The following is a 57,671-nucleotide window of genomic DNA, read 5'->3' as shown; positions in this document are numbered from 1 at the left end:
AAAATTAGCAAATAGAATTGCTATTCCTTTCAGTAAAATTAGCGTACTTTAAAACTAAAATACCTCATGTCATTCCCGCCTCATCTTCACGAGGATAAACTCCAGCGGGAAACCAGCAATCTAAAATTGAATTTATATTGCCGGATCCCCGTTTTCACGGGGATGACAATTTTGGTTTGTAAATAGCTATTTTCCACATTTGTGGGGATGATACTACTTGTTTTTTTGCTTTGCTTTTTTCGCTTTTTCTTTTTCTTTTGCGCGAGCTTTTGCTTTTTTCTCTTGTTCTTTCTTCTTCTTTTCGTCTTTTTTGCGTCGTTCTTTTTCTAGTTCTAATTCTTCTGATGTTTTTTCGCGTTCACTTTCTTCTGGTAGTTCTTCCACAAGTTTTAAAACGGCTTGTCGTGCATTATCTCCCAGACGATTCTTATCTAAATGCAGAACTTGGGTATAACCACCAGCTCTTTCTGCATATTGAGGAGCTATATCGTAAAAAAGTCTTTGAACTAGTTTGCGATCTTGAAGAATAGATAAAGCTCTTTTGAAATAAAAAGCTTTTAAAGCATTTACTTGCTGTTCGACATTTTCTTGCTCACTGTTTTCCAACTTCTCAGACAATTCTTTTGCTTTTACTTCTGCGCGTTTAGCTATAGTAATTAGCTTATCGGCCTGAGGAGCAAATTCTTTTGCTTTTGCTAGTGTCGTAACAATAGTTCCATGTTGGAATAAGCTTCTTAGCAAATTGCTAGCTAGAGCTTTGCGGTGAGAACTTGAACGTCCAAGTGAACGTCCTCTTTTACGGTGCCTCATGTTTCTTTTCCTCGGTTAAAAGATTAATACTTACAATAGCATAGTGATTAACTAGCTAAAATTTCATCTACTTGCATACCTAGCGAAAGGCTGGACTCTATTAGTTTTTCTTTTATTTCTTTTAGCGAAGTTTTGCCAAAATTGCGAATTTTCATCATATCTGACTCTTGCCTTTTCACTAAATCTTTGATAGTACGAATCCCTTCAGCAGCAAGACAGTTAGATGCGCGAACGCTCAACTCTAGTACTTCTATAGGTTGCAACAATTTTTCTTTTATCTTTTGTAGGTTTTCGTCGGCTTCGGAAATAAGTTCTTCTTGAGGACCTTCTTGAAGTTCCTGACCTAATTCAAAATATTGAACAAAAGGATTTAAATGTTTGCGTAATATTTTTGCTGATTCGACAAGAACCATTTCCGGTGCAAGAGTTCCATCAGTGGTAATTTTTAAAATCAAGCGATCATAGTTTGTCATTTTTCCAACACGTGTATTTTCAATTTGATATTCAACGTGTTGTACAGGAGAATAAATAGAATCAACAGGTATAACACCTATTTCTTGAGGTTCTCTCATATTCTCGACTGCTTCAACATAACCTCTTCCACGTCTTACTTGCAATTCGATTTCCAGATCAGTTTTTTCTGTAATATGCGCAACTACAAGATCTTTATTGTGAATTTCCAGGCTATCATCATCTGATTGTATGTCGCCTGCGGTCACAGGTCCCACTTCACTTTTTCTTATGTAAACGACAGTGTCGTCTTCAACGGATAGACGAATTCTTTTGACGTTTAAAATAATATCTGCAACATCCTCTAAGACGCCGGGAATTGTTGAAAATTCGTGATCAACTCCCTTAATTTTTACAGATGTAACTGCACATCCTTCTATAGCAGATAATAAAATACGTCTTAATGAATTTCCTACGCTGCGGCCAAATCCTCTTTCAAAAGGCTCTACTATAAATTCTCCATATACAGGTGTAAGAGTTTCTTTTACACAGACTACCCTTGTGGGTAATTCAAGATCTCGCCACCTAATTCTCATATGAAGTCCTTTCTTGAAAAGAAATATTTGTGAAATAATGTAGATCACAATGTAGGTTACGGATGAGAAATAGCGTTCTAACAATACGTGTTATTTCTCATCCGAAAGGGCATTCCCTTATAATAAACAACAAGGAGTTGTTGTATAGCTGTTGTGTTTGGCACAGCTAATTTGTTGAGATAAAATGATTAACGTGAACAGAACTCGACAATCATTTGATCTTGGATCTCAATTTGTATTTCATCGCGATTTGGCAGTTGAGCTACTTTAATCGAAGGTGTTTCTTTATCTACTTCCAACCATGATGGTACCGCTGCAGGTGTGGGATTTTCGATATTTCTAACCACAATATTTTTCGAAGATTCTTTTTTCTTCACTTCGATAACGTCACCTACTTTTACCAAGTAAGATGGAATATCCACTTTTTTACCATTGATGAGTAGATGTCCATGAGTGATCAATTGTCTTGCACTTGCTCTGGTGTGTGTGAATTGACCACGACAAACTACATTATCCAGGCGTCTTTCTAGTAAAACAAGTAAGTTTTCCCCTGTGTTACCTTGTTGTCTTGTTGCCTGATTAAAGTAATTCTTAAATTGTTTTTCGTAAATTCCGTAGTAACGTTTTACTTTTTGCTTTTCGCGTAGACGCTTACCAAATTCTGATAATTTACCTTTACGCCAGTTGTGCATACCAGGAGGAGAGTCAAGGTTGCAAGAAGATTTATAACAACGATGACCTTTCAAATACAACTGTGTTCCTTCTCTACGACATAGTCGGCATACTGGTCCTGTATATCGTCCCATAATCTACACCCTTCTTTTCTTTCTTGGTCTACAACCGTTGTGAGGTAAAGGAGTTACATCTTCAATCTCTTTGATATCTAAACCTGAGGCTTGCAATGCTCGAACGGCTGATTCTCTACCAGCCCCTGGGCCTTTGACCTTCACATCTACTTCTCTTACACCAAATTTCATAGCTTTTTCTGCGCATCTTTCCGCCGCTTTTTGGGCTGCAAAAGGAGTACTTTTTCTCGAACCTTTGTAACCTATAGTTCCTGCGGTATCCCAGCACAAAGAATCACCATTTAAGTCGGTGATCGTAATAATTGTATTATTAAACGTTGCTTTTATATGAGCAATTGCTTTAGCGACATTACGTCTGATTTTTTTCTTTTTTGCTCGAGCCATTTAGCTTTTTCTCCATTGTAAATTTGTATCTCGAGTATGGATACTGGTGTCAAGCACTTTATTTTCCTACACGCTTCTTACCTGCTATAGTTTTTCTTGGACCTTTTCTTGTTCGGGCATTTGATTGAGTTTGCTGACCTCTTACAGGTAGTCCCCGACGATGTCTAAATCCACGATAACAAGCAATTTCTTTTAGACGTTGTATGTTACCACGTATTTGTCTACTTAATTGTCCTTCTACTACATAATTATTTTCAATTTCAGTTGCAAGAGTAGAAAGTTGTTCTTCTGTTAGATCTTTTGTTTTTTTTCTGTGATCTATACCTAACTTATCTAATATTTTTTGCGCACTATCGTTCCCAATACCATATATATAGGTTAGAGAAATTACAACGTGCTTGTTGTTAGGTATGTCTACACCCAGAATACGGGCCATTATTTACCTTTCTATTAAACTATCTTCCTTGTCTTTGCTTATGACGTGGGTTTTCACAAATTACGCGAATAACCCCTTTACGCCGAACAAGTTTACATTTGTCGCATATTCTTCTTACGGATGTACGAACTTTCATTTTGAAATTCCTATTATTAAAGACTTTATCGAAAATGGCAGCTCTGTATTATAACGACCATCAAAATAAATTTCGATATTTTTTTTTTAAATAGCAAAATTTAATCTATTTTTGTCAAAATAAGAGGTCCATCTTCAAGAATAGCTACACTGTGTTCAAAGTGAGCAGAAAGGCTATTGTCTTTTGTCAAAACGACCTCCCACCCTCTACGACGCTGAACTTTTGTTTTGTGTGTGCCAATATTTAACATCGGTTCAATCGCAAGACACAAACCTTTCTTAAGACGCATATCGTGCGACAACCAGCTTTCATCGACATAGTTTGGAATTTGAGGGTCTTCATGAAGTTCTGTTCCAATACCATGTCCTGTATAATCGCGAACAATCCCGTAACCGTATTTGTCGGCATGTTTTTGAACAGCTTGAGAGATAGAAGAAACTCTATTTCCAGGGACTGCCGCTTCTATACCCAAGTATAATGACTCTTCACAAACTTTTAGTAAACGCTGTGCCTCTTTAGATATATTTCCGACAGGATATGTCCACGCCGAATCACCAACATAACCACGATACTTCACTCCAATATCTACAGACAAAATGTCTCCTTCTTTGAGTTTTCTTTTATCGGGTATGCCGTGAACGATTTCATCATTCAATGAAGCGCATATGGTACTTGGAAATCCACGGTAACCTTTAAACAAGGGAATTCCATCGTTTTTTCGAATAAAATTTTCCGCTTCCTTGTCAAGTATTTCCATAGGAACACCTGGTTCGATTAGTGATTTGAGGAGTGCGTGTGTTTCCGCAACCAATCTTCCAGATTTTTTCATTATCTCTATTTCGCGCTTGCTTTTTATCGTAATCATTGTTTTTTTATTGTAACAAACCTACTGTTGTTGCAAATACCTCGTCTACTGGGCGATTAGCATCAATTTCTTTTAGAATATTTTTTTCTCTGTAAAACTCTACTAAAGGTAGTGTTTTTTCTTTGTATTCTTGTAGCCGTTTTTCGGTAACTGCAGGATCTTTATCTTCTGGACGACCATCTTCCCTGTCCATAATACGCTGCTTAACAATTTCATCAGGAACAGTAAAAAACAGAACGATCTCTAGTGGCATATTTTGACTTGTTAGGTGTTCATCTAACACTTTCGCTTGGCTTAAATTTCTAGGATAACCGTCGAGAATAAAACCTTTTTCGAGTCCATTATCTGGAGAGAGACTTTGAAAGATAACCTTTGTTACCACTTCGTCAGGTACCAACTCTCCTCTAGACATAAAACCTTGAGCAAGTTGCCCAACTTCGCTACCACTTTTTACTGCTGCGCGAAGCATGTCTCCCATTGTTAGAATGGGAAGTTCTAACTTTTCGTGAACTCGTTTTGCCTGTGTTCCTTTACCCGCACCTGGAGGGCCCAAAAATAGTATTCTCATATTCGACCAATCTAATCAAATGCCTATTAATTTATGTAGGGGCTTCTACTATGAAAGTATAGCCCCTACATGACAAATATGTTATAGACATGTAGAAAGATAATCTCTTTCTGCGTGCCATAGTTGTGGTTCTTTAGAAGCGTCTATTTCCAGAGCCTCGTTTTCCTTTAGTGAAACCCTCATAGTGACGCATGAGAAGGTGAGATTCTAATTTTTGCACTAAGTCAAGTACCACACCTACGATAATCAAAATACTGGTTCCCCCCATGTTGTAGGCAAAACCAACCTGAGCCATATTACTTAGCCCAAGGCTCATTGTGATAAAAACAGGTGTTAAAGCGATTAGCGCTAGGAAAGCTGCACCAACAAATGTTACATGAGTCATCACTTTTTCTAGATACTCCGATGTTTTCTTTCCTGGGCGAATACCTGGTATGAAACTACCATTTTCTTTTAGGTTATTTGCCATTTCAGAAGGTTGAAACATCAAGCTTGTCCAGAAGTAACTAAAGAAATAGATCAGTACAATATAAGAAGCTATGTAAGAAAATGTACCGCTAGAGAACCAGCTCATTGAGCTACTGCTACCGCCGCCCAAGAAACTAAACAGTACTTGTGGAAAAATAAGAAGACTACTTGCAAAAATTACTGGCATTACCCCTGCTTGGTTTACTTTTAGAGGTAAAAAGTGTCTTTGTCCACCATATACTTTGTGCCCCTTGACATGTTTAGCTTGTTGCACCGCAATTTTTCTTTGTCCAAAGGATATATAGACAATTGCAAATACAATGACGACAAACAAGGCGAGAAGGACCCCAAGAATTTGAACTTCCGCACCACCTTCTGATCCTTGTAGCATGGTGTTAACTTGATACGGAATACTTGCAACAATTCCAGCCATAATTAGTAAACTAATACCATTTCCTACACCATACTCGGTAATTTGCTCACCAAGCCACATGAGGAAAATCCCCCCAGCCGTTAAGGCAACGACAGAACTAACATCGAATAAAAATCCTGCGTCTGGAGCAACAAGATATACAGTTTGGTTTCCACCTATGGGCATCGGGGATTTGAATACTTTCATAATCATGATGGCCTGAATGATACATAGGGGAACGGTTGCGTATCTTGTATATTCGTTTATTTTTCTTTGACCAGCAGGGCCTTCTTTAGAAAGAGCTTCTAGGGAAGGTACTACTTTCGCTAGTAAACTAAAAATAATAGATGCACTAATATAGGGCATAATTCCTAATGAAAATATGGCGCAATTTGCTAGTGAACCACCAGTTAATGCTGAGAAAAATGTCAATAGACCACCTAGTCCTCCACCAGGAAGTTGACCATCACCTCTCATTTGTTGGAGAACGTCTAGTTGTATACCTGGTATAGGTATGTGTGATCCTAAACGGAAGATGATTAAAAAGAAAGCTGTGTAGAGTATTTTTGTTCTCAGCTCAGGTATTTTAAATAAATTGCGGAAAGATTCGAAAATCATATGCACTCTCCGTGGCGATTACGTTATTTTTTTTTGTTTTTGGTTTTATTTTTATCTTTGTCTGAAGTCAACGAAACGATTTTTACTGTTCCTTGATTGTTTTCAATTTTTTCTTTCGCAGACTTACTAATTTTGTGTACTTTTACTTTTAATTTTTGAACTTTTAATTCGCCGTTGCCAAGGATTTTTACATATTTAACACCCTTGTTAACTTTAACAATGCCAGCCTTATCTAGATCAGCTAGTGTAACAGTTTGTCCATCGGACAAAGCATTTAGTTGTTCTACGTTTACGATAACGTATTTATCACTAAATCTGTCGTTATTAAAACCTCTCTTAGGAAGACGACGATACAGAGGCATTGTTCCACCTTCGAAGGCGCGTGGTCTACTGGAACCAGATCTGGCGTTTTGCCCTTTGTGACCTTTTCCAGCTGTCTTTCCTTGTCCACTACCTATACCGCGTCCTATACGCTTAGCTTTTTTTCGCGAGATAGAAACTTGTTTTACATCGTTGAGATTCATAACAATACTAAAGACAACTAAGTGTCTTCCTCCTTAATTAATCTATTTTGACGCCTCTTAATTTTTCAACTTCTTCTTTTCTGCGCATTTTTACGAGGCCATCAAGGGCAGCTTTTGTTACGTTAATTGGATTTGTCGAGCCGTAAACTTTTGTCAAGATGTTTTTTACACCTGCTGCTTCCACAACTGCTCGAACAGAAGATCCTGCGATTACCCCAGTACCAGGACTAGCAGGCTTCATAAATACTTTTGTTGCACCAAATCTACCAATCACTTCGTGAGGTATAGTATCTCCTTTTAGGGATACTTTCTTCATTAATTTTTGTGCGTCTTTAGAAGCTTTTTGAACTGAAGGTGGAACTTCATTTGCTTTACCAAAACCAATGCCTACTTTTCCGTTTTTATTGCCAACGACAACGAGAGCGCTAAAACTAAATCTTCTACCCCCTTTAACAACTGTCGAGCAGCGATTGATTTTTACAACATATTCGGTCCACTCTTCTTGGTTCTCCTCATGTCTTCTATGATCATGTCTTCTCGGAGATGCCATTTACTTGCCTTTCTAAAACTAAAATCAAATCAACAAAAGTTTTTTGCAACGAGTGCAAAAAACTTTCGTAAATGATCTAAAACTTTAATCCACCTTCTCGAGCTGCATCGGCAAGAGACTTTACTCTTCCATGATATTTAAAACCAGCTCTATCGAATATTACAGTTTCAATGCTTTTATCTTTTGCTATTTTGGCTATTTCTTTTCCAACGACAGTTGCTGCATCTTTATTACCACCGTAGCTTACTTCTTTTTTTATAGAAGGACTCAATGTAGAGCAACCAGCAATTACTTTTCCTGATCGATTTCCATTTTTATCAACAAAAGTATCATCTATTAATTGGCAATAAATGTGCTTTGAACTTCGATAGATACATAGCCTTGGTTTTTGTGGTGTGCCAATAAGCTTCTTACGAATGCGCATGTGGCGACGCCATCTACCAACTGTTTTTTTGTGTTCAGCTTTCATGTTAGTTCACTTAACCACTACCAAAACTCTTACCCGCTTTACGTATTATTACTTCATTTTCGTAACGAATCCCCTTGCCTTTGTAAGGCTCTGGTGGACGTATTTTACGAACATTTGCCGCAAATTGACCTACTTGTTGCTTGTTGCAGCCCTTGATTGCTATTTTTGTTGGGGATGGTACTTCTACTTGAATGCCTTCAGGAATAGCTACTTGTTTAGGTAAACAAAAACCTATTTGTAGTTCCAGTATGTTGCCTTTCAGCTTGGCATTGTAACCAGTACCAACGATATCCAATTTTTTCTCAAAACCTTGCGATACCCCGTGAACAGCATTTGCTAACAGAGATCGAAAAAGACCATGTAATGCTTTGTTTTCTTTACTGTCGTCTGGTCGATTTACTGTTAGTTCGTTCTTTTCTTGATCCAAATCTACAGTGATGTTCGGGTGAATGTTTTCAACAACTTTCCCCTTTGAACTACTCACTTCAACACATCCAGGTTTCATAATCACTTTCACACCTGAAGGTATTGGGATCGGTTTTTTTCCAATACGAGACATTACATTATTCCTGTTATTATATTTACTTTACCATACAACACAAAGAACTTCGCCACCAACTTTTTGCTCACGACATTGTTTATCGGTGAGTATTCCTTTTGATGTTGACACGATGTTTATTCCTTGCCCGCCAAGAACTCTTTTCATATCGACAACTTTGCGATAAATTTTTCTACTTGGTTTGCTTACGCGAGCAATCTGACGAATAACGTGTTCTCCATCAGGACCATATTTTAGTGTAATTTCCATTTTGTCCTGTGGTTGTTCTTCAATTACTTTATAATCTTTGATAAAACCAGCTTCTTTTAACTTAAGTACAACACCTTCTTTTAATCTAGAGTGCGGTACAACTACTGATTTGTGATATATGGCATTTGCATTACGTATCATTGTAAGCATATCAGCAATTGGATCAGTCCTCATACAGTTACATCCTATATTTACATTTGTATGTTTTGAATAAATTTTTTACCAGCTTGCCTTTTTCATGCCTGGTATTTCACCTTTGTGGGCAAGTTTGCGTAGGCAAATTCTACAGATACCAAATTTGCGGTAATACCCTCTTGACCTACCGCACATCGAACAGCGATTGTAAGCGCGTGTTTTAAACTTTGGTTTTTCTTTCAATCTTTGGCATTGAACTTTTTGCGAGGTTTTTGCCATTACTAATCCTTTTATTTGTTAGTTTTTCTTCTCTTCACGTTTGAACGGAAATCCAAAAAGTTTCATCAACTCGAAAGATGCTTTTTTATTGGAATTCTTGATAACAAATGTGATATTCATTCCCTGATAGAATTCGAGTCTATCCAAATCTATTTCAGGAAAGAAACTTTGTTCTTGAAGACCCAAAGAATAGCATCCAGCCTGATCAAAAGCTGTCGTTGAAAAACCTCTAAAGTCACGAATACGAGGTATAATGACTGTAATTAATCTGTCAAGGAACTCATACATAATTTGTCCTCGCAAAGTTGCTTTACAACCAATACCAACTTCTTCTCTTAGTTTGAAACCCGCAATAGAATTTCTCGCTTTTGTGACAACTGCCTTCTGACCAGTAATAAGACTAAGGTCTTTTACTGCGGCCTCTAAGCGCTTTTTATTTTCGATAGCTTTTCCAACACCCATGTTCAAAACTATTTTTTCAAGTTTAGGACAAGCCATCTTGTTTTTAATCTCTTGCGATTCCATTAAAGCGGACATAATTTCCGAATAATATTTTTCTTTTAACCTAGCCACAACGAGCTCCCTATTCTGACTCTTTCATTTCATATTTACTTCTGGAACGAGTGGTTTCTTGGTAATGTACGCTATATAACATAACATTTGAAACGTGTATGGGAGCTTCCTTTTCGATTCGCCCACCTTGCGGATTTTTTTGACTTTTTTTCAAATGTTTAAAAACGTAGTTGAGGCCTTCGACAATTACTCTGTTTCTCTTGGGAAATGTTCTTAGAACTTTTCCTCTTTTTCCAACATCAGCCCCGGCTATTACTTGAACGTAATCACCTTCTCTAATTTTCATCTTATACTACCTCTGTTGCTAACGATATGATTTTCATAAAGTTTTTCTGTCTTAATTCACGGGCAACTGCGCCGAAAATTCTAGTACCTTTAGGGTTGTTGTCGTTGTCAAGTATCACCATTGCATTGCGGTCGAAACGCACATATGATCCATCAGCTCTCTTGATCGACTTGCGCGTACGTATGATTACACCTCTAACAACAGTACCTGCCTTAAGGTCAACACCAGGAAGCGATTTTTTTACCGATGCAACAATGATATCGCCAACTCCGGCATACTTTCTACCTGTACCACCGAGTACTTTAATGCACATCGCTTGTTTTGCACCGGTATTGTCAGCTACGTCTAAAATGGATTGCATTTGAATCATACAGCACCCCCACGCTCTAAGATCTTAACAAGGCGCCAAGTCTTTGTTTTAGACAGAGGACGTGTCTCCATGATTTCAACACGATCTCCAATACGCGCTTCGTTATTTTCGTCATGAGCCTTAAACTTACTGAATTTTTTGATGTACTTACCGTACTTAGGGTGCTTAACCAATCGCTTTATTTCGACAGAGACGGTTTTGTCCATTTTGTCGCTTATGACAATTCCTATTTTTTTCTTGCGATTTCCTCTTGTTTCGCTCATCTTATCTTTGCCTCTTTTTCAAAATTATGTACTTGTTACTCTTTCGTGGAGTAGCGTTTTGATGCGAGCAATTTTTCGTCTAGTTTTGCGAATAACACTTGTATCGTTCATCTCGTCTACCACTTTTTGAAAGCGTAGCTTTAACAAACCTTCACGAGCTTCTTCGAGTTCTTTCTTCAGCTCTTCATCGGAAAGCTTACGTAGCTCAACAGTTTTAACGTTTTTCACTACTCTTCTCTCCTCTCTACAAATCTACATCGTACTGGCATTTTGTGCGAGATGCGATTCATTACTTGTTTCGCAACTTCTTTTGGCACACCGCCGATTTCGTAAAGAACGGTACCAGGTTTTACGCATGCTACGTAGTATTCCGGTTCCCCTTTACCTTTACCCATACGAGTCTCTTGTGGAGTTGCAGTCACTGTCTTATGAGGAAATATACGAATGTGAACTTTTCCACTTCCTTTTAGAAAGTGAGCAGAGGTAATACGTCCTGCTTCTATTTGGCGAGAATTGATCCAACCTGCCTGAGTAGACTGTAAGCCATATTCGCCGAAAGCAACTGTGTTACCTTTGTTAGCTTTTCCTCTTATTTTTCCGCGCTGACTTTTGCGATACTTTTGTCTTTTCGGCATGAGAGCCATGGAAAACTACCTCCTTGCCATAAGGTCCTAAATATATCCAAACTTTTACACCAATAGTACCGTAGGTGGTGTATGCTTCTGCAAATCCATAACTTACATGTTCGTTTAAGGATTGAAGGGGAACTTTTCCTTGTCCGGTACGTTCAGTACGTGCCATCTCTGCTCCACCCAATCTTCCAGAAACTTGAAGTTTGATTCCAAGCACACCCTTATCCATTGCAATGTCCATGGCTTTTTTCATTGTGCGGCGAAAATTTGCGCGCTTCACCAATTGGTCTGCAACGTTTTCAGCTACAAGCTGAGCATCTACTTCCGCAACTTTAATTTCGCGAATCTCGATATTCACTTCGCGATCTTTTTGTTGCCCATTTTCTTTTTGACTAGAGATAAAAGTACCTAGTTCTTCTCTTAACTTATCAACATTAGCTCCTTTGCGCCCGATGATAAGTCCAGGTCTTGCTGTGTGAAGAATGATATTCACTCTCTTTTGGGTACGTTCTATTTCTATTTTTGGAATATTACTAAAGCCGTAATTTTTCTTGATATGTTTACGCAATTTGTGATCTTCGAGTAAATACTTCGAAAAATCTTGCTTTTTGTTTGCATACCAACGACTACGCCAATTTTCTGTAATTCCAATGCGAAATCCTGTTGGATTTACTTTTTGACCCATTTTATTTTGGCCTTTCAATTTGAAACATATTGATTGCGTTTCACAAAGAAACGTTATTCACCTTCTTGTTGTGCTTCTGCCAATGATATGGTGATATGAGAGGTTCTTTTGCGAATTCTCATTGCGCGTCCCATTGGTCCTGGACGAAAGCGCTTTAGAGTTGGACCACCATCTATACGAGCATTTTCGATTACCAAGGCTGCAACACTGCCAAGATCTTGGTTTGCATTAGCAATAGCGGAATTCAACACTTTTCTTATCATAGGTGCTGCACGTCGATTAGATGATTGCAATATACGCAAAGCTTCATTCACAGATTTACCACGTATCATATCCATAACATATCTGCTCTTGCGAGGCGCAATACGAGCATATTTATGTGTAGCCGTATAGGTTTTCATCTCTTGCCTTTCTCTTTCTTTATGTGTCCTCTAAAAGTACGAGTTAAGGCGAATTCTCCTAGTTTGTGACCAACCATTTCTTCACGAACGGTAACTTTATGAAATTGTTTCCCGTTGTGAACTAAAAAAACATGCTCAACAAACTCTGGTAAGATTGTTGATGATCGTGACCATGTCTTTATTGGTTCTATGCGAGATGCCTCTTTTTGCTTGAGAACCTTCTTAAGAAGCTTCTCGCAAAAAAAAGGACCTTTCTTACTCGATCTACTCACTTCTTCCTCCTACGGATTATGTGTTTGTTACTAGGCTTTCTTTTTTGTCTCGTTTTTCCGCCTTTTGAAAGTTTTGCGGTAGGTGAGCAAGGATGGCGTCCACCACCAGATCTACCTTCACCACCACCCATGGGGTGTGCTACAGGGTTTTGTGCAACACCGCGTACGTGAGGACGTCGGCCTCTCCAGCGTTTTCTACCAGCTTTACCTAAGGAAATATTTTGGTGGTCCATATTTCCTAGTTGTCCGATAGTAGCACGGCACTTTAGTGAAACTTTTCTTGTTTCACCAGAAGGTAGAACGAGTATTGCATGATCCCCTTCTTTTGCGGATAGTTGTGCACTTGCACCTGCCGATCTGGCTAACTGACCACCTTTTCCAGGATACATTTCGATATTGTGAACTGTCAGACCTGTGGGAATGTTTGCTAGAGGCATAGAGTTACCTACTTTAGGCTCTACCTTTTCCCCTGATATGATTTGTTCACCGACTTGTATTCCATGAGGGGCTAGAATGTATCTTTTTTCACCATCAGCATAAACTACAAGGGCTATACGTACGCTGCGATTTGGATCGTATTCAATAGTTTTAATTTTACCGGGAATTTCGAGTTTATTGCGTTTAAAATCGATAACCCGATATTGTCTTTTATGCCCACCACCGCGAAAACGACTTGTGGTAACTCCATGGTTATTTCTTCCTCCGGTCTTCTTTAGCGGACGAAGTAGACTTTTCTCTGGTTTGTCTGTTGTCAACTCAGCAAAGTCAGGCAATACCACAAAGCGGGTTCCTGGTGATCTAGGCTTCAGCTTGCGGACCATAATATACCTCTCTTATGGTTAAAATAGTTCCAATTTGTACTCAGGGTCTAAGAAAACAATTGCTTTTTTCCAAGATCTTGTTTTGCCCTTGCGAAAGCGAAAACGTCGGCCTTTCGACTTTTTATTCATTACACGAACTTTATTTACTTTTACGCCTTTGTGGGCGTAAATTTTTTCGATAGCGCCACGGATGTCAATCTTATTGCTTCCAGGAGCTACTTCAAAATGATATGCATTTCTCTCTGCAGTATCAGCTTCGCCTTTCTCCGTGATTATAGGACGGCGAATAATATCGTAAGGATTTTTTTCCATAATATTGCTCTACTTATTTCTTGTATAGAGATTCTCGTTTTAGTGATTTCACTTCACCATTACGGTTCTGTATCAACTCATTAAATGCTTTTTTGGTAAGCAATATTTTATTGTTATACAGTAAGGAGTATGCATTTAAACGCGAAACAATATCTACGGAAGTTCTAGGAATATTGCGTGCTGATCTTAAAAGAACATTATCGCGTTCTTGTGAAGTTCCGATAAGAGTTTTGTTTTTTACGATTCCCAAAGTACTCAAAACATTGTAAACAACAGATGTTTTCGGCGCTTCTAACTCGAAATCTTCGATAACGAGTACTTCACGATCTTGAAACTTCGCCAACCACGCGCTGTCTGTCGCTTTACGCTTTGCTTTTTTTGGAATAGCATATCCATAATCGCGAGGATGAGGACCAAATACTGTTCCCCCACCCTTCCAGTGTGGAGCTCTTGCTGGACCCACACGTGCTCGACCTGTTCCTTTTTGGCGCCACAATTTTCGTCCACTACCTGCGCAGTCAGAACGAGTTTTGGTAGAATGAGTACCTTGTCTTTTGCGCGCTTCATACATAAGAACAGCTTCTTTTAAAAGAGCTTTTTTTACTTCTTCTCCAAAGATTTTTTCATCAAACTCAAGTATTTCATCGGTTCGATTTCCATCTTTGTCATAAACCGGCAATCTCATTTGCTAGTGTCCTAAAATTAAAACTAAATGTGAGAAAATAGTTGCTAGCGAATTAAGGTTTTTATATGCAAAGTATTAAAGTGAGTCTTATTCAATGTTTTCATATTTTTTTGAGAGTTACCTCAAAGGACGAAACCTCACGCCCGTGGGTGAATTACTCTGAATCCGTACGTGCTACGCAGTAAATTATGCTTTTATTCTAATTTCAACCCCGGCGGGCATCATAAGTTCAGTAAGTTCTTCTACTGCTTTTTGTGTAGCGTCATATATATAGATCAAACGCTTGTGAGTTCTGATTTCAAACTGCTCTCTCGATTTTTTGTCGATGTGAGGAGAACGAAGAACTGTGTAGCGCTCTACTCTTGTTGGAAGAGGTACTGGACCAGAAACCATTGCACCTGTTTTAGTTACAGCTTCAACTATTTCTAAGGCATATTTGTCTAGTATTTCGTGATCATATGCTTCCATGCGAATTTTCATTGTTTGGTTATTGTTCATTCCAGTTAATACTGCCTTTCTTAAGTACCATATTCTCTGGCAAAAACTTCTTGGTCTTCAAATAAATCGTTCACCACTAAAAGTTTTGCATGTAAAATATAAACACATACAGATATTTTATCTATATGAAGGAACCAAAAGTTCCCGGAAGGAGTCTGAAACCTCCAATAAAATAGCTAGCAACAGCTAATTTTGTGTTATGGAAGCCCATAGAAGATGAGTCAGAGGTTTTATCCCTAGAAATTTCAGTTTAAATAAAAATATTTACTTAAAATTTATGAGAATAAAAATTAGGAAGTATTTTTGATTTTGATAATTCTTTGACTCAGTGAATTCACAGGGGGTATATGAAATCAAATAAAAAAACTTTTGTCAAGAAAAATAAGTTTTAAAACACAAACATTTTTTCTTGAATCTCCTTCGGCACAGCTGCATATTTTAAAGGTTGCATGCTGTACGTCGCTCTTCCTTGACTCAAACCTCTTAATGTATCGGCATAGCCAAACATTTCAGAGATGGGAACTTGGGCCATAATAATTCGTGAATCTCCCTCAACCTGCATATCTCCGACCTCGGCACGTTTTGCACCTAAATGAGCAATAACGTCACCCATATAGCTTACAGGTGTCTTTATTTGTAAGCTCATAATCGGCTCTAACAACACACACTCGGCTTTTTGGATCGCATTCTTTGCGGCGGTAAAAGCTGCAGCGTTAAACGCTGTGTCCGTAGAATCCACATTGTGTTTGACATCTTCAATAGTAACACATAAGTTAATAATCGGATATCCACCAATATCTCCGCTTGTCGCCGCGCTGAAAACACCTTCTTCGATGGCGTTGTAAAACTCTTCGGGAATGCTATTTTTGCGCACTTTACTCTTGATCTCGACAGTCTCTTCCTCTGTAGACTCCACTTTCACTTTAACATATGCAAAGTGATTTTTTCCAGCAAATTGCTTTTCGAAAGTAAAAGCCGCTTCTGCCACACTAGCCACTGTTTCGCGATAAGATACACGAGGTTTTCCAACATTCGCCTTAATTTTGTGTTCGTTTAAAATGCGGCTACAGATAATCTCTAAATGCAATTCCCCCATACCCGACATAATGATTTGTCCACTTTCCTCATCGCTTTTGTAGGAAAAAGTAGGATCATCTTTACTTAAAATCTTCAAAACATCCAGCAAACGATCTTTATCCGCTGTGGCCTTGGGCTCAATAGATTTAGAAATAACTGTTTCTGGAAAATCCATTTTTTCTAATTCAATGGGAGTGTTCTTCTTGCACAACGTATTACCTGTTGTGGTATGCTTGAGACCAATTGCTCCAATAATTTCTCCCGGAAGAGCTTTTTCACATTTTTCGCGTGTATCTGCGTGCATATACCATAAACGATTCACACGCTCGGTTTTTCCAGTATTTGCGTTGTAAACTTGCTGTCCTTCACTCAGTTCACCTGTGTATATGCGCAAATATGTCAAATCACCGTGTTTATCAAAAGCCGTTTTGAATGCAAAAGCGCACAAGTCTTTATCTTTACTCGGATGACGTGCTTCTTTTTTTTCTGTTTTGGGGTGTATTCCCTCAATAGGCGGAACATCGAGAGGAGAAGGAAGATAGTGAACCGTGGCATCAAGTACGGTTTGCACCCCTTTGTTTTTAAGAGAGCTCCCCACCAATACCGGTACTACTTTTTGTGCCAATGTCGCTTTACGTAAACAGGAAGTCACATCTTCCGTAACGAGGGTTTCTTCCATATACTTTTCAATAATAGAGTCATCCACATCAGCAAGTGCGTTGATAAGCTCCTCACGCTTTTCGTTAGCTTCCTCAAGGCATTCCTCAGGAATCTCGCTTTTGGTAACGTCTCGACCTTCATTCTCTTCGCAAAAAGTGAGGTACTTCATTTCAATGAGATCGATCACTCCTTGAAAGTTACTCTCCACTCCATGTGGAATTGTGATGGGAACAGCATTGGCACCTAGCTTATCGCAAATCGCATCAATAACGTTGTAAAAATCAGCTCCAACGCGATCTATCTTATTGATGTAGGCAATCCGTGGAACTTTGTAACGATCGGCTTGCGTCCATACAGTCTCTGACTGCGCTTCAACACCACCTACAGCACAAAATACGCCAATTGCACCATCTAGAACACGCAAACTTCTTTCTACTTCGGCAGTAAAATCGACATGCCCTGGTGTATCGATGATGTTTATCTGGTGACCATTCCACTCGCATGTTGTCGCAGCACTGGTAATAGTGATTCCCTTTTCGCGTTCTTCAGGCATATAATCGGTTGTCGCTGTGCCGTCGTGAACTTCACCCATCTTATGTTCTTTTCCGGTATAGAAAAGAATCCTCTCTGTCGTTGTTGTTTTTCCAGCATCAATATGGGCTATAATACCAATATTGCGTATTTTTTTTACCTCGGACATTTTTTTACCTCTATTAAAACAAATAGCCATAGATTACGAGTATGTATCTATGGCCATTTTAATTTGCTGGTTATTTTCCAGCTCAAATATCTTATATGCATTTTGCTATACAGAAAATCTACGTGCTAGTCTCGCAAAATTATGATGCAAAGTGTGCAAAAGCTTTGTTCGCCTCTGCCATCTTATGAACGTTTTCACGTTTTGTAATAGACTTACCTTGTTTCTTGTAAGCGTCACCTAACTCTTCTGCTAAACATTGAGCCATTGGCTTACCTTTTCTATTACGTGCTTCTGCTAAGATCCAACGTAAAGCTAGAGTAATTTGTCTTTTTTTCTCTACTTCCATTGGTACCTGATATGTTGCCCCACCAATTCTTTTTGATCTTACTTCGATCAGTGGCTTAACATTTTGAACAGCTGTGCGAAAAATTTTCAATTCGTACTGCGCTTCTTTGCCAGTTTTCTCTTGAGATTTTTTGGCAATTTCATCAGAAGCAAATTTCTTTTTAAGGATGTCCATTGCACCGTAAAAAATTCCTTGCGCGACAGTTTTTTTTCCGTCAAGCATGATGTAATTGATAAATTGACTAACTAGTTTATCATGATATACAGGATCCGGCTGTAAATACACTCTGGTGGATTTAAATTTCTTCCCCATTTAAAAGATCTCCTTTGATTATGCTTTAGGTTTCTTAGCACCATATTTTGAGCGGCCGCGTTTTCTGTTAGCAACGCCCATCGCGTCTTGTGTTCCACGAACAATGTGGTAGCGAACACCTGGAAGATCACGTACTCTTCCACCGCGGATTAATACGATGTGGTGCTCTTGAAGATTGTGTCCAATCCCTGGGATGTAAGCTGTAATTTCTTTTCCATTAGAAAGACGTACTCTCGCAATTTTTCTCAAAGCAGAGTTAGGCTTTTTAGGAGTAGCTGTCTTTACTTGCAAACATACACCTTTTTTATGTGGACAAGATTCCAGTACAGGAGACTTCTTTTTCTTTACAACTTTTTTCCTACCTTTGCGTATTAGCTGATTAATTGTAGGCATATATTTCTCTTTCTTACAGTATGTATTTACAATTTTGTGTTAACACTTGTTGCTTTTATTGCAGAATTTAATATTCTACAAAAAAATTTTTTTTTGGCAATATATTTTTATTTTTAAACACCGATCCCGTTCTCGATCCCGTTCCCGTTCCCGATTTAACTGAGAATCTTCGGGTTCGAGATCGGATCAAAAACGAATTTATGTTATGAAGTCACAGACTCAGAGGCTTCTTTCGTTTCCTCTTCGGCCACAACTTCAATATCAGTTTGGTGATGTGCTTTAAAACCTGTTCCTGCAGGAACCATGTGTCCTAAAATCACATTCTCTTTCAAGCCAAGTAGTTCATCTTTCTTACCAGCAAGGGCCGCTTCCGTAAGAACCTTTGTTGTTTCTTGGAACGATGCCGCACTGATGAACGACTCAGATTGTAGTGATGCTTTGGTAATACCCAAAAGCAGTGGTTTATATGTCGCCATTTTTTTACCGCTTTCGCGCATTTTGCGATTTACTTCATGAAATTGAAATTTATCGACGATCGCACCTGGTAGAAAATCTGTATCACCCGATTTTTCTACACGTACTTTTCTCATCATTTGGCGAATGATAATCTCAATGTGTTTGTCATCGATCTTTACATTCTGCGCCCAATAAACTTTCTGAATCTCTTGAAGTAAATATTGTTGTAGCATTGCCACTCCACAACAACGTAGAATATCATGAGGAACCTTTGGACCATCAACTAAAGCATCTCCTGCTTTTACTTGATCTCCACGGCGTACCTTTAGAGGTTTACCGTGAGGAACTAGGTGCTCTCTTGATATTTCCTTTTCACCTTCGGTATTCTTCACAATAATGGTTCTCTTACCACGGCGTTTTTCGCCCAACTCAACCACACCAGTAATTTCACTAATAACCGTTGCGTTTTTTGGACGTCGTGCTTCGAGAATTTCCGTTACACGTGGAAGACCACCGGTAATATCCTGAGTACCCGTTACCTCGCGAGGTGTTTTCGCCAACAAAGTACCCGCAGTTACTTTTTCGCCATCATCTACTTCAATGTGCGCTTTTTCAGGCACAGAGTAAATCGCAATATTTTTGCCTGTTTTGTCTTTTAGGACAATCGCAGGTTGCTTTTCACCCTTGTGCTCAATGATAACCTTACCATTTTCATCTTCGCGCATGGTCACATCAGGGATAATATCATCGTAGTGTACCACCCCATTTGTTTCGGAGAAAATTGGAATATTGTGAGGGTCCCAATTTGCAAGAATCTCACCTTTTTTCAAATTCGCAGTTTCCAAAACCATACCGTCGAAAACAATTGGTTTACCACCATCGAGTTTGTGAAGTTCTGCACCAAGAGGAATAGGTACTTCCTCTTCGAAAGAAATCACGACTTTGCAACCACTGCGGCTGGTGACTTTGTTGTTCTCATTGACATTTTTCTTGTCTTTGATCTCAACAATCCCACCCATTTTTGCCTTGAGTTCTGTACGTCCTTTTTTGGCAATCAACTGCGAAGCAGTATTTAAAACCACTTGCTGTCCGTCGACAATTTCCAAAGTGGCTCCTGACGGAACTTTGATAATTTCCTCGTGATGCATCACAATACTGGCATTACGCGAAATAACAACGTAGTCTTTGTTGCGGTTTTGTACGTGTTGTAAATTTTTGAAGCTAAAAAGAACGCGATCCCCACGTTTTGGAATGGTTACTTCGGCTTCTTGACGCATTTTTACCGCAACCCCCCCAATGTGGAAGGTACGCATTGTTAACTGAGTACCAGGTTCCCCAATAGACTGTGCTGCGATGATCCCTACCGCCAAACCTTCTTCGGCTCTCTTACCACGTGCAAGGTCCATACCGTAGCACTTCGCACATACTCCCAAAGGAGTTTTACATGTCAATGGACTGCGAATACGAATTTTTTCATAACCCATCGCTTCTATTTTCTTCGCGATTTCTTCGGTAATCATTTCATTTTCGCGTACAATGGTTTCACCCGTTTGTTTGTTTTTAATGGTATTACGCGCATAACGCCCGCGGATGTTGCGGTTTAGAGGTACGATAATTTTATCCCCTTGCTTTTCCGCTCCTTTGGTCACACCGTCAGGTGTTCCGCAATCAATCTCGTTAATCACAACATTTTGCGCAACATCGGCCAATTTACGTGTCAAATAACCGGAGTCGGCTGTTTTCAACGCGGTATCAGCAAGACCTTTACGTGCACCGTGTGTCGAACTGAAGTATTCCAGTACTTTCAACCCTTCGCGGAAGTTCGCAATAATTGGTGTTTCGATAATTGCTCCACTTGGCTTCGCCATCAAACCACGCATCCCAGCGAGCTGACGAATTTGCTCTAAACTACCACGAGCACCACTCGATGCCATCAAGTATAGTGGGTTAAACATAATGTCCTCGTCACCACTGTTTTGTTCGAGGCATTTCATCATTACCTGCCCTACTTGGTCACGAGCATACGTCCAACAGTCAACAATACTGTTGTGGCTCTCTTTTTGCGTGATCGCACCGTCTTTGAAGTTCTTCTCGATTTTCTCCACTTTTTTGCGCGCATTATTGATAATTTCCTCTTTTTCCTCAGGAATAATCAAATAATTCTTCGCAAAGCTGATTCCACCAACGGTTGCAGCGTGAAAACCTAACTGCTTCAAGTCATCCAATAACTTCAGCGTTGGTCTTCGCCCTAATAGGTTGTGGCACTCAGAAATCACCCCAGTGATCGCTTTTTTGTGAAGAGCATGATTGTAAAAAGGCATACCTTTTGGCAATATGCGGTTGAAGAACACACGGCCAACGGTTGTTTTTATGATATTGTGCCCGCGTATTTCGTCTTCTGTTGGTGGAGGTATAATTTCCTGGTCTTCAGGAAGTTTTACCCACACAGGGCTATGGATATCCACTTTCTTATGTTCATATGCCAAAAATACCTCTTGGAACGAAGACATCAAAGGTACTTTCTTTACTTCATAAGTTTTTTCAATCGTGTAGTAATAAACACCCAATACAATGTCCTGACTCGGCGCAATAATCGGTTCACCATTTGCGGGCGAGAAAATATTATTTGTTGACAACATCAACGTGCTTGCTTCGACTTGCGCTTCAATCGAAAGTGGTAAATGCACCGCCATTTGGTCACCGTCAAAGTCCGCGTTAAAACCCGAGCAAACTAGAGGGTGAATTTTTATGGCATTACCTTCTGTCAATATAGGCTCAAATGCCTGGATACCAACGCGGTGAAGTGTTGGTGCACGGTTGAGAAGTACCGGATGGTCGCGAATCACATCTTCTAGTATATCCCAAACCTCTTTGTCTTTTCTCTCCAACATCTTCTTAGCACTTTTGATGGTATCAGCATGTCCCAGCTCTTTCAATTTTCGAATAATAAAGGGCTGAAATAGTTCTAGGGCTATTTTTTTCGGTAAACCACACTGGTGTAGTTTTAATTCTGGACCAACAACAATCACAGAACGCGCGGAGTAGTCAACACGCTTACCTAGTAAGTTTTCACGGAAACGTCCCTGTTTACCCTTAATCATATCTGTAAGGCTCTTCATCGGTCGATTTCCCGTTCCAACAACTGGTCGACGACACCGTGAGTTGTCGAAAAGTGCATCTACTGACTGTTGCAACATACGCTTTTCATTGCGAATGATCACGTCAGGGGCATTCATCTCTAATAACTTCTTCAAACGATTGTTGCGGTTAATGAGACGACGATATAAGTCATTCAAGTCACTTGTCGCAAAGTTTCCTGAATCTAACAGAACGAGAGGTCTAAGATCGGGGGGAATTACTGGAATTACTTCGAGAATCATCCATTCCGATTTATTACCCGATTCGCGAATCATTTTTACGAGTTCGAGTCTTTTTATAATTTCTTTTTGCCGTTGTTTTGCACCTGTATTTTCGTAATCTTTTTGAAGCTGCTCGATCAAAGCTTCTAAATCTAGTGTTTCGAGTAGTTTCTGGATAGCTTCTGCTCCCATCCCTACTTCGAATGTATCACCGTATTGCGCCTGGGTGTCGCGTAATTTATCTTCCGAAAGAAGGTCAAACTTCTTTAACTTTGTCTCTCCGGGATCGATGACAATATAGTCTTGGAAATAAATCACTCTTTCGAGATGAGCATTTTTAATGCCTAAAAGTGTACTTAGGCGGCTAGGCATGGCTTTAAAAAACCAAATGTGAGCCACAGGAGAAGCAAGATTTATATGACCCATACGCTTACGCCGCACTTTGGAGTGAGCAACTTTTACTCCACAGCGATCACACACAATTCCCTTGTACTTTATACCCTTATATTTTCCGCAATAACATTCCCAGTCGCGTTCTGGACCGAAAATCCGTTCACAAAACAAGCCATCTTTTTCGGCTCTATACGTACGATAGTTTATTGTTTCTGGTTTTTTTACCTCTCCAAAAGACCAACTTCTAATATCCTCTGGTGATGCTAGTTTTATGGTTACTGAACCATAATCGTTTATTTTATCGTAGAAAGTTTCTACCATTTTGCGAAACTCCTTTTAGATATTTCGCCTTATGCGGAATAACCATTCTTACTGTTAATGCACAGTTAACAGTAATACAAAACAATATGTTTCTCAAAAAAGTACCGCAGCGCTCACTGCAAACCACTTAACCTGTAAACGATTTTTCGTTACCATGATCGTAACCGTAGCCGTGACCCTAACCCTGATCGATATTTTCGATCACGATTACGGCTACGGCTACGATTGCGGTTAGGGGCACGGTCATGGTCACGCAATAAAAATGTAACCAACATTGTACCCTTTTTCAAACAAGTTAATGGCGAGGTACTGTTAAGGTTAACTTGTTGTATTTTTTCCCGAAGGACGCTTTTTTACTTTCTTTTTGTGCAGTTGCATATCAAGAGCAAGCCCTTTGATCTCATTGGTAAGAACCTCAAAAGAGATAGGTGTTCCTGGCTCCAGGGTATTTTCCCCTTTCACCATCGATTCGTAAATCTTGGTACGCCCTTCTACATCATCAGATTTTACCGTCAACAACTCTTGTAAGATATTTGCAACGCCATATGCTTCAAGAGCCCATACTTCCATCTCTCCAAATCGCTGCCCACCAAAACGGGCTTTACCACCAAGAGGTTGCTGGGTGATGAGAGAGTATGGTCCTGTTGCTCTAGCGTGAACCTTATCATCGACAAGATGGTGCAATTTCAACATATAGATGTAACCAACTGTTGTCTTTTGATCAAAGCGTTCTCCTGTACGACCGTCGTAAAGATAACAGGTTCCATTTTTTGGCAAACCCGCTTCTTCGAGTGCTTCTTCCACTTGCTTTTCGGAACAACCATCAAAAATAGGTGTTATCGCTTGAAAGTTTAGCTTTTTCGCTGCCCACCCGAGATGTGTCTCCAATATCTGTCCAACGTTCATACGTGAAGGTACACCCAAAGGATTCAAAATAATCTCAACAGGTGTTCCATCTTCGAGAAATGGCATATCTTCTTCAGGGAGTATTTTCGAAATTACCCCTTTGTTTCCGTGTCTACCCGCCATTTTATCACCCACAGATAAAATACGTTTGGTGGCAATGTAGACCTTCACCAATTCTAGAACACCAGGAGGAAGTTCATCACCAGACTGCAACAGAGTACTCTGCTTATTCTTCTGGTCTTCAGATTCCATAATGATGTCCATATGTTGTTTGATAATTTGCGCTGCCTCTACTCGTTTTTCACGGCTAGACAGTTTTAAACGATTTATGTTCAATTTTTCTTTTACGTCTTTTAGGCTCTTTAGAGTCGGATTCTTTGGCCAGGTTATTTTCTCTGTCAGCACATTGTCCCCAAAAACACTCACCAACTCTTTCGACAAATCGCGAAGAGTATTTTCAAATGTTTCCAGGTGTAGTTGTTCGATTTTATCTAATTCTGCCTTGTTTTTTGTTGCCTCAGCAGCATCTTTAGATTTCAATTTACGCGCAAATTTTTGGGTATGGATTACAATACCTTCCACACCAGAAGGAACTTCTAAACTATCGTTTTTAACGTCTTCACCTGCACGACCAAATATCGCATGAAGTAGTTTTTCCTCTGGAGATAGCTCAGATTTATTTTTTGGTGCAACCTTACCCACCAAAATATCTCCTTGGCGAACTATTGTTCCCACTTTTACGATACCATCGTCATCCAAATTGAGAAGAGCTCTTTCAGAAACGTTAGGTATATCTCTGGTAAATTCTTCTTTCCCTAATTTTGTCTCGCGTATTTCGGCTTCAAATTCATCGATATGAATGGATGTGTAGTAGTCTTCTTTTACTAACTTTTCAGAAACAATGATCGCATCCTCAAAGTTGTAACCATCCCAAGGCATGAACGCAACTAGAACGTTTCGTCCCAAAGCCAGCTGCCCTTGATCTGTCGCAGCACCGTCGGCAATTACTTGGTTTTTCTTTACCTTGTCTCCCGCACGAACAATCGGTTTTTGGTTTAAACATGTTCTTTCGTTTAATCCCACAAACTTGCGTAATTTGTATTCTATTTCCTGTTTTTTATCTTCAACAATAATGCGCTCAGCAGTCGCCGATTTCACTTTACCATCAATTTCGCTGCAAATCACCATGCTTGAATTTTGCGCAACAGCTTTTTCCATCCCCGTCGAAACAATAGGTGCTTCTGTAACAAGAAGAGGAACAGCTTGTCTCTGCATGTTTGATCCCATCAAAGCGCGGTTTGCGTCGTTGTGTTCGAGAAATGGAATCAAAGAAGCCGACACACCAACCATCTGCTTTGGTGAAATATCACAGTAATCTACTTTTTTATTCGAAATATGTTGGTAGTCACCGTTTACACGTGCAATCACAAAGCGGTTGTAAAAATTCCCTTTAGAGTCGACACTGTCTGCGGGAGCAATCACTTTGTTGTGCTCTTCATCTGCACGTAGATATTTGATCTCTTGCGTTACTTTTCCGTTCTTTGCCACAAGATAAGGTGAAACTAAAAATCCATACTCATCGATTGTGGTGTAGATCGCCAAACTAGATATCAAACCAATGTTTGTACCTTCTGGTGTTTCGATAGGACAAATACGACCATAGTGCGAAATGTGAACGTCGCGTACCTCGAATCCAGCTCTTTTTCTGTTAAGACCACCAGGACCTAGAGCAGACAAACGTCTTTCGTGCGTAAGTTGTGCTAACGGGTTGGTTTGGTCTACGACTTGTGAAAGTTCACCTCTTCCAAAAAAGTAATCTACCGCAGAAGATATTGTTTTTGAGTTAATGAGATTTTTAGGAGATAATGTCTCTTCAGCTTCGATATTCATTCGTTCTTTGATTGTACGATTTAATTTCAAGAATCCTTTGTAGAACTCATCTCCTGCCAACTCGACGATTGTTCGTACACGACGGTTACCTAAGTGGTCAATGTCGTCTACTTCACCTTCATTTTTTCTCAGTTTCAAAATGTAGTTTACAGAATTAAATATATCTTCTGGTGTCAAAACCATCTCTTGAGGATTCACTTTTTGGCCAAATTTTCGGTTGAGGCGAAAACGGCCAACAGGTCCTAAACGATAACGTGTAGGATCGTGAAATTTCTCGAAGAACAGATTCTTTGCTCTTTCTAAGTTAAAGGGTGTACCAGGACGTAGTCGTGCAAAAATGCGCGCCAAAGCTGCGACATAGCCTTCTGGTTCCTTCTCTTTGTTGCGTTTCAAGTCACTTGTCGGATCTTCTTCCAGAGTCTTCAAAATAAGATTATCAATACGATTTTTCTTTTCTTTGAGGACAGTCACCGATTTTAGATCACTATCGCAAATTTTCTTGATCAGGTCATCGGTCAAAGATGTTCCAGCAGGTACTTGTAGTAATTTATCCTGCTCTACAGCATCATTGATTTGGATAGAAGATGCTAAAATTCTTTGTGCAAGTTCTTTAGATGCCTTACTACTTCTCAACGAAATAGTTTGTGTTTCGTAAAAGAGCTTTATAATAGATTCATCAGTCGAGTATTCGGGTCCCATAGCACGAATGAAGATTGTAATGGGGATTTTTCCGCTTTGGTCTATGCGAATCACAAGGGTTTCTTTTTTTGTTACATTTATCTCAATCCAACTTCCTCGCTCAGGTATAATCCAGCAAGTTTGTAGGTGTTTCTCGCTAGAATGCTTTTCTTCTGCGAAATCAATACCTGGAGATCTATGTAACTGACTGACAATCACACGCTCGGCACCATTAATGATAAACTCTCCCCCACCGATCATGATTGGTATCTCACCAAGGTAAACATCATCCTCAATAGGATCACGACCTTCGATGTTCAAACGAACGCGTATGGTAAAGGGAGCGCCGTAAGTTAGTTTGAGTTTACGGCATTCATCAGGATTGTAGCGTGGTTTTCCCAGCTCGTAGTACAAATACTCTAGAGACATTTTTCCGTCATAACTCTTAATCGGAAAAACTTTACGAATGATGGCTTCAAGTCCCTTGTCTTCGCGATCAATAAAGGGAGCTTCCATTTGTAAGAAGTCTTCGTACGCCCTCAGTTGCAACTCAATTAAATTAGGAACTTCGATAACTTCTTTGTATCTGCCATAATGTTTTTTTTTCGGAGAAACTTTCATGTGTGTTTTAGCTCCATAAAAGGGCTTTAAAAAGCATAAAAATGTTTTTTCTACAAAATAAAAGTAACAGATTACAATTTATGCGTGTGTTTTGGGCTTTTTTCCCTAACCATAAATTATAATCTGTTACTTATTTTTTTGTGAATCAAGAGACAGAACTAGTCTCTTTTCCGAAAATATTAGCCGACGCCTTTAACTTCTACTGAAGCGCCTGCTGCTTCTAGTTCACCTTTGATTTTTTCAGCTTCGTCTTTAGATACTTTCTCTTTTACAGCTTGAGGTGCTTTATCAACTAGCTCTTTTGCTTCTTTCAAACCAAGAGAAGTGATTGCGCGAACAGCTTTGATAACGCCGATTTTTTTGTCGCCAGCAGATGTAAGAACTACATCGAACTCTGTTGGTTCATCAGCACCACCGCCACCATCACCAGCACCAGGTGCCATCATCATCATACCACCAACAGGTGCGGATGCTTCGACGTCAAAAGTTTCGCAGAAAGCATCTTTGAAATCTTTAAGTTGTAAAACGTTGTATGTTTTGAATACTTCCAAAAGTAGATTATTTTTATCTTCTGCAGATAGTTTTTGGATATCTTCAACTAACTTTGCTACATCAGACATGTTATTATCTCCAAATTAAATATTAACCTAGGTTTTTAATGTTTTTTTTATTGAGGATTAGCTTGCCGCGTCCCCAACGCTTTCGATATTGTTTTCTTCCATTTTGGAAGTTAAGTTGCTTAGTATGTTTGATATATTTCGAGGTGGTCCAGCAAGAATACTTGCAATTTGTTGCATTGGCGCTTGGAAAACACCGGCAAGCATCGATAGCAATTCTTCGCGAGAAGGAACTTTTGAAAGTGCTTCAACATCATCCGCATTTAAAACTTTCCCTGGTATATAACCACCTTTAATCACTAGCTTTTTGTTTTCTTTACGAAATTCTACGAGGAGTTTGGCCACAGACGCTATGCTGTCTCCACCATATGCCATCGCAGTTGGTCCTTTGAAGAGAGCTTTCACTTCCTCAGGATATGAATCTGACGACAAAGCAAGTTTGGCCATCGTGTTTTTTACAACTTTGGCTTTCACTTCTTTCTCAAAACAAGCGCTTCGTAGGCTATGGACATCTTCAGCTTTTAAACCTGTATAGTCATACAATAGAAAGCTTTCAAGAGATTCTACTTCATTAGTTAGTTCATCAGCCATTCGCTTTTTTAATAGTTTGGACATTGTATACTCCGCCTATCTAACTTATTTGCCAGTATCGATCATTAGACCTGGTCCCATAGAGGACGAAATACATACTTTTTCCATGTATGTACCTTTTGCGGTTGAAGGTCTTATGTTGCGAATGTGCTCAATAAAAGCTGTAGCATTGGCAACTAAATCTTCAGATGCAAAGCTCAATCTTCCTAGTGGTGCAAGAACATTACCCCCACTATCAGAACGGAACTCTACTTTACCTGCCTTAAATTCCTTTACGGCTTGTCCCACATTTGGTGTTACGGTTCCTGATTTTGGTGACGGCATTTTACCTTTTGGTCCAAGTATTTTACCCAATTTACCAACATGGCGCATCATCGAAGGATGTGCAATCACCATATCAAAGTCTAACCAACCTTCTTTTTGAATCTTATCCGCATACTCAGAGCTACCAACGTAGTCTGCACCAGCTTCTTCAGCTTGCTTGGCAATATCGCCTTCTGCAAAAACTAAAATGGTAACTGATTTTCCTGTTCCCTTCGGAAGGGATACAGAGCCTCTAACCAACTGGTCTGATTTACGAGGATCGATACCAAGTTTCATGGAAACTTCTACTGTTTCATCAAACTTTGTTTTTTTGCAATCCTGCAAAATACTGATAGCTTCGTCTAGAGCGTATCTCTTCTTTTTATCTACTTTAGTTAGATTTTCAGCATGGCGTTTGGAAGAAGGTCTTCTGTTTGCTGGACCTGGGCGTTTTCTTCTCTTTTCTTCCTTGGGAGCTTCCGTTGTTACTTCAGCTTTTTTTTCTGCCTTTTTCTTTGCCATTTTAATATACCGATCTATTTTGCTAAAATGTAAATTACGTATTTACAAGCAATTGGATAACTATTACCATATTACTCATCAACGACCGTTATTCCCATACTTCTTGCAGTTCCTGCAACAACAAGCATCGCTTGGTCAAGAGTATGTGAATTCATATACTTTGTTTTTTGTTCTGCTATTTCACGAACCTGTGCTTTTGTTACTGTACCCACTTTTTCGCGGTTCGGGACACCTGATCCTTTTGCTACACCTGCTGCTTGTTTTAGCAAAAATGAGGTTGGAGATCCTTTCAGTTCGATGTCAAACTTTCGATCATCATATACATGAAGGATCATCGAAATAGGTATGCCCATTTGATCACGGGTCATGTCATTAAATCTTTTTACAAACTCGCCGGGATTCAAACCATGCTGACCCAAAGCTGGTCCTACAGGTGGTGCAGGAGTTGCCTGTCCACCAGGGCATTTAAGTTTTACTAAGGCGACAACTTTTTTCTTTTTCTTGGCCATGATTTCCTCTACTTTATGTCAATTGTTACATCTGGTGGTTTATAAACTCTCTACTTGCCAATATTCTAACTCAACTTGAGTATAGCGACCAAATATACCAACAATAACCTTGACTATACCTTTTTGTTCATTTACTTCGTCAACAATGCCGTCGAAGTTTTCGAATGGACCTTCTTTGATTTTGATATTTTGTCCCTTTTTGAAAGATACCTTTGGTTTTGGCTTATCTTTCGATTGAGAACAATTTGCCAACATTCTTTCCACTTCTTCATCTGACATCGGTATTGGTTTTGAAGGAGGTCCTACAAAATCCCCTACACCGGGAGTTCCTTTTACTAAATAATGAGTCTCATCATTTAGTTCCATTTCCACCATGACATAACCAGGGTATAACTTTCTTTCCACAACACGTTTTGATCCCTTTTTTATTTCAGACACTAATTCACTCGGAACAACAATATCCGATATAACGTGCTGCATATTTTCTGCAATAACTCTTTTTTGAAGGTTTGTTTTTACTCGATCTTCTTTTCCACTTTGCACGCGTAGAATATACCACTTTTTGTCATATTCTTCTACGAGTTCATTGTTGACCACCTGAGGAGATTCTTCTGGGTTTTCTAGGTCATTGTCTTCTTTTGTATCTGGATTTTCTGGTAAACTCATGTTATACCTTACTAAAAAACACGTTGAAAGATAGAGTCAAATCCTATGTCAACAACAAATAGATAAAGTGCTAGTATTATTATTGCTATGATAACTACGGTGGATGACTTTACAACTTCCTTCATTGTTGGCCAGGAAACTTTTCTCATTTCACTTTCGGTATCAATTAAGAAGTCAGAAGTTCGTTGGCTTAAAAAACAAAAGTAAGCAGACATAATGATTAAAAGTAGACCTATGCCCAGAGAAACTAACAATTTAGGTGTTACTACAGGCAAGGAATAGTCTATGAGGGGGATCACGATCCCTTCCATATAAACGGTACTTGTCCACTCCCACTCAGGAAAACTACCAAAACATCTATATGTTGCGAATAACCATAAAGCAACAAAGGTTAGAAATGCTGTCCAACGAACAACTTGGCCCTGCTTTTTTTTGTAAATGGGGAGTAAAGGCATTTTGCCACTCCTTTTTTTGAAATGATGATTTGTTTTATAAGTATAATAATGCTCTTGAAAATAAATAAAGGTCCTATGTCCAAAAGTCAACGCTGCAAACGTAAATTTGCAGCGTTGTTGTATTACTTTATGGCACTTTTTTTATTATTCGATGATCTCGGTAATTACACCTGCACCTACTGTTTTTCCACCTTCGCGAATCGCGAAACGCAATTCTTTTTCAAGAGCGATAGGTGTGATTAGCTCAACTTCCAATGTGACGTTGTCACCAGGCATAACCATCTCAGCATTCAGTACGTCTGCTTTTCCAGTTACATCTGTGGTACGGAAATAGAACTGTGGGCGATATCCAGAGAAGAAAGGCTTGTGACGTCCACCTTCATCTTTTGTCAAGATGTAAACTTCTGCTTTGAATTTAGTGTGAGGATTGATAGAACCTGGCTTAGCAAGTACTTGTCCTCTTTCCACATTGTTCTTATCAATACCTCTTAGAAGGATACCAACGTTATCACCGGCCATACCTTCATCGAGTAGTTTGCGGAACATTTCAACACCGGTACATACGGTTTTTTGTGTGTCTTTCACACCAACGATGTCCATGTTGTCACCCATTTTGATGATACCGCGTTCTACACGACCAGTCGCAACTGTACCACGACCTTTGATAGAGAAAACGTCTTCGATAGGCATCAAGAATGGCTTATCAACCGCACGTTCAGGATCAGGAATATAAGAGTCTACTGCGTCCATCAAGTTTAGAACACCCTTAGCATTTTCATCGTCAGCGCTTTCCGCTTGACCAGCTAGAAGTGCAGAACCTTGAACGATAGGAATATCGTCACCAGGGAACTCATACTTGTCTAGAAGTTCTCTCAGTTCCATCTCAACTAGTTCGATAAGTTCTGGCTCATCTTTCATCATGTCGCATTTGTTCATAAATACAACGATCGCCGGAACGTTTACCTGACGTGCTAACAAAATGTGCTCTCTGGTTTGAGGCATTGGACCATCTGTAGCAGCAACAACAAGTATCGCACCATCCATCTGTGCAGCACCTGTAATCATGTTCTTGATGTAGTCTGCGTGTCCTGGGCAGTCTACGTGCGCGTAGTGACGTTTTTCTGTTTCGTACTCAATGTGACAAACAGAAATCGTAATACCACGTTGTCTCTCTTCAGGAGCTTTATCGATGTCTTCAAAGTTCATCTTTTTAGCTGTACCTTTTAGAGCCAACACGTGAGAAATTGCTGCTGTCAGTGTTGTTTTTCCGTGGTCAATGTGACCAATGGTGCCCACGTTAACGTGAGGTTTATTCCGTTCGAACTTTTCCTTCGCCATGGGGATACATCCTTCAATAATTTAAACTATTAATATGGAATCCGAAATGTCGGTTACTTATGAAAGGTTTTTGATGTTTTAGGGGGATAGGTTAGGTAACTGACATTTTTAGATATGATAAAAAGAAATAAGGAAGTTTCCTAAGCTACCGATGGGGATTGAACCCATGGCCTCATCCTTACCAAGGATGTGCTCTACCACTGAGCTACGGTAGCATTGTAGGATAAAGAAGAGCGGGTGATGAGAATCGAACTCACATAGCCAGCTTGGAAGGCTGGTGCTTTACCATTAAGCTACACCCGCGTCATGGTGGCGGAAGGATTCGAACCTTCGAAGACGTCCGTCAGTAGATTTACAGTCTACCCCCTTTGGCCACTTGGGTACACCACCGATTTCTTCTATAGCTAGCGATGGGATTTGAACCCATAACCCCTCGCTTACAAGGCGAGAGCTCTACCGTTGAGCTACGCTAGCAATGTGAAGGGTATTATATAAACAAAAAACGTGATTGCAAGTAAAAAAAAAAGTTTTTTGCAAATTTTTGTCATATAGGTAAAATCTTATTTGATTTTCCCGCGTAAACTCTTGCTGTAAGGCTTAATTTCCAGAGCTTTCCCCCAATTATCCTTCGCCAATTTTTTTTGCGATTTTCTTTGGTAAATATCGCCGAGAAGCTCATACGCTTGCCAATTTGTTTTCGGGGCAAGCTTGATAGATTTTTGAGCCATAGAAATTGCCTTGGAAATTTCCCCTACCTGTCTGTAGTATTGGCTCACAACGAAAAAAACTTCGGGTGTTTTATCTTGCAAGGCAAGTTGTATTGTTTTTTCCGCCAAAGATTTTTTTCCTTGTTTTTCATATGCCAAAGCCAAATACCCATGCAATTCTTTACGCTGCGGGTCCCTCTTTAACGCCGCTTCAAAATCTTTCACCGAATTTGCATACTGCTTTTCGGTAAAAAATAGCCAGCCACGCTGCTGAAAATACTCACTTCGACTGGCATCGTGTTCAATAGCGTTCCTGAAATAGAAAAAGGCTTTTTTCTTGTTTTTATTGACTCGTGCCAAGATCAGTGCTATGTGATAATATGATGGGGCAGTAAACACAGCTCCTTTGGCGGACACCCGAAAATCTTCATAGGCCAACTTCCACTCCGACATCTCATAGTGAATTTTTCCACGCGCAAAATAAAATTTTTTCAGCGGTTGCTTTTCCAGAAGTTTATTGTACGCTTCCACGGCTTTCTTCCACTGTTTTTGCTTGCTGTAAAAATGCCCCTTTATCTCCGTTACTTTAAGTAGATCTTTCGGTAATTCCGCACATTTTTTCTCAAATTCCTCAGCGTCAATCAAGTCATACCGAACATTGATATTTAGTTTTTCCAATAAAACTAAATCCTCAGGAAAGCCCAGCTTTTGTGCTCTGTTGTAAAATTCAAAAATCTTTACCGGTTCTTCTTCAAGTGCTGTTAGTATTTTGGCAAAAAAGAACGTGTAACGCTTGTTATCCGCGTAAAGTTTTGTCAATTTGCGCAAAATCTTTTCCGCTTCCTGATATCTTTGCGTTCGGTAATAGCACTTTGCCAATAAGAATTGTTGCTGTGGTGTTATATTCTCTTGTTTTAGTAACTCACCAATCGCTAAGTCGTATTGTTGTTCATCGTAGTAGATAGACGTTTGCTGTTTTTGCTGTAGAGCATTTCGCAGTTTTTCGTTTTCCGCTTTTAAAGACTCCCAATCTTCGGTAGCGCCCGCCTTTTTAGGCAAATTAAACCAAACGTAAGTCCCCGCAGAAACTACCAGCAAAAAAACAACGATAACCCCCCCCGCAAAACTTTTGCGTTTAGCGAACCCTGGCGGAACTTGAAGAACTTGACTTTCACGCATCTCACGTATCAAGTTGGTGAGATTTGTGGTTTTTTCATCTAGTCCATCAATTTGCTCGACGATGGAAGAGGGAAAAGCATCTTCCATTTCGCGATTTTTGCCGTGAATATTGGCATCAATAACCGTATTTCCATATGAATCAAAGTCGCTATCACTTTGAACGGTCTTTGCAGAAACATCGATATCTTGTTTCTCTTGTAACATAACATTGATGTCTTGAGAATTCATATCCAAAGTCGCTTCTTCGTCTCGCGCCTCTTCCTTTACTGTTTCGACACGATCTTCCACAACCATTAGGTTATCTGTCGTCAAATTTTCGATAAGTGTTTCCGAAGATGCATCACATGGAGGATTTGGACTAGCTGGCTCAATAATTTCAATACTGGAAAGATCTCTTTGTGTTTCCTTGTTCTTATAAGATTTACTTTTGTCCAGCGTTTGTTCTGTAAATGTGGTATTCATTGCTGGCGACTCGATATGCCCCGTAGCTTTCTCATCGTTTAAAGACTCCATGTATTCCGAAAATGTGATATCACTGGCGATTGTTTTCGCCGTATCGATATTCTCTTCCTTTTCTGGTTCTTGCTCACCAGAAAAATACGATGAGGACATTTTTGACTCATCAAAATAGGAGTTACTTTGTGCCACAGGAGATTCTACGGCATCCACAGTCATTGCCGAGACATCATTGCCTATACCATCGTCAAAGTAGGAGTTACGTTGCTGAACAAAAGGGGGCTCTACGGCATCAACAGTCATCGCCGAAGCATCCGATTCCTGGTTAGGACCGCTTGAATTCTCTTGGGGAGTTAGTGGTGGTTCCACAGCATCGACAGTCATTGCCGAAGCGTCGTACTCTTCACATGATCCATCTGCTTTTAAAAAGTTCTCTTGGGGAACTAATGGTGGCTCTACAGCGTCAATTGTCATCGCTGAAGCGTCGTGTTGTTGGTGCGAAGCACCTGTATCCAAAAAATTGTCTTGCGGGGTAATCGGTGGCACTACCGAATCCACGGTCATTGCCGAAGCGTCATTTTCGAAATAATTATCGGGTGTTATACGTATAGGGCCCTCTACGGCGTCAACCGTCATTGCCGAAGCATCATGTTCGACATTATTAGTAACAGGAGGCTCAACCATATTTAATGTTTGAGTAGATGCATCTTCCGTTTTGGATGGAGAAAACAAATCTGGATTTACCGTTTTTTCTGAGGCATCAGGTTCAGCGGAAGACTTTTTTAGTGACGACTCCATAGAGTCTATTGTTTTTTCAATAAATTCCATTTCTGAGGTACCAAATTCAGAGGGAGAGTTGGGGGTATGTTCCACCAAAAGCTCATGAAACATATTTATATATTCATCGGTAGGTAATATTCCTGTAACAACCAGTAGCTCTCGAAATGAAATGGATTTCCCTAGGCATTTTTCTTGAAATTTGGCGATTTGCTGGTCGGTTAAAAACTCGATTTTTTTTATATGGGCGATGAATCGTTTATCCCAATACTCAGAGATATCAGATTTCGCAAAATTTTGCTCATTTAAGATGGATACCGTTGCGGTGTAGTACTCTATTTGTAACTGATCATCTAACAAAAGTGCTTCGCGAACACAAACGCTGGGGTACTTGTCTTTTACAAAGCTAATGGTTTCTTTTGAAATAATTTCTTGGGAAATTACATAATTGCAAAAAGCATCGTCTAAGGATTGCGTCATAAAAAATTCCTTAATTTTAAGTCGAAATACATTTGATGTTCACTGAAGAGAAACTTTGCTTAGGGAAGTGGAAATAAATAATATACCCAAATTTTACACAGGAATTTTATCATCCAAACACGACGACATTATATGAGGACGAAGCGCATGAACAAAATAGCAGTACGATATTTATTTTTTTGCTTTCCTCAAATGGGTTAGGAAGGCAAAACCATCAAAATCTAAGCTTCGACAAAAAATTCTACAGCTTTTTCGATGTAGTACTCTAGATCTTCGTCAGGCATATCCATAAATCGCTGTTCTTTATCTTTAACATATGCCATAAACTTACCAAAACAAAACATAGAGTATGTAGATTGATTTTTTTGATCTAACAATATATAACTGTGTTTAAATATATTAACTATAGAGTTTTTATCTACAGGAGTTTCACATGCCCACGAGGTTGTGTCGACAAAAATCTCAGGGCTTCCGTAGCGTGCTAAAGTTTTAAGAGTAGTAATCACTTCGGGGAGGGAGCGTTCATTTTCTAATTTTTCACAAAGCTTTATAAAATTTACATAGGCTTTGTGCGTTCCCAAATATTTTGTGATGAAATATGTTGTTTGTAGTGTAGATAAAAACAAAGGCTGTTGACTTTGCACCTTTTTAAAGAGTGCTATATATTTTTTACATAGAGAAGCATTAACAGCTAAGTTATTGAAACTACCGATGATATAAGCCTCTATATTTTCCGTCTCGGCAAAAGTTTTTAGTGTTTGTTGGATCAATTCTTCGTTGTCTTTATCGGTATATATGGCAAATGTGCTCTGCAATGTTCTATGAACACCTTCGGCATCTTGTTCCGTAATAGTATCTTCGTGAACATCTCGTAAAACTTGCTCCCCAAAACCATCACCGTAGTTTTGTAAAATTCTTTGGAAGTTGCTTGACTTCAAACAATTGAGTATCTCTTGATAGGCCATTCGATTTTGTTCACACAAACAGTAAATGGATATACAAAAGCCGATAGCACTATCTAAAGTTTTTGGATGGTTTTCCAGAAGTGTGCGCATCTTATTTTCAGAAAAATCTTTTCTAATTTTTGATCTCATCAAATACAAAAACATTGGGCGGTACATTTTCTTTAGTACATTGGGAACTTTCAATCGTACATCTGGATTTCTGTTATTGATAATACTTTTTAACCTATCGTGGTAGCCCATAGTTATTTATTCTTTCTGAAATATGCTGTTGTACCATATAGTATTATGAAAAGGGTTGTGTCAGAAAATGGAAATATGTTTCATACAGTCTTTTACACTTATAAAGTTTTTTTGCGAATCGCGGAACCTTTTACATAAACGATTACAAAGGGTAAACGTTTATTCTTATATGACATTTCAGATGCCTCTCCAAATTATTGAGGATGGACTTCTGGAATTTCGTTAAAAAAGTTTGCTAAAGATAGCAAAAAAGAATAACATAGCTCCATCTCTAACTGTCAGGGCAATAAATTATGTGTACATTTTTTGTAACAAGCATTACAATTCATTAGAGGCTGGGTAAAGCATTTGTATTGTATTATTAAGTGTAAAGACCTTTTCCCGGTCACTTGGACGGCTATGATACTTTTCAATATTTTAGAATTTATTCTAATGAATTACAATAAACTTCTCAAGTAAAAAAAAATGTCTAAAGGCATAGCAAATGGGGAAAAAATTTTCAGATGATGATACTCATCTTATAACAGAATGCAAACAAGGCAACAAGAGTGCCTTCGACTCTTTAGTTGTAAAATACCAGGATCGTGTTTTTAATGTGGTTTACAGGCTAACAGGTGATGAAAATTTAGCTTGCGACCTGGTCCAAGATACTTTTATCAATGCCTACCGCGGGCTGAAAAATTTCAAGGAGCATTCAACATTTTTCACATGGTTATTTCGCATCGCAGTGAACACGGCAACCAATAGTCGCCGAAAGCGCATGCGCAACAGAGTTGTTTCCATATCAAAATTCCAAAGCGAAAATGAAGACAATTGGTTCGACCCTGTATCCGACGAGAAAGATCCGAGTCAAAAAGCCGAAGATTCAGAACAAACAATCATTGTGCAACAAGCCATCGATTCGCTAGAAGAGCCATACAAAACTGCTATTGTACTCAGAGATATAGAAGGTCTTAGTTACGAAGAAATGCAAGAAATATTAGAATGCCCCATCGGAACTGTTCGCTCACGTATCCACCGTGCTCGCAATTTAGTAAAGGAAAAATTAGAAGCCATTTTAAACAAAGAATGACCTCACCAAACAATTCGTTGTTGTTTTATTTAAATGAAACTACTTCTAAGAACTGTTGGGATTGTACAATTTGGTCGCACAGTTATCATTTACGATCAAAATGACAAAACCATTTGGTTATTCAATTTCAAAACAGTGCCAAAAGCTCGCTGTTGTTTCCTGATAACGCAAAATAAAAAAATATCATTTTTTTGGGAACTAAACACCGATAGACTGCAACTAAATGAATAATCGTCGGAAACACTCTGTACCACGGGTGAGTAAAATGTAACATTTACCATGCCTTTCACCCCTATCACCTAGTGATTCAACCGACAGTATAACAAACTGTAGTGTCGTTTTAGCGAGATGACTGTGTTACAAACTATAGCACAGTATTTTTTTAGTTTTTATGTAATTTGTTAGAAACAACCTCATATTTTCGTTGCATCACTGCAACAAACCATCTTGCCACTTAGATGTATTGGTCTGGGAACAAACATACTACAAAACATAATAAATGATTGTCATGTTAGGAACAATGTATGAAATGTGATAAGGTTTTGCCACAATTATCTGATTACATTGATGAGCTTCTAACAACAGAGGATAAAAACCTTCTAGAAGAACATATGAAACAATGTAGCAGTTGCGCAAACGAATTACAAAAACTGTCCAAAACAGTTGCTCTTGTGAGAAGTTTGCCCAAAATGTCGGCACCAGTAAACTTACAACAAGAGATTTCGCGCGCCATCACACCGACACCGTGGCTTAAAATTTACCAAAATTTGTCACTGGCTGCGGGATTGTTGCTGTCGTTTGTACTTGGAATGTGGTTTGTTGTCTTTCAAAACCCAGAACGTTTTGCCACTGAATCTGCTGTTGCGAAAAGCCAGGAAGTTCCGCAAAATGCACCAAAGATACAAAAGCAAAATGCGCGTAACGAAATCAAAAGAATCAAAAGAGATAGAGAAAAAGATACGGCAAATGTAGAGCCTGCAAATAACCTCAAAAAAACAAAGTACAGAAAGAAGTTACGCTCAGGAAAGAAAAATGAAACTCCAGAGGCAAACGAAGCCGTAGATGCAGAAATGACTGTTGCGAAAGAAGAGGCGTCCAAATTTACAGAGCAAAAAATATCTAGAATGAACGAAATAAAAACCACAGCAGACCAAAAACGAGCACTTGCAGCAGAAGCCGAAGAAATAGAGGATGCGGACGAGGGCGATATCGAATACGCCGACGATGCAGGTATGGACTATGCGGACGAAAAAGCGGACGTAGCCCCCGGAGATCCGAGCCAGGTAAACGTAGATGAAATGGACGACACCGAAAGCGCTGATAGTACTGAATCGGCAGAAATGGACGATGACTTTAATTTTGAGGCCACCCAAGGTGGAGCTGGTATGGCTCAGCAAACGCATACCTCAAAAAACGACGAACAAAAAACACAAGACTCGTTTGCAAATGATGCTCAAACGCGTATGCCCAAGCAACCGCAAAAGATAATACCCAAACCAAAAGATGACAAAATTCATTTTGGTAAAGGATTAAACAAAAATAAGGGAATAATCGAAAAAGAACGCGCCCAACGCCGCGACAGAAAAACACAAACGAATTGCAACAAATGTCACGTAAAAAACATCAAAGTGATGCATGAGCAGCTCGTCAGTAAAATTTCAATAAAGAATTTATATACTTCCCTAGCAGCGTGTAACGAATGTCACATGATATTAGATGAAAAAATTATCCGCGAAGGACACACTACGCCAAAAATTGCGATTACATCAATGATAAACAATCGAAATGGCAACATCGTGGAACAAATTTTTGTTGTACAGAAGATGGTACAACTCGAATATGCGTTACGAGGCCTTGCAACCGCGCAAAATGAAGGTAGGTTTGCAATGTACATGCGGCAAATAATCGCCATGACAGTTTCAACTCTACGTAACAACGAGTATGCTTACAACGACAAATACATAAAGCCCATCATCACCAAGGTAGGCTCAGCAGAGTTGCGCATTGGAAATTCTAAGTTACAAAACCTTGCCAATTTTGTGAGAAATCAGGCACAAGCGATGACACTTTTGCCCGTGGAAGAATTAAACAATGAACCGCAAATCCCACAAGGAGATATTGCCGAGGATGATGTTTTAGAAGAGTCGAAAAATTAAAAGATTTGGTAAACAACTATAGAGGCTTGAAAATGGCAAATACGATGTTTTCGTATTTGCCGTACCATCTCTTGAAATGTTTAACGCACTTTATACGAACTTTTGTACTGCAACTGTAGTTTTTCCGCTATCTTCTTCCACGAAGTCAACAAAATAGGATAATTGGGTGGTAAAGGCATAGAATGGCACACAAAAACCCCACCTTCAATTTCGGGATGAATAGAAATAGGTGTGACATCCACGCCATCTGTTCCCTTACCATCTTGCAAGTGAAAAACAGTGATATATTTATTTGTTACTCGATCGTACACTAAATAAGAACTATGTGACTGTAAGGAAACAATGATATATCCGTCCTTTGGCGAAGTTTTATAAATGGTAACACCTTCCAAACTCACATGGGTATTATCAGGAAGAGGCAATAATTCCTTCTTTACCGGTTTTGTCAAATCGGTAGAGATTTTCCATACTCCACGTTTTTCCTCACAAATATAAATAGCTTCGTTTTCATCGTCGGCCGCAGCCCCCTCACACTTCTCATCAATATCCCACTCTCGTACCTTTTTTAGAGAAACCTGATTATTTGGGTTACTACATATCTCAAACTGCTCTACACTTTGACTTGCGTCTTCATCCGTTTTGATAAAATAAAACTTATTGTTCGTGCGATCATGATACAATGTTCCCCCAAAAGATTTACGTTGCGAACGCACAGACTCTAGTAGGCCACTTCCATCGTCTATTCTTTTCAGTAAATTTTCAGAGTCCATTTGGAACACAAGAATGATATTTTTTTTTCTACGCGTTGTTGTAACAACGATATCTATTTTTTTTTCTCCTAGAGGAAAATTATAACGTACATCAATGTTACCTGGTTTATAGCACGGTACCGTTTGCAACACCTTACCGCTCATATCATAAACAAATAACTTGTGTGCTTCTTTGTCCGCAGAGATAATTAAACTCTGTTTCTCATCCCGAGGATGAATCCAGATACACATGTCATCCTGATCCTGAGCACTCGCATCGCCATATTTAAAATCGGAAGTTACTGTTACGCCTTTTTTTTTGTAGACAGGTCGTTTTTTTTCCTCGTAAGAAAAGAAAAAGGCCACCACACATATCACGGGTACGATTATTAGCAAAATTTTTTTCGTATTCATATTTTCTCGCAGATAAATTGTTGGATAAACTCTTGGTAAGCTTGTTGTTTGGGTAAATCAATCACTGTTTCGAGAATGCGTCTTTTAGTAGTTACGGTCTCTTTTGTCACAGGGTTGTAACCCTCTTTTGAAACTTCTTTCCATACCACAGCAGTTCCATATCTCTGCCATGAAGGAATTTCTTTATGGTGAATACCTAAAGATCTTAACAAAAGATATTTTTCTTCTACAGGCATCCTTTCTAAAACTTTTGTTGCTTGGCGTTCATTTTTTCCATTTTGACGTAATGTCCAATAGCAATAAGCATTCAAAGAATTACGTGCACTATCTCCTTGTCGCCAACTAAAATAATCGAGAATGGTTTCGGTATCGGGAAATGGACAAATACGTGCATCAAAAACTCCTGGCTGTTGGAGATGATGTGTAAAAGCCGCACTTGCTTCCCCAGCTAGATTGCTCAACCATTTACGTATTTTGCGCTTAAAAGTATTGTCGTGCTTTGAAAATAAAATAGAAATTTCATCGCTTTCCACGTATGCGTAGAGAGCTTGAAAACCACATTGCATCACATGTTTTGTCGTGGCAATCATCGCATCGCGAAATCTTATATCAAAGGGTTTCTCAAAATTTAACTTTTCAGTCAAGTGGCTAAAAGACCTGCCATCCAAACGTACAACAGGCCAGATCCTAGGTGGAATTTTTTGGTCCAACGCTTCTTCGTATTCGCGCATCAACAAATCAAAATTCTGAAATTTCATTTGGCCTCTTTCTCTTCCACTTTTTTTTCTTGGGGTTGTTGTTCGTCTTTAGAAAACATTTCTGCATTGTATTTTTTATATAGTTGTTGCATAAATTGCTGCATAATCATCTGATATTTTTTCTGATACACTTGCCGTTGTATCTGTTCACGGACATCCTCTAAAGACTGTTGCTTTTGTTTTTCCATTTCGTGTATCCACACACGTACAAATTTTTCGTTGAGGGTATAGATCGTTTTAGCGGAAGACGCTTCAGAAAAAATTTCCCCTACGATGGAGCTAATGTCGCCAATGTCATCGACACGAGAAGTTTCCGGAGTGATGGTAATGGCTTTTTCTTTTTCTTCCTCAGAAAGAATGGCTTCTTTTGCCTGTTCCTCGTTAGAAAAATTCTTGATAGTGACTTTCGCAAAAGCGGGAGAAACAAACTGTGCTGCATTTTGCTGGTAGTACGCGTTTATTTCTTCCGGTAACACCACGATTTGTCGGTTTACTTCGCGCTGTAAAACTTCATTTACCAACAATCTTTTTGCAATATTTTTTACACTTTTTTGGTGAACACTCTCGTTATGCAATCCATCCTCTACTGCTTTACGCCACAAAACTTCATGGAATAAGTACTCTTCTAGAGCGGCCTTCTTACCTTCTGCCGTTTCGTATTGTTTGGACATTCCTTCCATCAACTGTGTATTTTGCGCCATTTGCGGAAAAGCCAAACGCATCAAGTTTGTCTTTGTTGCAATTTGTCGGGTTATTATTTTTTGTACGTCGTCAGCATAAATTTCTCTTTGGCCAATCTGAGCCAACACTTCCTTCGCCTTCTTCTTGTAACCGAATTCTACCTGTTCTTTTACAATATCTTCCATTGCAGAAAAACGTTTCATTTCACTCAAAGAGTCACTGAGATACTCGGCGATTTGTCTTTTTGTTTCTTCATTTTTTTCCAATCGTTGGGAAAAAACAAAATATTTAGCGGCGTCTTTATGCTTTCCGTCATTTTGTAGCAAACGCGCCACTCTTAAGTACAAAGCGGCACGTTTATTATCATCAACACCTGTCGCTATGTACTGCAGCCAAACTTCCACTGCTGCACTGCGTAAATTCATTTCTTCCAACTTAATCGCCGTCTTTTGCAAATAGCTAGTGTTGGTAGCTTGTTGTTTTGGTCGTAACAGTAAAACTGTAATTGTTGCCAATTGTAATATGATAACGATCACAAATGCCCAACGAGTATTTTGTTTTCGTTGTTTGGCATTGGGATGTTGTGGAAGTTGTAATTGTGGTGTGTTCATAAAAACCTCACTTATTTTCTTTTACGCCCCAAAGCTCGTTTGCGAAATAGTTGATGGATATTTTTCAAATAATCTTCATTTGTCGACACGGACAATTCATCCATATCAATTCTTTTAAACAAAGACTCGCGCTCTTTTTTAACTTTATTTGTACGTTGCGCAAACATTTTTTGTAGCATGGGAGACTTTCCATCGACAATGATACGTTCACCTGTCTCCGAATCCTCTAGCTCGACAAGTCCAACACCAGGAAAAGAAAATTCACCTGGATCATGCGAAGTAATCGCGATAACATCGTGTTTTGACTGCGCTTGCTTTATACTTTTTTCATATGCCGCACTCAAAAAATCTGAAATGAGAAAGACAACTGCCTTGCGTCGCTGCACACGCCCTAGATATTCTAGCGCCATGGCGACGTCTGTCCCCTCCCCCTCTGTCGTATTAGATAACATCTCGCGGATAATGCGCATTACGGCATAACGCCCTTTGCGCGGCGGAAGAAATTTCTCGATTCTGTCGGAAAATAAAATTAGCCCGACCTTATCATTATTTTTAATCGCCGCGAACGCCAAAATGGCGGCAATCTCCACTGCCAACTGTGCCTTTGTACGGTTTTGAGTACCAAATCCCTGAGAGGGGCTAATGTCGACAACAAAGTAAATGGTCAACTCGCGTTCTTCACTAAACCTTTTGACATGGGGAATCCCTGTTCTTGCTGTTACGTTCCAGTCTATATTGCGAATGTCATCGCCCACCTGATACTCGCGCACCTCGTCAAACTCCATCCCTTTACCTTTGAAAGCACTGTGGTACTCTCCGGCAAGGATGTCATTTACCATGCGATTTGTGATAATTTGAATGCGATGTACTTTTTTGATCAATTCTTTTGCTTGCATAATATCCTCTAAGGAACAGGTACTTCGCGAAGTAAAATATTTACTATATCGGTAGATGTAATCTCATTGGCTTCTGCTTCATAGGTAATCAATATGCGGTGTCCAAGGATGTTCTGTGCAACATTTTTTACATCTTGTGGCGTTACGTATCCACGCCCTTCGAGAAAAGCGACAGCTTTCGACGCTAATGTCAGATAAATCGTAGCACGTGGAGACGCACCATTTTCGATAAGATCTCCAAAAGGTATGTCCACAGCATTGTGATCTGCTACCTTCAGTTCACTGGCAGGGTATAGTAACCCCTTTGACGAAAACTTTTCTGGCTCTCTCGTAGCAAAAACCAAATCGACAATATAGTCTTTGACCTTGTCATCGATATAAATTTTTTTGATGGTGTTGCGCATCGCAAAAATATCTTCTTTACTGAGAATGGGCTTTAGAGAAAAATCATCTTCCTCAGTAAAGCGGTCCATAATCTTGCGTTCTTCTTCGCGATTAGGATAACCAACTTGAACCTTGAGCATAAAGCGGTCAACTTGCGCTTCAGGAAGAGGATAGGTACCTTCTTGTTCAATGGGGTTTTGTGTTGCCATTACTAAAAATGGTTGGTCTAAATGGAAAGTTTCTTCACCAATACTTACTTGATGCTCCTGCATCGCTTCAAGTAATGCAGACTGTACTTTCGCCGGAGCACGGTTAATTTCATCGGCAAGAACAATGTTCGCAAAAATGGGCCCCTGCTTTACAGAAAAATCACCATCTTTTGGATTATAAATCTGCGTACCAATTAAATCGGCAGGTAGTAAATCAGGAGTGAACTGTATACGTTGAAATTTAGTGTTTGTACAGTCGCTAAGGGTTTTTATCGCTGTTGTTTTTGCAAGTCCCGGTAACCCTTCTAAAAGAATGTGCCCGTTTGTCAAAAGTGCGATCAGTATACGTGAGTATAAGTGCTTTTGTCCAATCAACACTTTATATACTTCATTTTCCAATTGCTGTAACAAATCAGAGTACTGACGAATTTCTTCTTTAATTTGATTTACATCTGGACGCATTTTTCGCTACCTCGATAAAATGAAATGTATATTGTTGTTGTTTTTATGTAACAACAATGCTATGGTAATTTTTATGACTAAGGCGTCTAAAATAATTGATTTAGCCACAAAAGTTTCTCAACATAGTAACCTATTTTAGATCCTTACGACTTCTATGTATACTTGATTAAAGTCATGTTGAATGATTGTAAATATTTTTTATTGTTTGTCAACCTTGGATATCACTATGTTTGAGTATAATACAATCCCCATTTTGAAACTTCGTAGAACTAAAATAGTAGCAACAATAGGTCTTTCTAGCTGCACAGAAAAAGCCCTAAAAGATTTAATTGTAAATGGAGTAAATGTTTGCCGACTTAATTTTTCTCATGGCACACACGAAAGCCACTTAAATATCATAAGAAATATTCGTAAAATAAGTTATGAAACAGGTGTAGATGTTGCCATTTTAGGCGATTTATGTGGTCCCAAAATTCGCGTAGGACAATTTGCACCCAACAAATTCGGAAAACAAGAAGTTTTTCTGGAGGTAGATGAGGAAGTGTTGGTTGTTACCGACAATGTTCTCGGAAGCAAAGGTGTCATTCCTTCCCAATATTCCATGCTGATTCAGGATGTAAAAATTGGCCAGTATATTCTTCTAGACGATGGAAATTTAGAATTACAGGTCATTGCCATAAATTCTGATACGTGTGCGACTTGCCGTGTTGTAAGAGGCGGTATTCTCAAAAACAACAAAGGTATGAACATCCCTGGCTCAGCTCTTTCCGTACCAGCGCTAACCGCAAAAGATATTCGCGATTTAAAATTTTGCATCGAAAATCGCGTGGACTACGTAGCATTGTCTTTCGTACGCCGCGCCGATGAAATCATCGACCTTCGCAACAAAATACGAACATTCACCCAAGAAACATTTCATGGAGAAGAGCTAAAACGTTATCTTGAACACCCGATACACATCATTGCCAAAATAGAAAAGCCTGAAGCACTAGATGACATGAAAGGTATCGTAGACGCAACAGATGGCGTTATGGTTGCTCGTGGAGATCTAGGTGTTGAGCTAGAACCGCAAAAGGTACCTATCGTACAAAAAGAACTCATAGAGCTAGCGAACCTCAACCACAAACCTGTTATTGTTGCCACACAGATGTTGGAAAGCATGATAACAAATGCACGCCCTACACGCGCAGAGGTAAGTGACGTGGCAAATGCGGCATTTGACAACGCCGACGCGGTAATGCTTTCCGGTGAAACTGCAGCAGGGCGCTACCCTTTAGAGTCTGTAAAAGTCATGGATGCCGTAATACGTGAAGTGGAGCATTACAAGTGGTCACACAAACAACTTGGACGACTAGAACTCGACGATAACATTTACGATCTCCCTGATGCTATTTCACGAGCGTGTACGCTACTTTCACAAGATTTGTCCATTCGCGCCCTGAATGTTTTTACTCACGGAGCATATGGACCACGGCTACTATCGGGTTTACGCCCAATGGCACCTATATTTGCTTACTGTACAGACGAACGAGTTGTCAATCAAATGTCCTTGTACTGGGGAGTAATACCTGTCCTTTTAGATGCTCCGGTGAATTTTGGTGAATTTATTGATATTTCCATCGAAACGGTAAAAAGAGCGCGTATTGCGGAAAAAGGCCAACAAATTATCGTAGTTTCTCCAGTGTCTGACCGCGACAATAAAAGCTACCATTCCATTACAGTTTGCGAAGTAAAATAAAAATTTTTCACGCAGTAAAATTAAGGCTCACAAACTATTTTGTAATTTTTTTTGCAAAAAAAATCCAACAAATTTGCTTTTGGTCCGTTTTATATACTAAACAAAGAAATTTTCAAAGAGAAAAACACAAAGAGGAGTTTAGTCTTAAGGAGGACCTAGTCATCGCTACCGAATTTATTTTGGAAACATATTTGAAAGACATCAACCGCATCAAGCTCCTTTCTGCGGAAAGAGAACTAGAACTTGCCGTTCTAGTGCAAAAAGGTGATCACAAAGCACGCGAAGAGATGATCAGCGCTAACCTTAGGTTGGTAGTTAACATTGCAAAAAAATATGTTAATTGCGGTCTTCCTCTTCATGACTTAATAGAAGAAGGCAACATAGGTTTACTAAAAGCAGTTGAGCGCTTTGATCCCGAAAGAGGTTGTCGTTTTTCAACCTATGCCACATGGTGGATAAAACAAGCCATAAGAAGAGCACTTACAGATAGTAGTAAAGTAGTAAGAATTCCATCATACATGAGAGAGTTGATGGCAAAAGCAGAAGAAATTTCTGCAAAACTAACACTACAAAATGGTACAACACCTGGTATGGATGAAGTGGTTGCTATTCTGGAAGAAAAGCCAGAAAAAAGAAAATATGTAGAAAACATATTGAGATCTTCTGTAAACCTTTCCCAAATCCAAAGCTTAGATAAGATATGTGCACAAAAAGACATTATCGAAGATAAGCAAAGAGAAGAACAAGTTGGTAAAGAAGATATAGAGCGTTTGGAAGTGTTGATGAAGACTTTAGATCCAAAATGTCGCGATATTTTACGCAAACGTTTTGGGTTAGACAACAAAGGTCCAATGACTCTTCAAGAAATCAGCAATCACGTAAATTTATCAAGAGAACGTGTGAGACAAATTATAAAAGAATCATTAGAAAAACTTCGTAATACCATAAAAAAACATAATTACATATAACCTAAAATTTAGTCTTAAATGCATAAAATAGGTGGGTTGATTAATTATTAGCAGCTTAGACGAGGGATTTTTATCCCTCGTTATTTTTTTTTAAAGGTTCTTTTTTGTGGTACAAGCCAACACAACTGCTTGCATTGTCTTAACAGCAGGTCTTTCAACGCGTATGGGAAAATGCAAGTCCACTCTTATGTGGGACAAAAACCAAACTTTTCTACAAAAAATCTATGCAGAATACACCTCTTTCGGCTGTTCACAAATTATCACAGTCGTAAATAAAAACTTTCACAAACAACATTTTTCTACAGGCCAAATAGTCGTAAACCCTTCCCCAGAAAAAGAAAGATTCTATTCATTAAAGTTAGGACTGCAAAAAGTCCAACAGCCTTTCTGTTTTTTACAACCTATCGACCAACCCTTTATCGAGCAAAATTTATTGCAGAAATTGTGTGCAAGTATGGGCAACAGTGACTATATAGTGCCGTGTTTTGAAAAACGTGGTGGGCATCCTATACTCTTTGGGCAAAAGGTAATCGATAGAATTGCAAATTCACCACAGGATGATGAGAACCTACGCGAGGTACTACGTGCTTTCACACGTAAAAATTTACAGGTAGATTGTGACCATGTATTGCGGAATATAGATACGCCGAGGGAGTATGGAAGGTATTTTTCGTGGGGATAACTAAAGAGGGATATTCGTTTCCGAATTGGTGCCCTCACCATCGAATTTCAGGTTGTAGCTTCGCTAACAACCTTCATTCTCATGCCTCTCCCACAGGGAGAGGCGTAACACGTCTAATTTTGTTTATATTGCTGGATTTCATGAGCGTCAAACGTTGAAATTATAGCCCTCACACCAGTGACATCTTTCCCTGTACGCTTTAGATGTATTAGGCTCCCCCAGGGGAGCAATCGGTGCGTAGCACCGATGTGGGGGCATCGCACACCAGAGAAAACCTTATTTTGCTTCCTCTTCCGCCTCCTCTTTCTCAGGATACAGTATCAGCTCAATGCAGTTCTCTCCGGAGAAATATTTCTGTGCGACTTCTTGCAATTCCTTCGCGGTTAGAGATTCAATTTGCGACTTCGCTTTTGCCGGATCTTCTAACTCTAATCCAAGATAATCAGAGGTGTACAAATGCGCTAGCCAAAACTGATTGCGTTTCAAGTTGACTTCCAAGTCGCGTATTTGACCTTTCACTACTTTATCCACATCTTTTTGCTCTGGTCCATTCTCGCGAATGTTTTTTAGTAGACTATCAAAAGTTGCGATGAGCATCTTGGCATTTTCAGGAGCACAAGGAAATGCTACTCGCAGATAGTAACGCTCACTTGGGCGTTTATTCACCCTAGCGCCTACACCACCAGAATATACCCCGCCTTTTTCTTCGCGCAGGCTCTCAATCAATTTAATACTTAAAACCTCTGCCAAGCATCTCATGCGGTGTGCTAATTTTGGCGTGTATTTATCCAATTTTCCCGGATAGATCAAGTTCACCATACTACGAGGAGCAGAACCTCGATAGAAAGCTTTTTGCACCTTACCTTCCGGAGGATGAATACCGAGATCTTTGAATTCTTCTTGCTTGTCTTCCCCACTAAGACTTCCCAAATACTTTGCCACTAATGACTTTGCCGTATTTATGTCAAAACTACCTACAAAGAAAAATATAAAATCTCCGGCATTGGCGAAGCGCTCTTTGTATATTTTCAACATTTTTTCATGATCAAGATTTGTCCAATGTTCGTCCGTAGGAATGGAGTAAGCACGTGGGTGATTTTGTCCTAAAACGCGGATCACTTGGTCATTGAAGTAACTGTTAGGGTCTACCGCCATATTTTTGTATATGGCCTTTTCTTTTGCTATCGTCGATGCAAAAATATCCTTATCCATGCGTGGATTGGTAAACCATAAATGTGTGAGTTGCATTAGAGTTTCAAAACTATCGGGTGTCGCTCGACCGCTCATTCCTTCGCTAATGCTTCCAATAAAAGGGGAAACAGAAACGGATTTACCAGCAAGTGCTTTTGCAAGTTGCTTGCGCGTGAAACTTCCCAGTCCACTCTCAGAGAGAATATTTACCATTCCTGTGGAGGCAAAATATTCTTCATCACTCAGTAGTGATTCTCCACCAAAACTTTGTGCGTACATCAAAATTTGGTCATTTTTAAAATCGGTGTTTTTTAGAACTACGCGTACACCATTTGCCAAACGTAGATGAGTTGTTCCTGTGGCTTCATGAGTTTTTTCTTCGATAATCTTTCCTGGTAGTAGCTCTTTTTTTATTAACTTAGAGTCCACTTCTTCTTCTTGATACGCAGCGATTTCCTCTTTCTTAGTCGCGTTGATTGTATTGAGGATTTGTTCGGAAGACGGCAGTACTAAGCCAGGTTTTTCTGGTGCAATGACGACGGCGACATTGTCATCCTCTTTGATCCACTCGCTCGCCAATACATTGACTTCTTCTATCTTAATTTCTGGTACATAGCGTTTATGCAATTCATATTCATGTTTAATACCTGGAGAAGGTACGCCAGTCAAAAAGTGGGCAACATACTCTCCCGCAAAACGTTTTGAAGAAGTTTTTTCGCGTTCATTGAATGCCACTTGGTACTGTTTGAGTAGATTCTTCTTGGCGACCGCCAATTCACTTTTGGTAAAACCATGCTTTTTAACACGAATATTTTCGGCAACTAGCACTTGAACGGCACGTAAAATGTTTTGCTCTGATGCCGCAGAAAACACCTGATACGAGTCTTTACTACGTACACCAAACATGTTACCGTATCGCGACGCCGCGTAAATAAATGGTGGATTTGCCTGACGTGTAATTTCGCTTAGGCGCACATTCATCATCATTGTAAATAGCGAATGCAAGATTTGCTTTCGGTAGTCTTCTTCGGTGACAAAAGGAGTCTTATCGTGATTGTGTAGTAATAAAATTTGACAGTACGGCATTTCTTTATCCGTGATCACCGCCACACGCGTACCTTTATGTTTGGGAACTTGGAAATTTTGGCGTTCACGTATTTTTTCGGGGACTTTAATTTGTGAAAAATGCTTGCGGATTTTCTCTTCGATTTTGTCGACATCCATATCACCAACAGCAACTACTGCCATCAAATTGGGACGATACCAATCTCGATAGAAACGTAAAAAGTGCTCGCGGGTAAATTTGGAGAATACGTCTTTCTTACCAATAGGAAGACGCTTTTCGTAGCGCGATCCGCCTAAAAGGCTGGGAAGTAATTTTTTCATAATGCGCATTTGCGCACCTTGCCCTATACGCCATTCTTCAGTAATGACCCCTAATTCTTTTTTATTTCACCTTCATCGAAAGAGATATTATGCGCCCAGTCTTCTAGTATCTGAAAACCTTTATCAACAATCTCTTCCGAATCACTCGGGATAGGTAAAATGTACACCGTTTCGTCAAACCCCGTATAGGCATTGAGATGGCTACCGAACTTTACCCCTACGCTTTGTAAGTAATCGACAAGGTCATTTTTAGCAAAATTTTTAGAACCATTAAATGCCATGTGCTCTGTATAGTGGGCAATCCCCAATTGATCGTCATCTTCTAAATTGGAGCCGGCATTCACTACCAATCGCAGCGTAAGACGTTTTTCGGGCATAGTATTTTTTTGTATGTAATATGTAATGCCGTTGTCCAGTTTTCCCATGCGCACATCGGGATTTAATGGTAAAGCAGTATCTGTTTTCTGCGCATATATGAAACTAAGACAGCAAAGTATCAATAAATATGTCATATTTTTCATGTTTAATATACCTTACGAAAAGAAAAGACCCAAAAGTAAATAAATAAAACTTGCGATAGCTCCGGTCAGAAGCGCATATGGCAATTGTGTTTTCACGTGGGCAATGTGATCACAACCGCTTGCCATCGAAGAAATAATCGTGGTGTCGGAAATAGGAGAACAATGATCTCCAAAAATTCCACCGCTAAGAACTGCTCCCAGAACTAAATGTATATTTGCCCCCATTGTTTCGACAAGGGGAATGGCAATCGGTATCATGATCGCGAAAGTTCCCCAAGAAGTTCCCGTGGAAAACGCAATAAAGGCAGAAACACCAAACAAAACGAGTGGTATCAATTTCGGGCTCAACCACTGTTTTGCCACCTCCGATACATATTTTCCTGTTTGTAGCTCTTTACAAGTAGCTCCAATCGCAAAGGCAAATACCATCAATATGGCTAGAGGCATAAGTCCTCCCATTCCCTTCACAACAAGAGACATAATCTCTTCCACTTTCATAATACCTTGTACATAGTACATAATGCCGGCAACACTAATAGCGGCCAACACCGCCCAAAAAACTGATGTGGAACCTGAACCTTTAGATAATACATCGAAAAAAGAGGCTTCGGCAAATAGCCCTTGTTGTTGCAAAGTTGCACTACCAGTAATCCATAAACCGACAGGCATCATAATCACCATGGTGGCAATAGGCCACAGCATATTGCGTGCGCGAGGCGTTACATTTTCCTTCGCATTCAGAGACAATACGTCATCACTCACAAGCGGTGTGGCATCATCATCGGCGAGCTTCCCTTCTTTGGTACGTTTTTCTGCCGCCGCCATGGGACCAATATTAAAATCAAACAAGATAACAAATAGTACCATTGCCAATGCTAAAATAGCATACCAATTAAACACGATTGATTTTAACAATACCACAAAAGCTCCATCAATGCCTTGCTTAGACAGAAGCCCCATAATGTAAGCCCCCCACCCATTTATGGGGATTAAAATACACACCGGGGCAGCCGTGGAATCACAAAAATACGCTAATTTTTCGCGTGATATATGTAAGCGATCAAAAATAGGTCGAAAAATTGATCCAACAACGAGACTTGTAATCGAAGACTCGACGAATACAACTATTCCTGTAATCCATGTTCCTACTCCTGCACTTTTTCTTCCTTTGACCAAATCTTTGTTAAAAATCCAGTCAATAAAGCCCGTAACTCCTCCCGAACGTTGTGTCAAAGCAATTAGTGCTCCCACCATCGCCGAGAAAATAATTACCTTTGTGTTACCGCCGTCTTTAAAGACATTGACACAGGCTTCCAAAGCGTCTCGCAATCCAATAACCGCGTTGCCATTTGCGAGAATAGTCCACCCCATCCAAATTCCAGCAAAAAGGGAGACAAGTACTTGTCGCGACCAGATCGCCAAAATAATCGCGGTCACCGGTGGTAAGATAGAGAGCCAATGAGGTTCCATATTGTTTCCTTTATTAAACTATGCCCGCAAAGGGCATAGTAATCAAATTACAAATTTGCAATAATTGCATCGACCATTTGTTTGGTGCTTGCCGCTCCTTTTTCTACAACATCTTCACGCCCACGCATCTTTTTCATATCATACGTCTGCACTTCACATGCGGCGATTGTTTTTGCAATAGCATTTTCGATCCGTTGCGCTTTGGGCAACTCATCTAAATAATCGAGCATCATTTTCGCACTCATCACCATGGCGATAGGATTCACAATAGATGTGCTGTACGCTTCGTACTTTGGAGCCGATCCATGCGTAGGTTCAAAAACGGCGCAATCGTCACCAATATTAGCACTACAAGCAAATCCCAACCCACCGACAAGACCAGCAAATCCATCAGAAATAATGTCGCCAAACATGTTACCGGCCACAATTACTTCTGTGTCTTCGGGATTTTTTGTAAGCCACATCATCTGTGCATCAATATTATTTGAATACAATGCTATTTCAGGAAAATCTTTGGCAATTTTTGCGGCTTCTTCTTCTAACATCCCAGAGGTTTCGCGCAATACATTGGGTTTTTCACAAATCGTTACCGATTTATGCCCATGTTTTTTTGCATAAAGAAACGCCTGTTTGACAATGCGTCTGCAAGCTTCCCGACTAAATACACGTGTAGAAAGTGCCAAGTCCTCACTCGGTACTTCTTTAAAAAACGCCATGCGCGCGTGTTTTTCTAATTCATCACGCAGTTCACGTGGGGGATTTGTCCATTCCACTCCGGCGTATAGTCCTTCTGTATTTTGACGAAACACCACCGCGTTCACAGGCGGTTCTTCTATGCCACCATCGGCAGTACGTCGAATAAAGTTCAGAGGATTTCCCGTAAAAGATTTACATGGACGTATGCAGATATCCAAATCGAAATGTTGGCGCAATTTCACAATAGGACTAAAATAAGTCAATCCCTGATTTTGTAAATGCGAAGCCAGTTCTTCCTGAGCTTCATTGTTAGGCTTTGACGTAATTGCTCCAAACAGCCCTACACGGTGTTTTTCAATAAGATCAATCGTTCTTTGAGGTAGAGGATTTCCTTCCTGACACCAAAAATCCCAACCAATGTCCGCATGTACATAGTCCGCTTCGAAACCCACAGCTTCTAAAACGCGTATTGTTTCCGACAATACCACTTTGCCAATACCATCTCCAGGCATGGTGACAATAGTTCTTTTTTGCACAAAATTTCCTTCCTAATATTTTTTATTTTTTAAACGTTTTCCCATTGCACGATTCACAGCGGCGTCCTCTTCGTTACCTAATTCTTTATATATTTCGCTACGCAAAAAATAATAATCGGCAACATCGGGATTGGCAGTGATGGCTTGATTGCATTCGCGCAAGCTTTCCAAAAACTTTTTCATGCGATATAAAATACTTGCTTTTGCATAATAAAACTCTGCTTCTGATCGCAAAGCAATCGCCTTATCGTAATCTGCAAGAGCTTCTTTTGGCATGTTTAATTCTTCAAATGTACGTCCACGATGAAAATAAAACATTGCTTGTGGTAAAAGAGCAATTGCCTTGTCAAAATCGTCCATCGCTTTATCAAAACGTTTTGTATACAAATAAGTGCGACCACGGCTGTGATAAGCGTTTGCATTTCGAGGATCACGCCGAATCGCCGTAGTAAAGTCCTCAATGGCTTTTTCCCATTTTTCTTGAACGCGATAAATCATTCCGCGGTTATAAAAATACTTAGCCTTTCCGTTCAATGCAATCGCCTGGCTTACATCGGACAATGCTTTTTCCACATCTCCCAGCAAGTACTCCAAGGTAGCGCGCTTATTGAAATAGTCGGACTCTTGCGGAGCTAGCTCTATCGCTTTTTCTATATCCACAAGCGCTTGAGAGGCGTCATTCTTATAACGCAACAGTAAAAAGCTACGTGCGGCATATGCCGGAGCATAATCTTTTTTTAACTTAATACATTTATTATAGTCGCGGAGCGCTTTTTCATTTTGGCTTATCTTCTCGTAGATTTCTCCACGGTAAAAAAATGCTAAATAATCTGTCTTGCCAGAACTGATAAAAACCTCGTAGTCTTGTTGTGCTTGAAAATATTTACCGATCTTGCTTTCGCAATAACCTCGATCGCGATATGCCTCCCATAATCGTGGATTAAGACGAATTGCTCGTGTATAGTAAAACGTCGCTTCGTCAAACTGCTCCGCCCCTTGATAGCTAAGTCCTAAGTAATAGAATGTTTTTGCCGATTCTCGTTGCTCTAAAGAACGTTTAAAGATCTCTGTTGCCTGCGTATATTTTTGCAAATGGTAAAGAGCAATACCTTTTTGTAAAAGTACGTCGTGTGTTTTGATCTCTCCCTCAGCTTTTTCGAAACTTTGCAACGCCATTTGATATTTTTTCTTCTCAAGATAAATTTTTCCCAGTTCATACCAGGATTTGTAATCTTTATCATTGTATTTTACTGCGGTAGAAAAAGCGGAAAATGCATCTGAAGTTTTATTTTTGTGTAAGGCGATAACTCCCAAATAATAGTGAGTTTCGCTATTTTTGGCTCGTAAACTCTTTTTCAACTGCCTTACCGCCATACGCAGTTTTCCTTTGGAGTATGAAATTTTCGCAAGCCCGATCCAACCTCTAAAAAAACGAGGTGCTAGCTCTAACAACCGTTCGTAATCGCTTTGCGCTAAGGCTAGTTTGTTGGCAGAAAAATAACTGTTTGCTCGGTAGTACAACGCCCAAACACTTTCGGGAAACAGCCTAACTACGCGTGTAAAATCATCAATGGCTCGATCATAATCTTGCGAAAAAAAGTATGCTTTTCCACGATTGTATAGAATATCAACATCGTTTTGTTCAAAAGTCATTGCGGCATCGAATTGGCTAATTGCGGAACGATACAACTCTTGGTATAAAAAACATTTCCCACGAAAAAACAACGTCTTTTTTCGCAAGCTTTGCTCCTTATCTAAAGATAACAGTATTGTTTTGAACACAGACTCCGCTTGGGCAAACTTTTTTGCTCGATACAATTTATACCCATGCTTATACTGCGAATTGTGTTGTTGTGTTATTGCAAAACACGTCAATAAACTCCATAGCACCAGGTGTTTTTTCATAAAAAAACCTCTACTTGTTGCGCGATTGAATTTTGGTCAAATAACTGTCTAAAAAGTATTCATATTTTTCTATTTCTAACATTTCTTTTTTAAAAGCGCACTGCCGGTAGGTATTGCCTACTATACCTAGAACTTTGCGATTGTACTGTTCGCGAAAACTTTTGATATAAGGAAGAATTCTATTTATGTGGCGCTGGCAACTGAGATTTGTAATGTGGTGGTGATAGGGGAAGGTATACTCGGTTAATTTCATTACTAATTTTGCAAACACATAATTATATGTTGTATTATTGCTTTGCATTTGATGTGAGAGTACCGTATTTGCCGCATACACTTCGGCAAACACAAAATGCAATCTTGATCTTAAACTTTGCGAGAAGTTAGAGTATTCGACGAACTTATAACAAAGCTGTGCTACTTTCAATGAATGTGTATTATTTTCTGCAATAGAAAACAATGCTTTCAAAGCGGCAATGCGCTTTTCATACTCCGCTCTTCCCTTTGCATCAAACATTTTCTTTACCACGAAGCCTATAATTTTTTCGTAAAAAAGGCAAGTGATATAATCTTCTTCATAGCGATTTTTGTCATTGCTTACCTTGCGATGTAGAGTTTCGACAATTTGAAAAAATTGCTGTGCATCTTTCCTCACATCTTGCTGCAAAAACATCTTGCAACGAATAATGCCAAACAAATACAAACTATAGCGGCATGTTGCCTCATAGGGATAGCGATTATTATTAATCTCCAGGGCATTTTGTTTGCCATTTGCAATGAGTTCCTGTAGAAGCTGTCGGTAGGCTAAATTGTTACGTTCTTGATCTTTTTCTGTAAAAAGAGGTATCTCCCACGCATCTTTTTCCAGGGCAACGATAAAGCGATGCTTTTCCAAACTCCAAATGGCTAAAGAGCGATGGACATCTTCTTTTACCAAAAAGAGTTCGTTATTCTTTTTTTCAATCCAAAATGAATCAACCATATTGAGAATATCACGCAAAAAAACGCTATTGATCTTTGGTATATCAAAAATCTCATTTAGCGTACTGGTTATTTTTTCATTCTGACGATTTTGTTGTAACGACTTTTTCACTAGTTGCAGAATTTGTCGTTGCGCATAAACAATTTCTTTCTTTTTCTGCGCATTTACCGCTATTGCT

The 57,671-nt window shown here is 39.4% G+C and carries 58 protein-coding genes and 4 tRNA genes (1 of these 62 only partly in view); 5 read left to right on the top strand and 57 right to left on the bottom strand.

Features of this window, described 5'->3' with window-relative positions:
• Positions 1-213: 213 nt before the first annotated feature.
• The 46 genes from rplQ to UABAM_RS19415 all read right to left on the bottom strand — a co-directional run bounded on the left by rplQ (position 214) and on the right by UABAM_RS19415 (position 37,029).
• Positions 214-810 (bottom strand): 50S ribosomal protein L17, encoded by a 597-nt coding sequence (gene rplQ / locus UABAM_RS19640; RefSeq protein WP_229759282.1) that lies wholly within the window; start codon positions 808-810, stop codon positions 214-216.
• A gap of 47 nt (positions 811-857) precedes the next feature.
• Positions 858-1,856 carry a DNA-directed RNA polymerase subunit alpha gene (locus UABAM_RS19635; RefSeq protein ID WP_151969699.1) on the bottom strand — a complete coding sequence of 333 codons (999 nt, stop codon included), beginning with the start codon at positions 1,854-1,856 and terminating at the stop codon, positions 858-860.
• 188 nt (positions 1,857-2,044) lie between these two features.
• Complete coding sequence (gene rpsD, locus UABAM_RS19630; protein ID WP_151969698.1) at positions 2,045-2,662, bottom strand: 30S ribosomal protein S4; 618 nt, start codon at positions 2,660-2,662, stop codon at positions 2,045-2,047.
• Between the two features lie 3 nt (positions 2,663-2,665).
• On the bottom strand, positions 2,666-3,046 hold the full coding sequence (gene rpsK / locus UABAM_RS19625) for a 30S ribosomal protein S11 (RefSeq protein ID WP_151969697.1): 381 nt from the start codon (positions 3,044-3,046) through the stop codon (positions 2,666-2,668).
• A 58-nt stretch (positions 3,047-3,104) separates the two neighbouring features.
• On the bottom strand, positions 3,105-3,482 hold the full coding sequence (gene rpsM, locus UABAM_RS19620; RefSeq protein WP_151969696.1) for a 30S ribosomal protein S13: 378 nt from the start codon (positions 3,480-3,482) through the stop codon (positions 3,105-3,107).
• A gap of 19 nt (positions 3,483-3,501) precedes the next feature.
• Complete coding sequence (gene rpmJ / locus UABAM_RS19615; RefSeq protein WP_151969695.1) at positions 3,502-3,618, bottom strand: 50S ribosomal protein L36; 117 nt, start codon at positions 3,616-3,618, stop codon at positions 3,502-3,504.
• Positions 3,619-3,718: 100 nt separating this feature from the next.
• A complete protein-coding gene (map, locus tag UABAM_RS19610) occupies positions 3,719-4,483 on the bottom strand; it encodes a type I methionyl aminopeptidase (protein ID WP_151969694.1) in 765 nt (254 codons plus the stop codon).
• Between the two features lie 7 nt (positions 4,484-4,490).
• The gene (locus UABAM_RS19605) at positions 4,491-5,051 is read right to left on the bottom strand and encodes an adenylate kinase (RefSeq protein ID WP_151969693.1); all 561 of its coding nucleotides are present in this window, start codon (positions 5,049-5,051) and stop codon (positions 4,491-4,493) included.
• A gap of 133 nt (positions 5,052-5,184) precedes the next feature.
• Positions 5,185-6,549, bottom strand: a complete 1,365-nt coding sequence (gene secY, locus UABAM_RS19600; RefSeq protein WP_151969692.1) for a preprotein translocase subunit SecY — start codon at positions 6,547-6,549, stop codon at positions 5,185-5,187.
• A 23-nt stretch (positions 6,550-6,572) separates the two neighbouring features.
• Positions 6,573-7,073, bottom strand: a complete 501-nt coding sequence (rplO, locus tag UABAM_RS19595) for a 50S ribosomal protein L15 (protein ID WP_151969691.1) — start codon at positions 7,071-7,073, stop codon at positions 6,573-6,575.
• Between the two features lie 37 nt (positions 7,074-7,110).
• Positions 7,111-7,623: a 30S ribosomal protein S5 gene (gene rpsE / locus UABAM_RS19590; RefSeq protein ID WP_151969690.1), complete on the bottom strand. Its 513-nt coding sequence runs from the start codon at positions 7,621-7,623 to the stop codon at positions 7,111-7,113.
• Between the two features lie 76 nt (positions 7,624-7,699).
• Positions 7,700-8,092, bottom strand: a complete 393-nt coding sequence (gene rplR / locus UABAM_RS19585; RefSeq protein ID WP_151969689.1) for a 50S ribosomal protein L18 — start codon at positions 8,090-8,092, stop codon at positions 7,700-7,702.
• Between the two features lie 10 nt (positions 8,093-8,102).
• Positions 8,103-8,651, bottom strand: a complete 549-nt coding sequence (gene rplF / locus UABAM_RS19580; RefSeq protein ID WP_151969688.1) for a 50S ribosomal protein L6 — start codon at positions 8,649-8,651, stop codon at positions 8,103-8,105.
• Positions 8,652-8,678: 27 nt separating this feature from the next.
• Positions 8,679-9,074: a 30S ribosomal protein S8 gene (rpsH, locus tag UABAM_RS19575; protein WP_151969687.1), complete on the bottom strand. Its 396-nt coding sequence runs from the start codon at positions 9,072-9,074 to the stop codon at positions 8,679-8,681.
• Between the two features lie 45 nt (positions 9,075-9,119).
• Complete coding sequence (locus UABAM_RS19570; RefSeq protein ID WP_151969686.1) at positions 9,120-9,314, bottom strand: type Z 30S ribosomal protein S14; 195 nt, start codon at positions 9,312-9,314, stop codon at positions 9,120-9,122.
• A gap of 18 nt (positions 9,315-9,332) precedes the next feature.
• Positions 9,333-9,887: a 50S ribosomal protein L5 gene (rplE, locus tag UABAM_RS19565; RefSeq protein WP_151969685.1), complete on the bottom strand. Its 555-nt coding sequence runs from the start codon at positions 9,885-9,887 to the stop codon at positions 9,333-9,335.
• 10 nt (positions 9,888-9,897) lie between these two features.
• The gene (rplX, locus tag UABAM_RS19560; RefSeq protein ID WP_151969684.1) at positions 9,898-10,173 is read right to left on the bottom strand and encodes a 50S ribosomal protein L24; all 276 of its coding nucleotides are present in this window, start codon (positions 10,171-10,173) and stop codon (positions 9,898-9,900) included.
• 1 nt (position 10,174) lies between these two features.
• Positions 10,175-10,543 carry a 50S ribosomal protein L14 gene (rplN, locus tag UABAM_RS19555; RefSeq protein ID WP_151969683.1) on the bottom strand — a complete coding sequence of 123 codons (369 nt, stop codon included), beginning with the start codon at positions 10,541-10,543 and terminating at the stop codon, positions 10,175-10,177.
• Complete coding sequence (rpsQ, locus tag UABAM_RS19550) at positions 10,540-10,806, bottom strand: 30S ribosomal protein S17 (protein ID WP_151969682.1); 267 nt, start codon at positions 10,804-10,806, stop codon at positions 10,540-10,542. The genes rplN and rpsQ overlap by 4 nt, the downstream gene beginning before the upstream one ends.
• Positions 10,807-10,830: 24 nt before the next feature.
• Positions 10,831-11,034: a 50S ribosomal protein L29 gene (gene rpmC, locus UABAM_RS19545; protein WP_151969681.1), complete on the bottom strand. Its 204-nt coding sequence runs from the start codon at positions 11,032-11,034 to the stop codon at positions 10,831-10,833.
• The gene (gene rplP, locus UABAM_RS19540) at positions 11,034-11,450 is read right to left on the bottom strand and encodes a 50S ribosomal protein L16 (RefSeq protein WP_151969680.1); all 417 of its coding nucleotides are present in this window, start codon (positions 11,448-11,450) and stop codon (positions 11,034-11,036) included. Before rplP ends, rpmC begins: the two co-directional genes overlap by 1 nt.
• Positions 11,383-12,123: a 30S ribosomal protein S3 gene (rpsC, locus tag UABAM_RS19535; RefSeq protein WP_151969679.1), complete on the bottom strand. Its 741-nt coding sequence runs from the start codon at positions 12,121-12,123 to the stop codon at positions 11,383-11,385. Before rpsC ends, rplP begins: the two co-directional genes overlap by 68 nt.
• 53 nt (positions 12,124-12,176) lie before the next feature.
• Positions 12,177-12,524, bottom strand: coding sequence for a 50S ribosomal protein L22 (gene rplV / locus UABAM_RS19530; RefSeq protein WP_151969678.1), 348 nt, complete (start codon positions 12,522-12,524; stop codon positions 12,177-12,179).
• The gene (rpsS, locus tag UABAM_RS19525) at positions 12,521-12,796 is read right to left on the bottom strand and encodes a 30S ribosomal protein S19 (protein WP_151969677.1); all 276 of its coding nucleotides are present in this window, start codon (positions 12,794-12,796) and stop codon (positions 12,521-12,523) included. The genes rplV and rpsS overlap by 4 nt, the downstream gene beginning before the upstream one ends.
• A complete protein-coding gene (gene rplB, locus UABAM_RS19520; protein ID WP_151969676.1) occupies positions 12,793-13,620 on the bottom strand; it encodes a 50S ribosomal protein L2 in 828 nt (275 codons plus the stop codon). Before rplB ends, rpsS begins: the two co-directional genes overlap by 4 nt.
• 15 nt (positions 13,621-13,635) lie before the next feature.
• Positions 13,636-13,929, bottom strand: a complete 294-nt coding sequence (rplW, locus tag UABAM_RS19515) for a 50S ribosomal protein L23 (protein WP_151969675.1) — start codon at positions 13,927-13,929, stop codon at positions 13,636-13,638.
• Positions 13,930-13,942: 13 nt separating this feature from the next.
• Positions 13,943-14,614, bottom strand: a complete 672-nt coding sequence (gene rplD, locus UABAM_RS19510; protein ID WP_151969674.1) for a 50S ribosomal protein L4 — start codon at positions 14,612-14,614, stop codon at positions 13,943-13,945.
• A gap of 186 nt (positions 14,615-14,800) precedes the next feature.
• Complete coding sequence (rpsJ, locus tag UABAM_RS19505; protein WP_151969673.1) at positions 14,801-15,112, bottom strand: 30S ribosomal protein S10; 312 nt, start codon at positions 15,110-15,112, stop codon at positions 14,801-14,803.
• A gap of 388 nt (positions 15,113-15,500) precedes the next feature.
• Positions 15,501-17,549, bottom strand: coding sequence for an elongation factor G (gene fusA / locus UABAM_RS19500; protein WP_151969672.1), 2,049 nt, complete (start codon positions 17,547-17,549; stop codon positions 15,501-15,503).
• Between the two features lie 139 nt (positions 17,550-17,688).
• A complete protein-coding gene (gene rpsG / locus UABAM_RS19495) occupies positions 17,689-18,207 on the bottom strand; it encodes a 30S ribosomal protein S7 (protein ID WP_151969671.1) in 519 nt (172 codons plus the stop codon).
• A gap of 18 nt (positions 18,208-18,225) precedes the next feature.
• Positions 18,226-18,600, bottom strand: coding sequence for a 30S ribosomal protein S12 (gene rpsL, locus UABAM_RS19490; RefSeq protein WP_151969670.1), 375 nt, complete (start codon positions 18,598-18,600; stop codon positions 18,226-18,228).
• Between the two features lie 203 nt (positions 18,601-18,803).
• Positions 18,804-23,129, bottom strand: coding sequence for a DNA-directed RNA polymerase subunit beta' (gene rpoC / locus UABAM_RS19485; RefSeq protein ID WP_151969669.1), 4,326 nt, complete (start codon positions 23,127-23,129; stop codon positions 18,804-18,806).
• A 318-nt stretch (positions 23,130-23,447) separates the two neighbouring features.
• The gene (rpoB, locus tag UABAM_RS19480) at positions 23,448-27,224 is read right to left on the bottom strand and encodes a DNA-directed RNA polymerase subunit beta (RefSeq protein WP_151969668.1); all 3,777 of its coding nucleotides are present in this window, start codon (positions 27,222-27,224) and stop codon (positions 23,448-23,450) included.
• 179 nt (positions 27,225-27,403) lie between these two features.
• Complete coding sequence (rplL, locus tag UABAM_RS19475; RefSeq protein WP_152022036.1) at positions 27,404-27,814, bottom strand: 50S ribosomal protein L7/L12; 411 nt, start codon at positions 27,812-27,814, stop codon at positions 27,404-27,406.
• Positions 27,815-27,901: 87 nt separating this feature from the next.
• On the bottom strand, positions 27,902-28,456 hold the full coding sequence (gene rplJ / locus UABAM_RS19470; RefSeq protein ID WP_151969667.1) for a 50S ribosomal protein L10: 555 nt from the start codon (positions 28,454-28,456) through the stop codon (positions 27,902-27,904).
• Between the two features lie 21 nt (positions 28,457-28,477).
• Complete coding sequence (gene rplA / locus UABAM_RS19465) at positions 28,478-29,257, bottom strand: 50S ribosomal protein L1 (RefSeq protein WP_151969666.1); 780 nt, start codon at positions 29,255-29,257, stop codon at positions 28,478-28,480.
• Positions 29,258-29,328: 71 nt separating this feature from the next.
• Positions 29,329-29,766 (bottom strand): 50S ribosomal protein L11, encoded by a 438-nt coding sequence (gene rplK, locus UABAM_RS19460; protein ID WP_151969665.1) that lies wholly within the window; start codon positions 29,764-29,766, stop codon positions 29,329-29,331.
• A gap of 39 nt (positions 29,767-29,805) precedes the next feature.
• Complete coding sequence (nusG, locus tag UABAM_RS19455) at positions 29,806-30,432, bottom strand: transcription termination/antitermination protein NusG (RefSeq protein ID WP_151969664.1); 627 nt, start codon at positions 30,430-30,432, stop codon at positions 29,806-29,808.
• A gap of 11 nt (positions 30,433-30,443) precedes the next feature.
• Positions 30,444-30,887 carry a preprotein translocase subunit SecE gene (gene secE, locus UABAM_RS33790; RefSeq protein WP_229759280.1) on the bottom strand — a complete coding sequence of 148 codons (444 nt, stop codon included), beginning with the start codon at positions 30,885-30,887 and terminating at the stop codon, positions 30,444-30,446.
• A 144-nt stretch (positions 30,888-31,031) separates the two neighbouring features.
• Complete coding sequence (tuf, locus tag UABAM_RS19445; protein ID WP_151969663.1) at positions 31,032-32,225, bottom strand: elongation factor Tu; 1,194 nt, start codon at positions 32,223-32,225, stop codon at positions 31,032-31,034.
• Between the two features lie 143 nt (positions 32,226-32,368).
• Positions 32,369-32,440: transfer RNA gene (locus UABAM_RS19440), tRNA-Thr, on the bottom strand.
• 17 nt (positions 32,441-32,457) lie between these two features.
• A tRNA-Gly gene (locus UABAM_RS19435) sits at positions 32,458-32,528 on the bottom strand.
• A 4-nt stretch (positions 32,529-32,532) separates the two neighbouring features.
• Positions 32,533-32,615 (bottom strand) — tRNA-Tyr (locus UABAM_RS19430).
• Between the two features lie 12 nt (positions 32,616-32,627).
• A tRNA-Thr gene (locus UABAM_RS19425) sits at positions 32,628-32,699 on the bottom strand.
• An 86-nt stretch (positions 32,700-32,785) separates the two neighbouring features.
• A complete protein-coding gene (locus UABAM_RS19420) occupies positions 32,786-35,824 on the bottom strand; it encodes a tetratricopeptide repeat protein (protein ID WP_151969662.1) in 3,039 nt (1,012 codons plus the stop codon).
• Positions 35,825-36,045: 221 nt separating this feature from the next.
• Positions 36,046-37,029: a hypothetical protein gene (locus UABAM_RS19415; protein WP_151969661.1), complete on the bottom strand. Its 984-nt coding sequence runs from the start codon at positions 37,027-37,029 to the stop codon at positions 36,046-36,048.
• A gap of 484 nt (positions 37,030-37,513) precedes the next feature.
• Between UABAM_RS19415 and UABAM_RS19410 the strand changes: the two genes are divergently transcribed.
• Positions 37,514-38,101 (top strand): sigma-70 family RNA polymerase sigma factor, encoded by a 588-nt coding sequence (locus tag UABAM_RS19410; protein WP_151969660.1) that lies wholly within the window; start codon positions 37,514-37,516, stop codon positions 38,099-38,101.
• A gap of 524 nt (positions 38,102-38,625) precedes the next feature.
• Positions 38,626-40,257 carry an anti-sigma factor family protein gene (locus UABAM_RS19405; RefSeq protein WP_151969659.1) on the top strand — a complete coding sequence of 544 codons (1,632 nt, stop codon included), beginning with the start codon at positions 38,626-38,628 and terminating at the stop codon, positions 40,255-40,257.
• 80 nt (positions 40,258-40,337) lie between these two features.
• Here the strand turns inward: UABAM_RS19405 and UABAM_RS19400 are convergent, their stop codons facing one another.
• From UABAM_RS19400 to UABAM_RS19380, 5 genes are read right to left on the bottom strand one after another with little or no spacing between them, the layout of a single operon-like run.
• A complete protein-coding gene (locus tag UABAM_RS19400; RefSeq protein WP_151969658.1) occupies positions 40,338-41,420 on the bottom strand; it encodes a phytase in 1,083 nt (360 codons plus the stop codon).
• Positions 41,417-42,178 carry a tRNA(His) guanylyltransferase Thg1 family protein gene (locus UABAM_RS19395; RefSeq protein ID WP_151969657.1) on the bottom strand — a complete coding sequence of 254 codons (762 nt, stop codon included), beginning with the start codon at positions 42,176-42,178 and terminating at the stop codon, positions 41,417-41,419. Before UABAM_RS19395 ends, UABAM_RS19400 begins: the two co-directional genes overlap by 4 nt.
• On the bottom strand, positions 42,175-43,470 hold the full coding sequence (locus UABAM_RS19390) for a hypothetical protein (protein WP_151969656.1): 1,296 nt from the start codon (positions 43,468-43,470) through the stop codon (positions 42,175-42,177). Before UABAM_RS19390 ends, UABAM_RS19395 begins: the two co-directional genes overlap by 4 nt.
• Before the next feature lie 11 nt (positions 43,471-43,481).
• Entirely contained in the window at positions 43,482-44,366 is an 885-nt protein-coding gene (locus UABAM_RS19385) for a DUF58 domain-containing protein (protein WP_151969655.1), read from the bottom strand.
• Positions 44,367-44,374: 8 nt separating this feature from the next.
• Positions 44,375-45,421 (bottom strand): AAA family ATPase, encoded by a 1,047-nt coding sequence (locus UABAM_RS19380; RefSeq protein ID WP_151969654.1) that lies wholly within the window; start codon positions 45,419-45,421, stop codon positions 44,375-44,377.
• Positions 45,422-45,647: 226 nt separating this feature from the next.
• Here UABAM_RS19380 and pyk point away from each other — a divergent pair, with 226 nt between their 5' ends.
• From pyk to UABAM_RS19365, 3 genes are all read left to right on the top strand, one after another.
• Positions 45,648-47,159 carry a pyruvate kinase gene (gene pyk, locus UABAM_RS19375; protein WP_173013433.1) on the top strand — a complete coding sequence of 504 codons (1,512 nt, stop codon included), beginning with the start codon at positions 45,648-45,650 and terminating at the stop codon, positions 47,157-47,159.
• Positions 47,160-47,350: 191 nt separating this feature from the next.
• On the top strand, positions 47,351-48,127 hold the full coding sequence (locus UABAM_RS19370) for a sigma-70 family RNA polymerase sigma factor (protein WP_173013432.1): 777 nt from the start codon (positions 47,351-47,353) through the stop codon (positions 48,125-48,127).
• A gap of 106 nt (positions 48,128-48,233) precedes the next feature.
• Positions 48,234-48,809 (top strand): nucleotidyltransferase family protein, encoded by a 576-nt coding sequence (locus UABAM_RS19365; protein ID WP_151969651.1) that lies wholly within the window; start codon positions 48,234-48,236, stop codon positions 48,807-48,809.
• Positions 48,810-49,085: 276 nt separating this feature from the next.
• Here the strand turns inward: UABAM_RS19365 and UABAM_RS19360 are convergent, their stop codons facing one another.
• The 6 genes in view from UABAM_RS19360 to UABAM_RS19335 are tightly spaced (at most 47 nt apart) and all read right to left on the bottom strand, a layout consistent with a single transcriptional unit that may run on beyond the window.
• Complete coding sequence (locus UABAM_RS19360; protein WP_151969650.1) at positions 49,086-51,395, bottom strand: M16 family metallopeptidase; 2,310 nt, start codon at positions 51,393-51,395, stop codon at positions 49,086-49,088.
• A 41-nt stretch (positions 51,396-51,436) separates the two neighbouring features.
• On the bottom strand, positions 51,437-51,907 hold the full coding sequence (locus tag UABAM_RS19355) for a M16 family metallopeptidase (RefSeq protein ID WP_151969649.1): 471 nt from the start codon (positions 51,905-51,907) through the stop codon (positions 51,437-51,439).
• A 12-nt stretch (positions 51,908-51,919) separates the two neighbouring features.
• Positions 51,920-53,377 carry a Na+/H+ antiporter NhaC family protein gene (locus tag UABAM_RS19350; protein ID WP_151969648.1) on the bottom strand — a complete coding sequence of 486 codons (1,458 nt, stop codon included), beginning with the start codon at positions 53,375-53,377 and terminating at the stop codon, positions 51,920-51,922.
• Between the two features lie 47 nt (positions 53,378-53,424).
• Complete coding sequence (locus UABAM_RS19345) at positions 53,425-54,609, bottom strand: isocitrate/isopropylmalate dehydrogenase family protein (protein ID WP_229759279.1); 1,185 nt, start codon at positions 54,607-54,609, stop codon at positions 53,425-53,427.
• A gap of 12 nt (positions 54,610-54,621) precedes the next feature.
• Positions 54,622-56,514, bottom strand: coding sequence for a tetratricopeptide repeat protein (locus UABAM_RS19340; protein ID WP_151969647.1), 1,893 nt, complete (start codon positions 56,512-56,514; stop codon positions 54,622-54,624).
• A 10-nt stretch (positions 56,515-56,524) separates the two neighbouring features.
• On the bottom strand, positions 56,525-57,671 hold the 3' portion of the coding sequence (locus UABAM_RS19335; protein ID WP_151969646.1) for a serine/threonine protein kinase. The gene runs 1,097 nt beyond the window's last position; only the last 1,147 of its 2,244 coding nucleotides appear in the window; its start codon lies beyond the right edge, outside the window; the stop codon is at positions 56,525-56,527.

It is taken from the genome of Candidatus Uabimicrobium amorphum (assembly GCF_009002475.1).
In the GTDB taxonomy this organism is placed as follows: domain Bacteria; phylum Planctomycetota; class Uabimicrobiia; order Uabimicrobiales; family Uabimicrobiaceae; genus Uabimicrobium; species Uabimicrobium amorphum.
Note: the sequence above shows the minus strand (reverse complement) of the source record. Positions and strands in the feature narration are given on the sequence as shown.

What these genes read in the sequence shown, in the direction of transcription:
- rplQ (WP_229759282.1), bottom strand. Translation starts at nt 810, where the DNA reads ATGAGGCACCGTAAAAGAGGACGTTCACTTGGACGTTCAAGTTCTCAC.
- UABAM_RS19635 (WP_151969699.1), bottom strand. Translation starts at nt 1,856, where the DNA reads ATGAGAATTAGGTGGCGAGATCTTGAATTACCCACAAGGGTAGTCTGT.
- rpsD (WP_151969698.1), bottom strand. Translation starts at nt 2,662, where the DNA reads ATGGGACGATATACAGGACCAGTATGCCGACTATGTCGTAGAGAAGGA.
- rpsK (WP_151969697.1), bottom strand. Translation starts at nt 3,046, where the DNA reads ATGGCTCGAGCAAAAAAGAAAAAAATCAGACGTAATGTCGCTAAAGCA.
- rpsM (WP_151969696.1), bottom strand. Translation starts at nt 3,482, where the DNA reads ATGGCCCGTATTCTGGGTGTAGACATACCTAACAACAAGCACGTTGTA.
- rpmJ (WP_151969695.1), bottom strand. Translation starts at nt 3,618, where the DNA reads ATGAAAGTTCGTACATCCGTAAGAAGAATATGCGACAAATGTAAACTT.
- map (WP_151969694.1), bottom strand. Translation starts at nt 4,483, where the DNA reads ATGATTACGATAAAAAGCAAGCGCGAAATAGAGATAATGAAAAAATCT.
- UABAM_RS19605 (WP_151969693.1), bottom strand. Translation starts at nt 5,051, where the DNA reads ATGAGAATACTATTTTTGGGCCCTCCAGGTGCGGGTAAAGGAACACAG.
- secY (WP_151969692.1), bottom strand. Translation starts at nt 6,549, where the DNA reads ATGATTTTCGAATCTTTCCGCAATTTATTTAAAATACCTGAGCTGAGA.
- rplO (WP_151969691.1), bottom strand. Translation starts at nt 7,073, where the DNA reads ATGAATCTCAACGATGTAAAACAAGTTTCTATCTCGCGAAAAAAAGCT.
- rpsE (WP_151969690.1), bottom strand. Translation starts at nt 7,623, where the DNA reads ATGGCATCTCCGAGAAGACATGATCATAGAAGACATGAGGAGAACCAA.
- rplR (WP_151969689.1), bottom strand. Translation starts at nt 8,092, where the DNA reads ATGAAAGCTGAACACAAAAAAACAGTTGGTAGATGGCGTCGCCACATG.
- rplF (WP_151969688.1), bottom strand. Translation starts at nt 8,651, where the DNA reads ATGTCTCGTATTGGAAAAAAACCGATCCCAATACCTTCAGGTGTGAAA.
- rpsH (WP_151969687.1), bottom strand. Translation starts at nt 9,074, where the DNA reads ATGAGGACTGATCCAATTGCTGATATGCTTACAATGATACGTAATGCA.
- UABAM_RS19570 (WP_151969686.1), bottom strand. Translation starts at nt 9,314, where the DNA reads ATGGCAAAAACCTCGCAAAAAGTTCAATGCCAAAGATTGAAAGAAAAA.
- rplX (WP_151969684.1), bottom strand. Translation starts at nt 10,173, where the DNA reads ATGAAAATTAGAGAAGGTGATTACGTTCAAGTAATAGCCGGGGCTGAT.
- rplN (WP_151969683.1), bottom strand. Translation starts at nt 10,543, where the DNA reads ATGATTCAAATGCAATCCATTTTAGACGTAGCTGACAATACCGGTGCA.
- rpsQ (WP_151969682.1), bottom strand. Translation starts at nt 10,806, where the DNA reads ATGAGCGAAACAAGAGGAAATCGCAAGAAAAAAATAGGAATTGTCATA.
- rplP (WP_151969680.1), bottom strand. Translation starts at nt 11,450, where the DNA reads ATGGCTCTCATGCCGAAAAGACAAAAGTATCGCAAAAGTCAGCGCGGA.
- rpsC (WP_151969679.1), bottom strand. Translation starts at nt 12,123, where the DNA reads ATGGGTCAAAAAGTAAATCCAACAGGATTTCGCATTGGAATTACAGAA.
- rplV (WP_151969678.1), bottom strand. Translation starts at nt 12,524, where the DNA reads ATGAAAACCTATACGGCTACACATAAATATGCTCGTATTGCGCCTCGC.
- rplW (WP_151969675.1), bottom strand. Translation starts at nt 13,929, where the DNA reads ATGGAAAAAAATCCTTACGATATTATTCGCCGTCCTATAATCACGGAG.
- rplD (WP_151969674.1), bottom strand. Translation starts at nt 14,614, where the DNA reads ATGAGATTGCCGGTTTATGACAAAGATGGAAATCGAACCGATGAAATA.
- rpsJ (WP_151969673.1), bottom strand. Translation starts at nt 15,112, where the DNA reads ATGAACAATAACCAAACAATGAAAATTCGCATGGAAGCATATGATCAC.
- fusA (WP_151969672.1), bottom strand. Translation starts at nt 17,549, where the DNA reads ATGTCCGAGGTAAAAAAAATACGCAATATTGGTATTATAGCCCATATT.
- rpsG (WP_151969671.1), bottom strand. Translation starts at nt 18,207, where the DNA reads ATGGGGAAGAAATTTAAATCCACCAGAGTGTATTTACAGCCGGATCCT.
- rpsL (WP_151969670.1), bottom strand. Translation starts at nt 18,600, where the DNA reads ATGCCTACAATTAATCAGCTAATACGCAAAGGTAGGAAAAAAGTTGTA.
- rpoC (WP_151969669.1), bottom strand. Translation starts at nt 23,129, where the DNA reads ATGGTAGAAACTTTCTACGATAAAATAAACGATTATGGTTCAGTAACC.
- rpoB (WP_151969668.1), bottom strand. Translation starts at nt 27,224, where the DNA reads ATGAAAGTTTCTCCGAAAAAAAAACATTATGGCAGATACAAAGAAGTT.
- rplJ (WP_151969667.1), bottom strand. Translation starts at nt 28,456, where the DNA reads ATGTCCAAACTATTAAAAAAGCGAATGGCTGATGAACTAACTAATGAA.
- rplA (WP_151969666.1), bottom strand. Translation starts at nt 29,257, where the DNA reads ATGGCAAAGAAAAAGGCAGAAAAAAAAGCTGAAGTAACAACGGAAGCT.
- rplK (WP_151969665.1), bottom strand. Translation starts at nt 29,766, where the DNA reads ATGGCCAAGAAAAAGAAAAAAGTTGTCGCCTTAGTAAAACTTAAATGC.
- nusG (WP_151969664.1), bottom strand. Translation starts at nt 30,432, where the DNA reads ATGAGTTTACCAGAAAATCCAGATACAAAAGAAGACAATGACCTAGAA.
- secE (WP_229759280.1), bottom strand. Translation starts at nt 30,887, where the DNA reads ATGCCTTTACTCCCCATTTACAAAAAAAAGCAGGGCCAAGTTGTTCGT.
- tuf (WP_151969663.1), bottom strand. Translation starts at nt 32,225, where the DNA reads ATGGCGAAGGAAAAGTTCGAACGGAATAAACCTCACGTTAACGTGGGC.
- UABAM_RS19420 (WP_151969662.1), bottom strand. Translation starts at nt 35,824, where the DNA reads ATGACGCAATCCTTAGACGATGCTTTTTGCAATTATGTAATTTCCCAA.
- UABAM_RS19415 (WP_151969661.1), bottom strand. Translation starts at nt 37,029, where the DNA reads ATGGGCTACCACGATAGGTTAAAAAGTATTATCAATAACAGAAATCCA.
- UABAM_RS19410 (WP_151969660.1), top strand. Translation starts at nt 37,514, where the DNA reads ATGGGGAAAAAATTTTCAGATGATGATACTCATCTTATAACAGAATGC.
- UABAM_RS19405 (WP_151969659.1), top strand. Translation starts at nt 38,626, where the DNA reads ATGAAATGTGATAAGGTTTTGCCACAATTATCTGATTACATTGATGAG.
- UABAM_RS19400 (WP_151969658.1), bottom strand. Translation starts at nt 41,420, where the DNA reads ATGAATACGAAAAAAATTTTGCTAATAATCGTACCCGTGATATGTGTG.
- UABAM_RS19395 (WP_151969657.1), bottom strand. Translation starts at nt 42,178, where the DNA reads ATGAAATTTCAGAATTTTGATTTGTTGATGCGCGAATACGAAGAAGCG.
- UABAM_RS19390 (WP_151969656.1), bottom strand. Translation starts at nt 43,470, where the DNA reads ATGAACACACCACAATTACAACTTCCACAACATCCCAATGCCAAACAA.
- UABAM_RS19385 (WP_151969655.1), bottom strand. Translation starts at nt 44,366, where the DNA reads ATGCAAGCAAAAGAATTGATCAAAAAAGTACATCGCATTCAAATTATC.
- UABAM_RS19380 (WP_151969654.1), bottom strand. Translation starts at nt 45,421, where the DNA reads ATGCGTCCAGATGTAAATCAAATTAAAGAAGAAATTCGTCAGTACTCT.
- pyk (WP_173013433.1), top strand. Translation starts at nt 45,648, where the DNA reads ATGTTTGAGTATAATACAATCCCCATTTTGAAACTTCGTAGAACTAAA.
- UABAM_RS19360 (WP_151969650.1), bottom strand. Translation starts at nt 51,395, where the DNA reads ATGCGCATTATGAAAAAATTACTTCCCAGCCTTTTAGGCGGATCGCGC.
- UABAM_RS19355 (WP_151969649.1), bottom strand. Translation starts at nt 51,907, where the DNA reads ATGAAAAATATGACATATTTATTGATACTTTGCTGTCTTAGTTTCATA.
- UABAM_RS19350 (WP_151969648.1), bottom strand. Translation starts at nt 53,377, where the DNA reads ATGGAACCTCATTGGCTCTCTATCTTACCACCGGTGACCGCGATTATT.
- UABAM_RS19340 (WP_151969647.1), bottom strand. Translation starts at nt 56,514, where the DNA reads ATGAAAAAACACCTGGTGCTATGGAGTTTATTGACGTGTTTTGCAATA.